Consider the following 56,463-nt stretch of genomic DNA (forward strand, 5'->3'; position numbering starts at 1 on the left):
GTGGCGAGTACGAACGCCAGCGCCAATGCGGCAGGAATCGTTGAAAGCGTAGTCTTCATTTATAGTTATCCTTGAGTGACGAACAGCGACAACAACATCACGAACAGCAGTCCGAACACGCCGACGAGGGTCTCCATCATCGTCCATGAGCGGAACGTATCCTTCAGCGACAGGCCGAAGTATTCCTTGAACATCCAGAAGCCTGAATCGTTCACGTGACTGAACATCAGGCTCCCGGCACCGACGGCCAGGACCATCAGGTTCGGGTCGACGCCGGAGCTTTCCACGAGCGGCCCGACGACGCCGGCCGCCGTGATGCCGGCCACCGTGGCGGAGCCCAGGCACACGCGGATCAGCGTCGCCACGGCCCAGCCGAGCAGAAGCGGATGCACGGGCATGTGCGCGAGCTGCGTGCCCAGTTCCGCGCTGACGCCGGAATCGATCAGCACCTGCTTCAGGCCACCGGCACCGGCGATGATCATCAGGATCGGCGAGATCTCGCGCAGGGCGCCCGCGGCGCTGTCCGTCACTTTCGAAAACGGCTGGCCGCGGCCGATACCCAGCGTCACGACCCCGACGGCGTACGACAGCAGCATCACGACGAGCGGACTGGATAGAAACGCGAGCGGCTTGGACAGGTCCGGGCGGATCAAGGTGACGAGCGTGAGGGCGCCCAGCAGCACGACCGGCAGCAACGCGGTGAAGAAGCTGTTGAAGGTGCCCGGCAGCTCGCTGTCGGGAATCGCCTGCTGCGCGGTGCGGAACATCGGCGCAGGCTCGCCGCGGATGTGTTTCAGCGACATGGCGAAGATCGGCCCCGCGATGATCAGCGTGGGGATCGCGACGACGAGGCCATACAGCAGCGTCTTGCCCATGTCCGCGTGCACGGCGACGACGAGCGCCGTCGCGGACGGGTGCGGCGGCAGGAAGCCGTGCGCGATCGACAGGCCCGCCAGCAGCGGCATGCCCAGCGCCACGGCCGGACGGCCGGACTGGTACACGAGCGAGAAGATCAGCGGGATCATCAGCACGAAGCCGACGTTGTAGTACAGCGGCATGCCGACGACGAAGCCGGTGACGGTCATCGCCACCGGGATCCGCGCCATGCCGAGCCGGTCGACGAGGCTGATGGCGATGCGCCGGGCCGCGCCGCTGTCGGCGATCAGCTTGCCGAACACGGCGCCCAGGCAGATCACGACGACCAGGGACCCGAGCAGGTCACCGATCCCCTTTTCGATGGCGCCCGGGATCTTCGCGGCAGGCATCCCGAGCATCAATGCGGCGACGATGGCTGCGACGACGAACGCGAGGAGCGGCTGAATCTTGCCCCACGCGATCATCACCGTCAGCAGGCCGACCGCCAGTAGTACTGACAGCAGGTTCCACATGGCCGGCCTCCGTTTAGAAGTTGTAGCGCAGGCCGGCGCGGTAGGTGCGTCCCACGACGTCGTACAGGGCCGGGTTGATCGCGAAGCTCGGGTTGGCCTGCGGTGCAGGTTCCGGATCGCGGTCCGCCAGGTTGTCGATCTTGAAGTAGACCATCATCTGCTTCGACACGTTGTAGCTGCCGCCGAAGTCGACGTAGGTCGCGCCCTTCATCTTGTTGTCGTAGATGGTCGGGTGGATCAAGGTCGACACCGGGCAGTTCGTCTGGCACTCGATGTACTCGTTGCTGTACTTGCCGTCGCTGAACCAGCGCTCGGTGAGGGTCAGGCTCAACTTGTCGTTGTCCCACGACTGCGTGGCGAGCAGCTTCCACTTCGGCGTGTTGCCCAGGTTGACACCAGCCCCTTCCGACGGGATCGTGCCGACGACGCCCGAATCCGTGATGAAGTGCAGCGTGCGGGTGGCCAGCGCGCGGACGGTGAAGCGGCCCGGCAGGTTGAATTTATCGAGGTTCGTGCGGTACGCCGACTCGATGTCGAAGCCTTTCAAATGCAGCGAAGCGAGATTGAAGTTCTGCACCGTGACGTAGTTGTTGCCCGGGCTGTTCAGCTCCATCGCCTGGCAGATCTCCTGGTTGCCGGCCACGCACAGGTCGACTTCCTGCTGGATCGACAAGGTCGAGATCACGTCGTTGACCTTGATGTCGTAGTAGTCGAGCGACGTCGAGAAGCCCGGCGCCCAGCTCGGCTGGCTCAGCACGATGCCGAACGAGTTATTACGCGCGATTTCCGGACGGAGCTTCGTGTTGCCGACGGTGCGCTGCTGCACGCTGACCGTGTTGCCCTGGTACTGCACCTGGTTGTTGACGACGACCGGCGCCGCGAACAGTTCGGAGAGGTTCGGTGCGCGCACGTCCTTCGAGCTGACGGCGCGGAAGCGCAGGCCGTCGATGGGCGTCTTCCACGTGGCGCCGATCTTCCAGCTGCTGACGCTGCCGGCGGTGCTGTACTTGGTCTGGCGGTCGGCCAGGTTCAGGTTCGCTTCGCCCCAGGTGTCCGACTTCAGCACGGGCAGGTTCAGCTCGACGTACGCCTCGCGCACGTTGTACGCGCCCGCGCCGTTGTGATAGTTACCGGCATACCAGTTGTTGCCGACCGTGCTGTTGAGGGTCGGGTCGGCGGGGTAGGCTGCGCCGCCGATCGAATCCGGGGAAACGCCGGCGCCGTACGGATCGCCGTGCACGTCGTACTTCTCGCGGCGCCATTCGGCACCCGTCGCCATCGACAGCGGGCCCGCCCAGCCTTCCCAGATCTCGCCGTTGAAGTTGGCGCTGGCCACGTCCTGGCTCTGCGTCGTGCGCTGGATCGGGCCGGCGCCCGGCGCGACATAGCCCCACGCGGCCGGATCGACCGGGTTGTTGCCGATGATGTTCAGCGGCACGCAACCGTTCGCGGCGGCGACGGCGTTGCGGCAGACGATCTTGCCGCTGGCATCGCGCACGGCGTCGATCGCATTGTTGTAGCGCGTGTTCAGCGTGATGTCGTGGACGTTGATGTTGGTCGTGTTCTCGCCGTGTTCCGCGTAGGCGTCGTACGACCACTCCTTGCCGAACAGGTTGAACCTGCCGTCCGCGCCAACGACGAAGCGGCGCTGCGTGCGCGTCGGGTGGACGTTGATGTTCTCCGGGAAGATCGCGTTCGCCGTGCCGTACTGGAAGCTCTTGATGTTGTTGGCCGCGCAGGCCGCCGCGATCGAGGCGGGCAGGAACGGGTTGTCGCACTGGATCGTCAGGTTGGCCTGCTTGGCCGCGCCCGGGTTCGGCGAGAAGTGCGATTTTACTTGCGCATAGTTCGCGGTGAAATAGATCTCGTTATCCGCGTCGAGGTCCCACGACAATCGCGTGTAGGCAACCTGGCGCTTGAAATTCATCGCGAGATTCGTGCCTGCGCCCACGCTGCCCGAGAGGTCGCCGCCCACGCAGAACGGATTCACGCAGTTCGTGACCTGGCCGGTGCCGGTCGGCACGCCGTTCGAGCCGTAGTTGAACTGGTACGGCACGCCGCCGTCGCCGAACGCGGTGCCTTGCAGCGGGCCGCTCGTGATCAGGCCGTATTTCGAATACTGGTATTGCTGGGCGTGGTCGATGGCCATGTATTCCGGCTTGCCGTCGGTGGTCTGCGACAGCGGACGGCGCTGGAACACCGTGTTGCGGTACCACGTGCGGCCGCCCGCGCCCACTTCGCCGAAGCCCGGCGAGTCGATGCCGTTTTCCTTGCTGAACTCGCCGCTGACGGTCGCGTGCAGGCGGTCGTCCATGAAGCCCTTGCCCCAGGCGGCCTGCAGGGTGCCGCTCTTGTCGTCGTGGTAGCGCGTCTGGCCGCCCTCGACATTGGCCTTGAAGCCCGTGAATTTTTTATCCGTGATGAAGTTGACGACACCGCCCACCGCATCGGAACCGTACGACGCCGACGCACCGCCCGTCACGACGTCCACGCGCTTCACCAGCAGTTGCGGGAACTGGCTGACGTCCGTGACGCCGGTGACGTTCGCGCCGACGACGCGCTGGCCATCGAGCAGGGTCAGGGTCCGGATGGTGCCCAGGCCGCGCAGGCTCAGCGAGGACAGGCCCTGGATGCCGCTCGAGGTGCTGTTGGTGCTCGTCGTGCGGCCCGTGCTGCCCTGCAGCGCCGGCAGTTCGGCCAGCGTGTTGAACAGGTTCGGCTTCGCGGCCTTTTCGAGGTCGGCACTGGACAGGCTCGTCGTCGGCGTCGGCTGTGTGAAGCCGCGGGCCGCGATGCGCGAGCCGGAAATGCGCACGACGTTCGCTTCCGGGACGGCGGCAGTGGCTTCAGGAGCCTGGGTTGCCTGGGCATCCGTCGCCGGCTGTTGTGCCGGTTCGGCTTGCTGCGCATGGGCGGCGCCGAGCATGCCGCAGGCACTGGCGACGGCGAGGTTGATGAGGGTGCGTTGTAGTGGTGTACGCATGGTAGTCTCCATTATTCTCATGTGGTCGGCATGCCGCCTCGGATGGGCGGCTGGGCCGGGTGCGACGACTGACTTATTGATTGATCGATGCGATGACGCTGGCCACCAGGGTTTCTGGCGGCTGGGTAATGTCCAGCGTGATGCCGGCCTCGTCCGGCTGCAGCGGCTCGAGGTCGCGCAGCTGGCTGTCCAGCAGGGTAATCGGCATGTAGTGGCCGATGCGCGTCTGCATGCGCGCCGCGATCGTGCCGCGCGGACCATGTAAATGGGCGAAGCGCAGGTTCGGGTCGGCCTGGCGCAGCAGGTCGCGGTAGCGGCGTTTGAGCGCCGAGCACGACACGACGACACCCGTGCCACGTTCGCGCGCGGCGCCGATCTCGTTGGCCAGGGCTTGCAGCCAGCCGGCGCGGTCGTCGTCCGTCAGCGGGACGCCGGCCGACATCTTGACCACGTTGGGTGCCGGGTGATACGCGTCGCCCTCGAGGAAGGCGACGTCGAACGCCGCGGCGAGGGCGGCAGCGATCGTGCTCTTGCCGCAGCCGCAGACGCCCATGATGACCCAGCGGCGGCCTTCGCCCGAGGGATTGGATACATCGCTTGGTGATGCCATTCTGTCTCTCTTTCTGTCAATTCACAGCGACCGTTAGCGCTATCATTTTTGCCAAGTCTTCAATAAGGCGGCGGGTTTGTAAAGTGTTATTCATGTTGCGGAGCAAACCTTGCAGGGGGCGGCTCATGCAATTTGCATGAAATGATCGGGATATTGCTGTTCCCTCAGAGGGAAACTGGGAAAATTGGACTGATAGCGCTATCAGTTGTGCACGGCGGCATCATGGGAGAGCGTGTGGCGTTTACAACACGTTTGCATCACCGGACGTTGGCGGAGTCGTGACCTTGGTCCGATGCAGGCGCATTTGCACGACAAACATCCGTAGCGCGGCCAGGAAGGGAACGGAAAGGAAGATGCCGGACACGCCGGCCAGTTCCTCGCCGGCGAGCAGGCCGAACACGACGAGGATCGGCGGCACGTCCGCGCCCTCGCTCATCAGCCAGGGGCTCAACATATAGTCCTGGAAGACGCGGTAGCCGCCGATGAAGACGATGATCCAGCCCACGTGCTCGTAGCCGCTGAACAGGGCGACGCCGACGATGGCCGCCGCCGCGACGAGCGGCCCCAGCACGGGAATCACTTCCAGCACGGCCGCGACGCCGGCCAGCAGCAGTGCGAACGGCACCCTCATCAGCGACAGCACGAGACCGTAGGCGAGGAGCGTCGCCAGCGACAGCAGGGCCAGTGCCCGCACATAGCTCGACAGCAAGGCGTTCAGGCCGTGCAGCACGTCTGTCCAGAACGCGCCGTTGCGGCGGTGGCGCATCGCCACGCGCAATTCGTCGAAGACATGCGCCTGCAAAATCATCAGGAAGCTCAGGATCGGGACGACGATGACGTAGATCAGGTTGCCGGCCAGGTGCATCAGCCCGAAACCGATGTTGCGCACGAACGGCATCGCCTCCGCCGAGCCGCCCTGCAACAGGTCGCGCAGGAAGGCGGCCAGGCGCGCGCGCAGGGGTTCGAGCAGGTGGGGCAGCGGCAGGCGCCGCTCCAGCGTGGCGGGATCGAGCAGGGTCGGCAACTGTTGCGCCAGGGCCGTCGCCTGCTCGGCCACCGTGTTGCCGAACAGCCCGACGGCCAGCGCGACGAGCCCGACCACGACGAGGTAGACGAGGCATAGCAGGAGCGTGCGCGGCACGCGGCCGCCGACGACACGCTGGGCCAGCACGAACAGCGGATAGATGAGGTAGCTGAACAGCACGGCGATCAGCATCACCAGCAGCGTCGTCCGCACGAGAAAGACACCATACAGTCCTGCAATCACCAGCGCGGCCGTCCACACCACGCGGGCCGTACGCGCATCGATACCGAACACGGCGTCTCCCTGTCAGCAACCCGCCACGGCGGCGGGCCTTGTCATGATGATACGGCCAGGCCTTCTTCGCTGGCGCGCAACTCGGCCGCCCGGTGCTACATTAGGGGTGCATGGAACACGGAAGGAGGGCGACGTGAAACGCAGCTATCGCTGGGCAACGGAGCAGGGTGGCGGCCTGGAGCATGTCGAACTGGAGACCGGGGAGACCGGGGAGGCCGGCGTGACGGCGGAAGGTGTCCTCATCGGCCCCGCCGGCGGACGGCTGTTCGCCTGCAGTTATCTGTTGTGCTGCGACGAGCACTGGCGCGTGCGCAGCCTTGACGTCCATGTCGCGGGCAAGGGGCGCGTGAGCCTGCGCGCCGACGGGGCCGGCAACTGGACTGACGCGGGCGGCACGCCGTTGCCGGCGCTGCAGGGCTGCACGGACGTCGACCTGTCCGGCAGTCCCTTCACGAACACGCCGCCGATCCGGCGCCTCGGCGATGCGCTGCATGACCGCCAGGAAATCCGCGTCGCGTACGTCGACCTGCCCAAGCTCGACGTCCAGCCCGTCGCGCAGGCGTACACGCGCGTGGCGCCCGACCGGGTGCGGTTCGAAAGCCTGTCCCGGCCGTTCGCCGCCGATCTCGACGTCGACGGCGATGGCGTCGTGCTGCGCTACGAGGGGTTGTTTACGCGCGTCGCGGGCTGAGGGCTTTGCGTTGACGCCGCGCCGATCCACGTCAGGCGGTGCCACAGGGCTTCCAGCGGGCCTTGCTTATGGTGCTTGAGCCACCAGGCGCTGAAGCAACCCTGCAGCATGGCCAGCACGATGCCGATCGACAGCGCCGCGACGGTGCCGGTGACCGCGTACAGGCCGAAGCCGAAGCCGTGGTACAGGGTCGTGCCGACGATCGATTGCATCATGTAGCTCGTCAGGCTCATCCGTCCCAGCCAGCGGAGCGACCCCAGCACGCGCGCGCCGGCGGGACGACGGTACAGCAGGGCGAAACCCGTCACGAGCAGCAGCATGATGTCCAGGTTGAGCAGCGGCTTGGCGATGGCGTCCAGCGGCCGGCGCAGGGCCTCGGCGGGGAACCACGCCGCCAGGTGCCCATGGATGAAGATCAGCGGACCGAGCAGCAGCAACGCCCCGAAAAAGACGCGGCGCCAGATGCCGATGTTCCTGTCATTCACGGCAAACAGCCCGAGGCGGCCGCCCAGCATGCCGAACATGAACAGCGCGGGAATCTGCAGGAGGCGGCCCATTTCCCAGCTCCACAACAGCACGGCCTGCTTGCCGTTCGTGAGGTTGCCGATCCAGACGTCGAGCAGTGAACCGTGCTTCAGGTATTCCTCGGCGCGGCCGAAGTATGCCCAGGAGGCGGGATCGGGCAGCTTGCCCGGCGCACTGCCCAGCGCCGCCAGCGCATCGACCCACGCGACCGGCTGCAGGCTGAGGAAGCAGGCCAGCAGGAAGACCGTCCACGTGCCCAGGCGCGCGACGGGAATCAGCACGAGGCCGAGCACGGCATACATCGCGAGGATGTCGCCCTCGTAGAACGCGGAATTCACGAGTCCGAACCCGAGCAGGAGCAGCATGCGCCACGCGAAGCGCGGCCGGAAATCCTCCCCGCGCCGGGCCCGGGCATCGTCCTGCAAGTGGAACGTCAGGCCGAACAGCAGGGCGAAGATCGCATACGACTTGCCGCCGAACAGGGCGAACATCGTATCCCAGATGTGTTGCCCCAGCTCCTTCAGCCAGGCCGGCTCGCCGGGCGGCGAAAAATAGAGATCGAAGTGCTCGATGTTATGCAGCAGCATGATCGAGACGATGGCAAAGCCGCGCAGGGCGTCGACGAGGTCGAGGCGGGAGTCGGTACGGGGCATGTCGGGGGAGGGCGTCATGGTATTCCTGTCCGTTTTTGGGCCCGGCCATTCTAGTTTGGAATCGTTTTCATCTCCACTATATTTTTTACAACGCCCACGCTTATTTCTCGTTATAAGTTCACATCTGGTTACAAACTGCCCGTGTTTGTCGGCATCCCGCAACGGTGAAAATTTTTTCCGACTGGCAAAGCAAAGTTCTCGCAAACCGTTTAGAATTGCCTCCCATCAGCTTTCCACGCGCCAACCGCTCGGTTGGCGTTTGCTTTTTGATCCAGACATTTTTTTAAAAAAAGTCATCTACTAAATGCAAAATCATTTGCCCGCTACTGCTGCCGCCCGCTCCGGCAGCCTCCCGCTCGCGCAATCGCAGTCGTTCGCCCTGCCGCTCCTGTTTACGGTATTCGGCGTGATCATGGGTTCGTGGGCCGGCCGCATTCCGGCCATGGCTGAACGCGTGCACGTGTCGCACTCGGCGTTGTCGATGGTGCTGCTGTGCGGCGGCCTCGGTGCCGTTCTGTCGTACCCTATTTCATCGCGCATGATGAGCTCGCTCGGCGCCCGCAAGACCATGCTGTTTTCCGGCCTGGCCCTGCTGGCCGTGCTGGTCGCCATCGGCGGCGCACCGACCGTGCCGCTGTTGATGATGGCCGTCCTGGGCCTGGGCATCACGGCCAGCACGTTCGACGTCGCCGTCAACTCGGCCGCCACCCGCCGCGAAAAGCAGTCGGGCAAGTCGGAACTGTCGAAACTGCACGGCCTCGGCTGCGCCGGCGGCCTGGCGGGTGCGACCCTGGGCAGCCTGATGGCTGGCCTGCATATCGCGCCGCTCACGCACTTCGTGATGCTGGCCGGTCCGCTGGCCCTGGCCCTCTACTATGGCTATGCGTCGCTGGATGCGGACGACACCGGTGAAGTCGTCGAGAAAAAATCGTTCTCGCTGCCGCGCGGCCCGCTGCTGTTCCTGGGCGCACTCGGCTTTTTCGGTTCGATGGCCGAAGGCAGCATCGCCGACTGGAGCGGCGTGTTCCTGAAAGAGCACTTCGGTGCGTCGGACGGCCTGGCGCCGCTGGCCCTGTCGTCGTTCTCCGTGATGATGCTGCTGGCCCGCCTCGGCGGCGACAAGCTCAAGGTGCGCTATGGTGCCCGTTCGCTCGTCACCAGCGGCTCGATGCTGGGTGCCGCCGGCCTGTTCTTCGCCGTGCTGTCGCCAAATGCCTGGTTCGCCCTGTTCGGCTTCGCCGTCGCGGGCATGGGCCTGGCGCTGGTGTTCCCGTTCGTGTTCAGCGCGGCGGGCGCGCAGGGTCCCGCGGCATTGGCCGGCGTGGCCAGCATGGCCTACAGCGGCAGCCTGATGGGCCCGCCGGTCATCGGCGCCATCGCCCAAGGCATGGGAATGCAGGTCGCCATCGCCTACATCGGCGGCCTCGCCTGCCTGATCGCCTTCGTGGCCAGCCGTTCGCGCCTGCTGAAGTAATCATCCTTTCTTTCTCGTTCAGGGCGGTGCCGATGGCGCCGCCCTTTTTTGTTTGCGCTGTGCCAAGCCCGCGCGCATTCCGCAGAACTCCAGTACGCCTGCGTACTCCAAGCAAACGTCGCTCGTCTGCCCAGGATCGGAGTTGCCATGCAAAGCGAAATCGATGCCGTGTCCGTCGTCTGGTTCCACGACCGCCAGTTGCGCGAACGCGATTGGCCCGTGATGTCGCACGTCGCCGCCGATGCTGGTGTATGGGAATGGATCGCCGCCAATCACCGCTACAACGGCCTGCTGTGGCGCGAGGAAGACCGGGCGCGCCGGCTCGACGTGCCGCCTTCCGAGATCGCGGCCGGCAAGCGCCTGATCGACCGCTACAACCAGAAACGCAACGACGCGGTCGAATCCATCGACGAAGCGCTGCTGGCCGGCCTGCGCCACGTCGTCTGCGCGCCCGATGCGCGGCTCTCCAGCGAAACGGCCGGCGCCATGATCGACCGCCTGTCGATCCTCGCGCTGAAGATCCACCACATGCGCGCGCAGACGCAGCGCGTCGATGCGGACGACGCCCACGTCCGCGCGTGCACCGCCAAGCTCGACCGCCTGCTCGCGCAGCGCCAGGACCTGATGGCCTGCCTCGACCTGCTGCTCACGGAAGCGCGGGCCGGACGGGCCTATTTCAAGCTGTATCGTCAATTCAAGATGTACAACGATCCCGCGCTGAACCCGTACCTCAACGGCCAGGTGCAGGGGGATGGAAGGGCGGCGCCGTGAACGAGACGATCGACGTCGTGATCCCGACCCGCAACCGCCCGGCGGCGCTCGCGGTCACGTTGACGGCGCTCGGCGCGCAGACCTGGCCGGCCTTGCGCATCGTGCTTGCCGACCAGTCGGATGGCGACGGCGTCTGCACGCATGGCGAAGTGCAGGCGGTATTGCGCTACCTGCGCGTCACCGGGCGCAGCGTCGACACGTTCCGGCGCCCGCACCGCCGCGGCATGGCCGAACAGCGCGCCTTCCTGCTGGCCCAGGTGCGCTCGCCGTGCTGCCTGTTCGTCGACGACGACGTGATCCTCGAACCGGACCTCGTCGCCCGTCTGCACGCCGTCCTGCGGGAAGAGGAATGCGGCCTCGTCGGCAGTGCGCTGCACGGATTGAGCTACCTGGGCCAGTTGCGGCCGATGCAGGAAGCGATCGAATTCTGGGACGGTCCCGTGATGCCGGAAACCGTGCGGCCCGGCAGCCCGGCGTGGGCGCGTCATCACCTGCACAGCGCGGCGAACCTCTTTCACGTGCAGACCCGCCTGGCGGACGAGACCGGAGCGACGCGACGCTACAAGATCGCCTGGGTCGGCGGCTGCGTGATGTTCGATACGGCCAAGCTGCGCGCGGTGGGCGGCTTCGACTTCTGGCGCGACCTGCCGGCCCAGCATTGCGGAGAAGATGTACTGGCCCAGCAGCGTGTGATGGCGCTGTACGGCGGCTGCGCGATATTTCCGTCCGGCGCGTATCACATGGAACTGCCGACGACCATCACGGCACGGGCCATCGATGCGCCGTATGTGTTGCCGCTCAGTGAGCCACACGATGAGGCACACGACGAGCCGCACGATGCGACCGGCGAGTGACCGTCTCGATGACATGCGTGTAGACGACATGCGTGTAGACGACATGCGTGTAGACGACATGCGTGTAGACGACATGCGTGTCCACGACATGCGGGTCCACGATGTGCGCAAGATCGTCGTGCTGCGGCCGGGCGCAGTGGGCGACTTCGTGTTCGCGCTGCCGGCCCTGCACGCGTTGAAGCAGGCGTATCCCGGGGCCGAACTGGTCCTGGCGGGAAAAGCCTGGCATCGTGCGTTCCTGCACGGGAGGCCGGGGCCGGTCGACCGGGTTGTCGAGGTGCCGCCCGTGCAAGGCGTCGGCGCACAAGAGACTTCAAAAGACGAGGTCGAGCGCTTCGTCGACGCGCTGCGTGCCGAGCGTTTCGATCTCGCACTGCAGATGCATGGGGGAGGGCGTCATTCGAATCCATTCCTGTTGCGCTTCGGTGCACGGCTGACGGCGGGGGCCTGCGCGCCGGGTGTGCCCTTGCTCGATCGCTGGGTGCCGTTTCGCCAGCCCAGCCCGCGCAGGCTGGCCTTGCTCGAGATCGCGGCCCTGGCCGGCGCGGAGATCCAGTGGCCGCTCGACGCGCAACCGGAACTCGCGCTCACGGAAGCCGACCGGCACGAGGCCGCGGCGATCATGCCCGGGCTGGCCGGTAAACGGCTCATCGTGCTGCAGCCGGGGTCGACCGATCCGCGCCGCTGCTGGCCGGCGCCATCGTTCGCGGCGCTGGGCGACCGGCTCGCGCAGGACGGCGCTTGTGTCGCCGTCAACGGTTCGCCGGACGAAGTGGATCTTGTGCACGAGGTCGTGGCGCGCATGCATGCGCCGGCCGTCGCACTGGCAGGCCGGCTGAGCCTGGGCGGGCTGTGCGGCCTGCTGGCGCGCGCCGCGCTGCTCGTGTCGAACGACACCGGCCCGCTGCACCTGGGCCTGGCGCTCCGTGTGCCGAGTGTCGGCATCTTCTGGCTGACGAATTTGATCGACGGGATGCCGTTGCGGCCCTCGACCCTGCATGCGGCCATGTCGGTGCGGACACGCTGCCCTGTCTGCGATCAGGACAATCTGCGAGCGCGCTGTCCGCACGATGTGAGCTTTGTCGCCGATGTCGGCATCGACGAGGTGGAGGCGCTGGCGCATGCGGCATTGGCTCATCAATAGTCACCAGTAAGGCCACATGCCGACACTGCGCTGGCGGCTCGGCGCCGTGCCGGCCAGCAATGCGCGTGCATGTTGCAGCACCACCTGGGCGCGCTCCGCACCGGGATCCCAGATGCAGCGGTGCGTGTGGCGGTCGAGCGGCGCCCAGCGGGCAATGTCGGCCTTGCTGAACACGACGACGCTTTTGAGCCTGAGGCCGGCCGCGATATGGGACACGCCCGTGTCGTTGCAGAGCAAGAGCCTGGCATCACGCATCAGGACGGACATCGCACCGATCGAGATGGGCGCGGCGGCGTCGAGCGGCGGGTGGTGCATGCGGGACGCCACGTCGGCCGTCAGGTCCGCTTCCTCGGCCGATCCCGTCAACACCACCTTGAGGCCGAACTCGGCGGCGAGGCGGTCGCCAACCTCCGCAAACAAGGCGGCCGGCCAGCATTTGTCCCGCTTGCGCGCGCCCGGGTGGATGCACACGTAGGCGCCGGGCGTGAGCGTGGTGCCGAGGCCGCTTGCGCGCCACTCGTCTTCGTCGTCGTGCGACAGCGGAAATTCCAGGTGGACGCCGGTCGCTGGTGCGCCCAGCTGCTCCATCAGCGACAGGAGGCGCTCCGGCTCCGCCCCGATTTCCGGATAGGGAAACAGGACGGTGCGGTCGCGGACGACGGGCGCGCCACGGCAGAACCCGGCCATCGCCTGCGCGCCGAAGCCGCTGACGATGTCGTTGCTCACGTCGCCACTGCCGTGCAACTGGAGCGCCAGCGCGAACTGGCGGGTGCAGAGACTGTTGTAGAAACGCGCGAGCGCCTCCTGCCGCACCGGTTGCTCGGGCAGCAAAGGGTGGCCGGGAAAGGCGATGAATTCATCGACGTACGCACTGAACCGGTCTGCGAATTGCTGCGCCCATGGCAAACCCACCAGCGCGATGTGGGCACGGGGCACGGCGGCGCGCAGCGCGCGCAGCGCGGGCACCGCGCACAGCATGTCGCCCAGGTGAAGGGCGCGGAATACGATGACCGAAGGCGGATCGAGGCGCTGCAGCAGTGGTCGACGGTACATTGTTGCTCCTTTGTCGCCTGAGTTGCCGCGCTACCTTCGCAACAGGCCATCAAGGACATTGCGCGTGACGCGCTCCAGTTGGCGATCCCGGCCGGCGTCGAGGACTTGCGCCCAGTCGGTGGTTCCGGCAGAAAACACGGTGCCGTTGCGTGTGAACAGGCCCATGGCGGCCGTATGGATGCCTTCGCCGGCCGCGTGGCGTGCACGTGCCGGCAATTCCTGCCAGTCGGGGCCCAGGCGCGCCGCCGCCAGCAATGCATAGCCGTCCGGCGTACCGTCCCCGTCCGCCCAGACGGACAGCAATGCGCCATGGTCGGCATCGAAGACGTCGAGCGGAACGCCGTCGCATTCATAGCCCGCCAGCGGCGGCCAGCTATGCCGTCCGAGCGCGTCGCCGCGCGCCAGGCCGGTCTCCGTGAAGATCCAGTGATCGGGCTGCTGGACACGATAGCCGCCGGACCCGCGCGGACCATCCCACGAGCCGCCGCCATGCCGGTAGCTGGCGCCGCTCAAGCTGTCTTCGGGACGCGCCGCGCCGCGGGGTGACCACCACTGGTCGCGGGCGCCATGCGGGCCGCCCTGGTGGCAGACGATGGCCGTCCCGTCAGCGACGACGTGGATGCGCCACCAGCACACATTGCCGGCGAAGAAGGCGAGATTGCCGCCGCGGGCGACGAAGTCCTCGACGGCATCGCGTGTCGTCGTGCTCCAGTATTCGTCATGGCCGGCCGCGACCAGGAGGCGGTAGCCCGCGAGCAGCGCCGGGTCGGCGTGGATGTCGAGGTCCGTGCAGAAGTCGGCGCGGTAGCCATTGCGTGCCAGCCAGCGGATGAAGCGCGCGTCCCAATGGGCGAAGGTCTGGCGGGGCGATGCGGTGTCGTAATGGTCGGCGGCGCACCATACGGGCCCGCCGATGCCGCCGCCGGGACGGCGCAGCGAGACGCGCGCGCCCGGCGGTTCGATCGAACGCGGCGGGTGGACGTAGAAGCAGCCGCCGCCGCTGGCGTTATAGGCGTGGTACGTGGCCAGCGGCAGTTTGTAGAGCAGACCGCCGGGCATGCCGCGTTCTCCAGGCAATGCACGCACCACGAACAGGGCGGCCCCGTGGCCGCGGGCCAGGTCGAACGTGGTCTTGTGTCCTTCTTCTTCGAGGTCGGCGATGACCACGGCCGAGGGCCAGTCCGGGGGGATCGGAAAGGGATAGGCCGGCCAGTTCCAGTCCGCGTCCGGCGCGGCATCGGCCGCCCATGCGCCGGGCAGCCAGTCGCTGCGCAGCATCTCGACCGGTCCGTCGCTCCAGCGGTAGAACGTGACGCGGAAACGGCGGCTGTCGGTCGACACGTGCAGCTGCAGCGTGGCGCCGGGCAGCACGCTGGCCTGTCCTGGATACGCACGGATCATGCGGGCAGCTCCGGTTCGCTCCGTTTGGTCACGAGAAAGGGCGGTATCGCGAGGGCGTGCAGCGGCATGCGGCGGAACGAGGCAAGCGCTTCCTCCGGCGTTTCCACGATCGGTTCGTCCTTGCCGTTGAACGACGTGTTCAGCAGGACCGGCACGCCCGTGCGCGCATCGAAGCCCGTCAGCAGGCGGCGCAGCAGCGGGTCATCGTCCGGGCCGACGGTCTGCAGGCGCGCGCTGCCGTCCACGTGGGTGATGGCCGGTACCTGTGCGATCCTGTCCGGCCGGACCGGCGCGGCGAACTGCATGAAGGGCGAGGGACGTGGCAGGTCGAAGTATTCCCCGGCCCGTTCGGCGAGCACGACGGGTGCCAGCGGACGGAACCACTCGCGTTGCTTGACGCGCGCATTGATCCAGTCGCGGACTTCGGCCTGGCGCGGATCGGCCAGGATGCTGCGGTGGCCCAGGGCGCGCGGTCCGAATTCGCTGCCTCCCTGGTACAGGGCGAGGACGCGGCCCCGGCACAGCAGGTCGAGCATGTGGCTGCACATGGCGTCGGTGTCCGCGAGGTGGACGATGTGCAGATCGTCCCGGTCTGCCAGGGCGGCTTCGATGTCGTGGTGCCGCGGCAGGGGCCCGAGGTAGTCGTGGGTCCAGCGGTAGGCGCAGCCGGCGCCGGCCAGTTCCGCGAGGCCGTACAGCGCACAGCCCAGCGCGGTGCCCGCATCGCCCGGCGCGGGCGGAATGAAGACCTGCTTGAACGGCGTTTCGCGCAGCAGGCGTTCGTTGGCCGAACAGTTCAGCGCCGTGCCGCCGGCGAAGCACAGGTTGTCCAGCCCGGTCTCGGCATGCAGCCAGCGGGCCACGACCACGATGGCATCCTCGAACGCACGCTGGCCCGCCGCCGCCAGGTTGGCGCAGTCGGCGAAGGCGACGCCCGGCTGGCCGTAGCGGAATCGTTCGTGGTCGCGCAGGATGTCGCGCCAGGCCGGCGGCAACGTCACCTGTCCGCCTTCGACGGCCAGCGGCGGCAGGCCCAGTGCATGCGGCTGGCCGTGCGGGGCGAGCCCCATCACCTTGCCTTCGTTGCCTTCGCCGGGGAAGATGGCTTGCGTCAGCAGGAAATAAAACATGCCGAGGCCGACGAGGCGCATGTCGTCCCGGTCCCACAGGTGCTTGCCGATGCAGTGCACGCGTTCGCGGTCGGCGCGGTAGAACGAGGCGACTTCGCGCCAGTCGCCCGGCACGTACGCCGCGCCGCTCCAGTGGTCGGTCAGGTCCGCGACGGGGCTGCCCTGGCCGTCGATGACCATGGCGGCGGCCTCGCGGAACGGCGACGGGTGGAACACGCTGTAAAGGTGCGCCAGGTGGTGCGAGATGCGCACATGCCGGCAGTCGGGGGCAAGGCGCAGCGTCGCGCCCAGTTCCGCGTCGTACCGGGTCTGGTGGCGCGCTTCGTCGTCGCACGAGAAGCATTCGACCACGATGTCGATGGGCCGCTCCGGCCATGGCAGGCGCGGTCCGTAATGGTCGCGCACGTCGCCCGGCCGGCCCCAATGGTGCTTGTGCCGCGTGAGCCGCTCCTTCTGGATCGCCCACAGCAGCCGCGAGCCCTGCATCAGGCAGGCACTGGCGTCCTGGGTCCGGTTAATACCGAGCACGACGGGAACATCGGTCATCGTTACCTCCGCGTTGGGTTGCGCTGCGGTCCTGCTGAGGCTTGGAGCACGATGAGCTGGATTAGTTCATCCATTCGCGCGGTCGTTGGATGTCGATGGCGGCCTGAACGGTACGGCGAAAGACGGTATCATCGACGGCAGTGCCCTTGATGACGGATTCCTCATGCTCCAGACGCCCGCCTCGTTCACGCCCCTGATGGCTCCGCAGCAGGATGCCGCACCGCTGTCCTTCGTCTTCCATGGCGGGCGGCTGCTCGTGCGCGAGGCCGACCTCGGCCTGCCCGACGAGGCCGCGCTACGCAGCCTCGCGCTCGACCCGCCGCGCCTGCAGCCGGTGGGCCTGCTGGACGACCGTTATTGCCAGACCGCCTGGGTCGACGACGAAGCCCTGGCACCGCCCGGCCACGCCTGGCGCGGGCTGCGTTCGCTGTTCGGCGAGTTCGACGAAGGCCACCTCGGCGTGGCCGCGCGCGCCTGCCAGATCGCCGAATGGGCGCGCACGCACCGCTTCTGCGGCGCCTGCGGCAGCGGCACCGTGCTGGCGGCGGGCGAGCGCTGCTTCAAGTGCGTGAACTGCGGCCACATGGCCTATCCGCGCATTTCGCCGGCGATGATGGTCCTGATCCGCAATGGCGACAAGGTGCTGCTGGCGCTGCACACGCAGTCCGCCGTCAAACGCTTCGTGCCGCTGGCCGGCTTCCTGGAAGCGGGCGAGACGATCGAGGAAGCCGTGCACCGCGAAGTGTTCGAGGAAGTGGGCCTGCGCGTGCACAACCTGCGCTATTTCGGCAGCCAGTCGTGGCCGTTCCCGCACTCGCTGATGATCGCGTTCACGGCCGATTACCTGGACGGCGAGATCCGTACCGATCCCAACGAGATCAGCGAGGCGCGCTGGTTCGGACCGGGCGACGAGTGGCCGGAGCGCGTGCCGCACGTGTCGATCTCGAGCATGCTGGTCGACAGCCACCGTCCGCCCGGCCGCTGACGGCCGGCCCGCTTACGGTACGGGCGTAGCTGCGACCTTGCCTTCCACGCGCAGCGCCAGCGGCGTCTCTTCCGGCCGCGCGCCCGTGCTGCGCATGCGGACGACGCGCTGCATCAGGTCGAACCAGAAGGGGGCGCCGAACAGCGCGGTCGACGCCGTGACGATCCAGCCGGCGACCTGCAGCGCGAAATCGGCATTGGCTACCGGAGGGAACCGCGTCCAGCCGATCGGCAGCGCCATCATGGCGTCGAACACGGCCGGGTCGAGCGCGCCGGGCGCGTCATGGAGATGGGCCGCAAGGGCCGGCTGCTGCCACAGCGTGCGGAACAGGTGGATGCTGTCGATGTTGAACAGGATCGCCAGCAGCAGCGCCAGCAGCAGGGAAATCAGCATCTGGCGCCGTTTATAGGCGCCGGACATGCGCGCCATCGCGTTGTCGAACCAGCCGGCCAGCATGTCCTGGAATTGCTGCAGGTCGCGCGCGCGCCCATACAGCCCGCGCATCACCTGCCGGACCTGCGCATCGGGAATCGTCTCGATGGCGTTGCCGAGCTGGGCGAAGTCGCCCGGCACTTTCCACAGGCTGTCCACCAGCGCAATCGCAAAATGCGCCGGTTCGATGTACGATGGCCGCGTACGCATGTCCCGTTCGCTCGGCTGCGCGCCGTCCGCATGCGGGTTGACGAGCGGATGCTGGTAGACGGCACGCGCCAGCCCGTCGAAGCGGGAGTCGTTGAGCATGCTCTTGACGCCCGCCAGCAGGGTGTTGGCACGCAGCCGGAACGCCGCGGCCAGCGCTTCCTGCAAGGTGCTGACGATCAGGGCGACCGTGCCATAACAGAATGTCAGGCCGATCGCGACTTCCAGGACGGTGCTCCCAAGCATGGCTGTTCTCCGCGCAGTGACAAGGACGTCGACTACGCTAGCGCATCCGCCACAGTCCGGCTTTCGGTTTGCGCAAGGAAGCCGCCGTCATCTGTGGATCCGCTCCATTTTCTATATACTCTCGGCAATCGAAAATTTTAGGGTTAACCATGTCTGACAAAGAAGTCTTCACCGAGAACGACTGGCGCCGCCTGCTGGTAAGCCTTGGCGAAGATCCCAATCGCTCCGGCCTGCACGAGACGCCCGCGCGTGTCGCCAAGGCCTGGAAACACTGGACTTCCGGCTACGACCAGGATCCGGTCCAGATCCTCAAGGCGTTCGAAGACGGCGCCGAGGAATACAACGAATTGATCGTCGTGCGCGGCATTCCGGTCTACAGCCATTGCGAACACCACCTGGCGCCGTTCTTCGGCAAGGCGACGGTGGGCTATCTGCCGAACGGCAAGATCGTCGGGCTGTCGAAGCTGACGCGCCTCGTCGACGTGTTCTCCAAGCGCCTGCAGGTGCAGGAACGCTTGACCGTCCAGATCGCCAACACGCTGATGGAAGTGCTGGAACCGAAGGCCGTGGGCGTGGTCATCAAGTGCCGCCACATGTGCATGGAAAGCCGCGGCATCCGCACGCCGGGCGAGGAAACCATCACGTCGACCCTCCTGGGCGAACTGCAGCCGAACCTGGCGCTGCGCACCGAGTTCCTGGCGCTGGCCCGCGACTGACGGCCTGCCCGACCCCGCACGCATGGCGCCGCAAAAAAAAGGCGCCATGATTCCGAACACGCTGCTAGACTGTATTTACTGGGCGCCGTGTTCGAATCCGTCGCGACAATGCGCTACGCCCCGTCGATGACCGGGAACCTGTTCCGGATCATGTGTCTCCAAGTGAATTTGAGGCGATCGACATGGCCAGGCAAACCTTTCCAAGCGATGTACCGCGTGAACAGTTCGAGACCGTGCGTGAAATGCTGGAAGCGGCCCGCCGCAAGACCCGGCCGCGCAAGCACGACCTGTACGATGTGTTCTGCGCCGTCCTGTACTTCCTCCACACCGGCAGCGCCTGGCGCAGCATGCCGCCCGAGTTTCCGCCCTGGCGCACCGTGCACGAATATTTCACGCAATGGACGATGCTGCGTGACGGCGACCGCACCCTGCTCGAGCAGGCGCTCGACCGGCTCGGGCGCACGGCCGAAATCGCGCGGCTGCGCCAGTTGACCGGGCAGCACTGATCCGGACTGGGGGCGGATGACCGGCTGGTCGTCGGCGGGTGTGAGCGCTATCCAGCGAGGCGGGACTAGCGCGTGGCCCCCACCGAGCCTTCCGCCGGCTCGAACACGAGCTTCTTTTTCGCATCCATGTGGAACACGCCGATCGGCTGGGCCTGCACATTGTCCGACGGTTCCGGCAACTGGCTGCAGGTACGGGTTTCCAGTTGCCACATCGCGTCGCCCGCGCGCAGCAAAAAGGTTTCGTCGCCCGTGGAGAACAGCTCGACGTTCAGGTCGGCCAGCGGCGTCTTGCCGAGGTCGAACTGGCGCTGGCAGTCCGGCAGGCGCGATGCGATCACCCGCAGGCCCACCTGTTTGCTCCAGAAATAATCCTGTGTGACAACCACGGTCAGGGCGTGGTCGTTGGTATCGATCGTGTAGCTGGCCGATTCGTTGACGCAGCCGGCCAGCAGCAAGAGCGGTGTCAACAGGAGCAAGGTGGAGCGCATGGTCATTTCCGGGTTGCTGATGCTTCTGTGCATCACTGCGCGAGTATAGAGCGCTTCAAACACTTGCCGCAACGGCACGCTTCTCGCGCGCTACGCGATTTTTTGATTTCGGAGATGATGAATCAGGCAATCCATCTTCGAAAGCGAGCAAAGTCATGCCAGACGACGACCAGAGTCTATCGGAGCAGCGTGCGCAGGGCGCGACGTTGATCCATGCGCCGCCGCAACCGCTCACCTTGCGGATCAATGGCGCCGAGCACAACCTGACGATCGAACCCCGCGTGACGCTGCTGGACGCACTGCGCGACGTGCTGGGCCTGACCGGCACCAAGAAGGGCTGCGACCGCGGCCAGTGCGGGGCCTGCACGGTCCTCGTGGACGGCCAGCGCATCAACGCCTGCCTCACGCTGGCGATGATGCATGACGGCCGCGAGATCACGACCGTGGAGGGGCTCGCCCAGAGCGGACAGCCGCATCCGATGCAGCAGGCGTTCATGGATTGCGACGGCTTCCAGTGCGGCTATTGCACTCCGGGACAAGTGTGTTCGGCGGTGGCGCTGCTGGACGAAGTGAAGGCAAGGCAGGCCAGCATGCTGACCGAAGGCGACCAGCTGGCGCCGGGGGCGCTGTCCGAAGACGAGATCCGCGAGCGCATGAGCGGCAACCTGTGCCGCTGCGGCGCCTATCCCAACATCGTCAAGGCCATCCACAGCGTGGTCTTGCGCCAGGCGTAGGGGGACGTGCATGCAATCGATCTTCTACGACCGTGCCAGGGATGTGAATCACGCGCTCGAGCTCGCGCGCCAGCCGGGTGCGAAATACATCGGCGGCGGCACCAACCTGCTCGACCTGTACAAGAGCGGCATCGAGAAACCCGTCCGCCTGATCGACGTGAGCCGGCTGGCGCTGGCCGGCATCGACGAGCTGCCGGGCGGCGGCCTGCGCATCGGTGCCATGGCCAGCAACACGGCGGCCGCGAATCATCCGCTCGTGCGCCAGCGCTACCGCCTGCTGTCGGAGGCGCTGCTGAACGGCGCGTCGACCCAGCTGCGCAACATGGCGACCGTGGGCGGCAACCTGCTGCAGCGCACGCGCTGCCATTACTTTACCGATCCCGCTTTCCCGCACTGTAACAAGCGCGATCCCGGCTCGGGCTGCGACGCCATCGACGGCCACAACCGCATCCACGCGATCCTGGGCGCGAGCCCGCACTGCATCGCGACCAATCCGTCCGACATGAGCGTTGCCCTTGTCGCACTCGACGCGGTCATCCACCTGCAGGGGCCGGACGGCGCGCGGCAGGTGCCCGTCGCCGAGTTCCACCGGCTGCCGGAAGACAGCCCGCAGGACGACACGGTGATCCGCCCCGGCGAACTGATCACGGCGGTGGAATTGCCGCCGACGCCGTTTTCCCGGCATGCGCACTACCTGAAGGTACGCGACCGCGCCAGCTATGCGTTCGCGCTCGTGTCGGTCGCGGCCGCCGTCGACATGGACGGCGACACCATCCGCGACCTGCGCATCGTGCTGGGCGGCGTGGCCCATAAACCCTGGCGGGCGCTGGGTGCGGAACAGAGATTGCGCGGCCAGTCGCTGGGCGCGCTCACGGACGACGTGCTGGGCAAGGTCGGGGCGGATGCGGTCGCCGGCGCGCAACCGCATGCGCATAACGCGTTCAAGGTCGAACTGGCGCAGCGCGCGGTCGCGCGGGCGCTGCGGATCGTGACGGGCAGTCAGGCCACGGGCGAGATGGGAGGCATGGCATGACGATCATGGGCGCACCCATCAATCGCGTCGACGCCTGGGCCAAAGTCAGCGGCGCGGCGCGCTACTCGGCCGAGCATCCGGTCGACAACGTGGCCCATGCGGTCCTCGTCACGAGCACGATCCCCAGCGGACGCGTGCTCTCGATCGACGACAGAGCGGCCCGCGAGGTGCCGGGCGTGCTGCTCGTGATGACCCCGGCGAACGCCATGCGGCTTCCTCCCAACATGAAGGACGGCAAGCTCCAGCCGCCGATCGGGCGCAGGCTGACCTTGCTGCAGGAAGACGACGTCTACTACAACAACCAGCCGATCGCCGTCGTCGTGGCCGACACGTTCGAGCGCGCGCGCGAGGCGGGCGCCCGGCTGCGCATCGAGTACGAACGCAAGCCGGCCGTGCTCGACTTCGAGCAGGCCAAGGCGTCCGTGCATCCGCCGGAAAAAGTGTTGACGGAAGAAACCGACACGAAGCGGGGAGATTTGCAGGCGGGGCTGCTGGCCGGTAGCGCGCGGATAGCCGTCACCTACACGACGCCCATCGAAAACCACAATCCGCTCGAAACGCATGCGACGATCGCGCAGTGGGACGGCGACCGCCTCACCTTGTACGACTCGACGCAATACATGAAGGGCGTGCAGCGCATCGTCGCCAGCATCTTCGACATCCCGCCGGAGAATGTCACGGCGCTCTGTCCGTACGTGGGCGGCGGCTTCGGGGCTAAGGGTTCGGTGTGGTCGCACGTGGTGCTCGCCGCGATGGCCGCGAAGCAGTTGGGGCGTCCCGTGAAACTGTCGCTGGACCGCAACCAGATGTTCGGCCCGGTCGGCACCCGCCCGAACACCGAGCAGCGCATGCGCATGGCGGCGCTGTCGGACGGCCGCATGACGGCATCCAGCCACGATACGATCGCCTACACGTCGATGATCGAGGACTGGATCGAGCCGTGCGGCCTCGTCACGCGCATGATGTACGAAAGTCCGAACCAGGAAACGTCGCACCGGCTGGCACGGATGAATCTCGGCACGCCCACGTTCATGCGCGCGCCCGGAGAGGCGACGGGCTCGTACGCCCTGGATTGCGCGATCGACGAGCTGGCTTACGAGCTGCACATGGATCCGCTCGACCTGCGCCTGAAAAACTACACGGAGCGCGATCCCGGCAAGGACTTGCCGTTTTCCAGTAAATCGCTGCGCCAGTGCTACGAGATCGGCGCGGAGCGCTTCGGCTGGCGCGACCGCAACCCGCGGCCGCGCTCGATGCGGCAGGGGAGCAAGCTCGTCGGATGGGGCATGGCGACGGCGAGTTATCCGACGAACCGTTCGGCGGCGGAATGCTCCGCGACCTTGACGCCGGACGGCACCGCGCTGTTCCGCTCCGGTACGCAGGACCTCGGCACCGGCACCTACACCGTGATGACGCAGGTGGCGGCGGATGCGCTCGGCGTGCCCGTCGACCGCGTGCGTTTCGAGCTGGGCAATTCGCAGATGCCCGAAGCGCCCGTCTCGGGCGGATCGACGACGGTCGCCAGCGTGGCGCCGGCCGTGCAGGCGGCGGGGAAGGCGTTGCGCCTGAAGCTGCTCGGCATTGCTGCGGCCGATGAGCGCTCGCCGTTGTTCGGCGCGACGGCCGACCAGGTGGGCGTGGATTCGACGTCGGATGGTGGCGAGCTCTATCTGCTGGCCGATCCGGCGCGGCGTGTAGCGATGCAGGCCATCGCCGCACGCCACGGCGGTCCCGTGGAGGTGACGGCGAAGGCCGAGCCCGGCGACGAGAAGCAAAAGTATTCAATGCACGCGTTCGGCGCCGTGTTCGTCGAGGTGACGGTGGACGAGGACCTGGGCGAGATCCGCGTGCCGCGCGTCGTGGGCGTCTACGGCGTCGGCAAGCTGATGAACGAAAAGACGGGCTACAGCCAGCTGATGGGCGGCATCGTCTGGGGGATCGGCCTGGCGCTGTTCGAAGAGACGCTGATCGACAAGCGCGAAGGCCGCGCGGTGAACGGCAACCTGGCCGAGTACCACCTCCCGACGAATGCCGACATCCAGGCGATCGACGTGCAGATCGTCGACGAGGACGACCCGCACGTGAACCCGCTGGGCGCCAAGGGCATCGGCGAGATCGGCATCACGGGCGTGGGCGCCGCCATCGCGAATGCCGTGTTCCACGCGACGGGCAAGCGGGTACGGGATCTGCCGATCACGCTCGATAAATTGTTGTGAACGCCAGGCGCGTCACTCCTTGTGATGCGCCTGCGCGACATGCTCGCCGCCATGCTGCGCGTGCGTGTTTTCCCATCCGCCACCCAGCGCCAGGAACAGCTGCACCTGATCCGCCGCCAGCTGCGCGTCGGATGCCGCGAGGATGCTCTCGGCGCTGGCCAGCGTGCGGTCCGCGTCGAGCTGGGACAGGAAATCCGTGCGGCCGAACTGGTACAGCCTGGCCGACTGGCGCGACGCCAGCGCGCTCTGGTCGCGTGCGGCGCGCAGCGCGGCGTTGCGGTCGAGTTCGCGGGCGTAGACGGTCAGCGCGCTTTCCGTCTCGCGCAGTGCGTTCAGCACGACCGAGTCGAAACGGGCCAGCGCACCGGCCGTGCTGGCCTTGGCCTGCGCGATGTGCGAGCGGGCGGAGCTGGTCGCCGGCAGGCTCCACGAGATCAGCGGGCCGAGGCTGAACTTCCACGTGTTCGCATCGTTGAACTGGTTCATCATGCCGATCATGCCGACCGACGCGCCCAGGTTGATGTTCGGGTACAGCTCGGCCGTCGCGACGCCGATGCGCGCGGTGGCGCCGGCCAGCTGGCGCTCGGCCTGGCGCACGTCGGGGCGGCGGCGCAGCAGGGCGGCACCGTCGCCGACGGGGATCGTCGCGGCCACGCGCGGCGGCGTCGAACATTGAGCGACCTCGGCCGGGAACTGGCTCGGCACTTCACCTGTCAAAACAGCCAGACGGTACAGCGCCGTGCGGCGGCGCGCTTCCAGCGGCGGCAGGTTGGCGCGCAACTGGTCGAGCTGGGCTTGTGCACGGGTGGTGTCGATGGCGATGCCGCGGCCGCGCTTGACGCGTTCGGCCGTGAGATTCACGAACTTCCGCTGCAGATCGACGGAATCCTGCGCCACTTTCAGCTGGTAGCCGGCCGAACACGCTTCCGCATAGGCGCGGGTCGTGTCGGCCGCGACGATCACGTGCGTGAGGTCGCTGGCCGCCTGCGCGGCTTCGACGTCCGCTTCCGACGCTTCGACGGCGCGGCGGATGCGGCCCCACAGGTCGAGCGTGTAGCCGATCTTGACGTCGGCGTCGTACAGGCCGTCGGTAGGCAGTTGTTCCGGGATGCCCAGCTGGGCACCGGCGATCCGGCCGTATTGCGGGGCGGCGCCCATCTCGACTTCAGGGCGCTTCTTTTCCTCGACCTCTTCCAGCACGCCATGCGCGCGCTGCAGGTTGGCGGCGGCCACGCGCAGGTCGGCATTGTTGGCGAAGGCCCTGGCGACCAGCTTGTCGAGCAGCGGGTCCTGGTACAGGCGCCACCAGTCGGCCGGGAGCGGCTCGGATTTGAAGGACTGCTCGGCCGCGCCCATGAACGGGGCGTTGGCCGCGTCGCGCTTGATCACGGCCTCTTTCGGCACGTGGTAGTCGGGGCCCACCGTCGTGCAGGCGGCGAGCGCGGCCGCCAGCAGCGACAGCGTGAAGACTTTCTTGACGGAGGATCGGTAGCGGTTCATGACGATTTATGCGTGGTAGTCGCGGCGGGAACGGCAGCCATTGCCTTGGCCGCAGGCTTGGCCAAAGGTTTAGCCAAAGCCGGCAACACCTTCACCGTCGCCGTCTGCCCGGCGACGAGGCGCACGGTGGCCGGCACCTGGTCGATGGCGATCCGCACCGGCACGCGTTGCGCGAGGCGGACCCAGTTGAAGGTCGGGTTCACGTTCGGCAGCATGTTGGCGCCGGTGCTGCGGTCGCGGTCCGTGATGCCTTCGGCGAAGCTCTCCACGTGGCCGCGGATCGGCTGGCGCGTGCCCATCACCGTCACGTCGACCTGGTCGCCGAGCTGGATGCCGGGCAGCTTGGTCTCTTCGAAATAGCCTTCGACGTAGAACGAGCCGCTGTCGACGACGGCCATCACCGGATGCCCCGAGGTGGCGTACGCGCCTTCGCGCAGGTCGAGGTTCGTCACGATGCCGTTCACGCTGGAGACGACGCGCGTGCGTTCGAGGTTCAGCTTGGCGGTGTCGCGGTTGACGATGGCTTGGGCCAGCGTGGCGCGGGCCTGGTCGGTGCGGGTCTGCCCTTGTTCCCGGGTTTCCTGCGACACGAGGTCGTCGAGCTGGGTGTTACGCTGGTTCTCGCGCAGCGCCTGGGCCAGCGCGGCCTGGGCTGCCGTCACCTGGGCTTCGCTCTGGCGCAAGGCGAGTTCGAAACGGGCGCGGTCGATGTCGAACAGTGCCTCGCCGGCCTTCACCTGCTGGTTGTCGTGCACGTAGACCTTGGTCACCTGGCCCGTCACGTCGGGCGCGACCTGCACGACATAGGCTTTCACGCGGCCGTCCCGGGTCCAGGGCTCGACCTCGTAATGGCGCCACAGCTGCCAGCCCGCGTAGACCGCGCCCGCAGTCACCGCCGCCGTGATACTTACCCGGCCAATTGTCGACAAAATAGTTTTCATAGCCATCTCAGGACCAGTTGCGTGTGTAATACGTCAGTGCGCCGAGCACGATGACGAACAGGGAAAAATCGAACAGGGCCGGGTGCCAGACGACGCGATAACAGCCCGTCTTCGCCAGGACCAGGTTGATGAGCCGCGAGACCACCAGCGCCGCCAGCGTGAGCAGCAGGAGCGGAGGAACGTAGAGGCCGTAGATGCTGACTTCGCCGATCATCGGATCTCCTTTCAGATTGCAGTTGCAAGCGACGGCTGATATGCCGCCGCCTTGGGAAACAGGTCGCGCCGCATGCCGGTGAGGGCAGCGAGCGCCTCGCGCTGGGCCGCGTCGCGTTCGCCGGCGCAGATGGCGCGCAGGGCGTTGTCGAGCGTGTCCAGCAGGCTGCGTTCGCAGCCGGCGTCGACCCTGGGGCGCAGCGCGAAATGGCGCGACAGCTGCTTCATCAGCGGGCCGACGGCCGCTTCGCCGCGGCCCAGCCGGGCGCGCACGCTTTGCAACAGGGTCATGTTCAGGCCGATGCGCAGGTCGCGCAGGGCGTCGACGGCCTGCAGGTCCTGGTCCTTGCCGGCCAATGCCAGGCGCGGGGTCAGCTGGCCCACGCGGTCAACCATCCTGGCCGAGAATTCCGGCAGCGACGGCACGCGCTCGCCTTGGCCCATGCGCGACAGCTCGCTCCAACCGGCCTTGAGCAGGCGGCGTGCCGTCCAGCCGGCGCCCACGCGGCGGAACACGCTCGTCGTGACGGCGGCCGCGATGTAGCCGACCACCTGCGCCAGCGTGCTGTTCACGAAGGACACCATGTCGGCGTTGTGCGTGTCGACCATGGCCAGCGTGCCACAGATCGCGAACAGGAAGGGCATCGCGCGCCCGAACGTCGAGGGACGCGCGAGGAAGACGCCCAGCGCGAGGAAGGTCGGGGCGCACGCGAGCACGAGCGACTCGAAGTTGTGCACGGCCGGCAGGATGCCCAGCAGGTACAGGGCCGACAGTGGGATCGCGTAGATCGAGTACCACATGAAGGTCTTGATGAACGGGACGGGGTCGTCCTGCGTGGAGAAGAAACAGCACAGCACGGCCGTCATCATCGGGGCGGCGGGACCGGCCGGCCAGCCGGTCAGGATCCAGAACGCGCAGCAGGCCAGCACGGCGACCGCGGCGGCGAAGGCGGACAGCGCGGCCATGCCGCGGTCCAGGTGCAGCGCGCTCACCGGCACGCCCGGCAGGTGGCGTACGGCCTCGGGCAGGCGCCCGTGCACGCCCGCGTCGATGTGCTGGCGCAGCGCGCGCGTCTCGACGCAGATCTCGATCAGGCGCCGCAGCCGCGCGGCCAGGTTCACTTCGATCATGCCGGTCCAGCCCAGCGTCTCGTCGACCTTCGGTTCAAGGGCGTCGATGCGCTGGCGCAGCGCGGCGCCCTGCGCATCGATGGCCACGTCCTTCGGGCTCTCGGTGAGGGCGACGACGTCGCGCAGCAGCGCGTGCCACCGTTCCGATACCTCGGTGGCGCCCAGGTCGCGCAACGCCGTCAGGCGGTCTTCGACGCCGGAGACGATCGGCACGAACGCGGCCAGGCGTTCCTGCAGCGCATTGACCGCCTTCTCCGTCCAGCGCAGGTGCGATGTGTCGAACGGCAGGTGCGTGGTCATCAGGCGCATTTCCGTGATGTCGCCCGCGAGCTTGCGCCGGTCGGAGGCGGAGCGCGCGTCGCCGGCCGGATTCAGTGCGTCGCGGATCCAGTGCTGGGCGTCGCGCACGGCATTGTCCAGGCGCGCCACCAGCATCGGACCGAACGGCTGCGGCAGCACGAGGCTGTGCACGACGGTGGCGCACGTGATGCCGAGCAGGATCTCCTCCACGCGCGCGAGGGCGATGTCGAAGATGGCGGCCGGCTCATTGACGGCGGGGAAGGCGATGAGGCCGGCCGTATAGCCGCCCAGCATCAGCATGTACGAGCGCGGCGTGCGGTCGAGCAGCGACACATACAGGCACCCGGCGATCCACAGGGCCAGCGCCAGCGACAGCAGTTCGGGCGAGTTGATCAGCCGCGGCACGAGGAACGTGACGGCGATGGCGCCCAGCACCGTGCCGCCCGCGCGATACAGCCCCTTGGAGCGGACGGGGCCGGCGAACGGCGCGGCGCAGATATAGGCCGTCATCATGGCCCAAAACGGTCGCGGCAGTCCGATGCGCATCGATACATAGACCGAGAGCATCGCTGCCGCGAATGACTTGACGGAGAACAGGATCTCCGACCGGGTTGGCATGTTCACGCACCCTGGATGGTGGCGATGGCCGTCGGCAGGCCGGACAGGACGCGCAGCGTGGCCTCGACATCAGCCGCATCGAACTGCCCGAACAGCTTGCGGCGGAAGGGCGTCAGCGCCTGGTCCATCTGGCGGGCGGCCTTGAGGCCCTCGTCGGTCAGGCGCAGGATCTTGGCGCGGCGGTCCTGCGGATCTTCATGGCGCTCGACGAGGCCCGATCCGATCAGGTGGTCGACGACGCGCACGAGCGACGACGCTTCCAGGCTCAGCGTCTCGGCCAGGATGCCCGGCCGCACGCCGTTCTCGCCGAAGCGGTGGATGACCAGCACCGGCAGCCCGGTCGCCTGGGACAGGCCGAAGTCGGATGCGACCTTGTCGGCAGCGGCACGGTAGGCGCGCGACGCGTGGGTCAGCGCGGCGGTGAGACTGCTCAGGGTCTGGTCGGTGAGTCGCATGTTGATCCTCGTAAATACTTTTCTTGTTCACTGTTGATATGCGAAAGTTTAGCATGCGAAGTATTTTCCTTCAAGCCAGCTGCCGATGTGCGCGCGGGACAGGTCAGGATGCGGGGGCGATGCGGCGCAGGTCGGCCGGCGTGACGAACTCGGTGGCGCATGCCTGCGCGCGCAGCGCTTCGATCGTGGCAATGCCCCAGTGGACGGCGCCGAACGCCACGCCGGCTTTTTGCGCCGCCTCCGCATCCGTCGCCTGGTCGCCGATGTAGATGGCATCCGCCGGCGCCACGCCGCAGGCCTTGAGCACGGCCCGGATGCGGCTCGCCTTGCCGAATACGGACATGCCGCATTCGAAGCGCCGGATCAGCGCCGCCAGCTCGGGTCCCAGCACCGCGCGCACGTTGTGCTCGGCATTCGACGAGACGACGGTGAGCACCACGCCCCGGTCGTGCAGGTGGCGCAGCGCGTCCGCGATGCCGTCGAACAAAGGAATCGCGTGGGCGCTGGCGCGCATCATCGTGACGAAGGTCTTCGACGCGAGCGGCAGCTTCCAGGCCGGCATGCCGACGTGGTCCATCATCTGGCGCACGTGGAGGTGGCGCAGTTCGTCCGCGCGCGCGACGTCGATACGGCGAAAGCCGTGCTGGTCGGCGATCGTGTTGAAGACGGTGAGGACGAAGGGAAACGAGTCGGCGAGCGTGCCGTCGAAATCGAACATGGCGAGGCGATAGGTCATGCGCACATGGTACACGCCGCGTGCTTCCGCTCCGGATGCATCGTTTTTGCACAGCCGCCTGATCGCAAGCGCACATCGCTTTGCGCTTGCACATCGGTCTGCCTCATCTAAGCTGATCCGGGTCAAACCTATAAAACAATCGGAGACAGCATGACCATCCTGATCAGGGCAAGGCAGCTTGCCGGCATCCTCATTGGTTTTCTCGGCACGAGCGCCTTCGCGGCGGTCGTCGCTTTACCGAAGTACAACGTCAGCGTGAACGACGTGTCGGTCTCCGGTTTTTCGTCCGGCGCCCACATGGCGGCGCAGATGCATTTCGCGTATTCGAAAACGGTGAAAAAGGGCGCAGGCATCATCGCCGGCGGGCCCGTCTACTGCTCGCAGGGGAACGTCGCAATCTCGGTCGGTCCGTGCATGGCGAATACCGGCTCGCGCAATCTGCCGTATTTGATTTCGGTGGTGAATACGTGGTCGGGCAATGGCTATATCGACCCGACCAGCAATATGGCCGCATCGAAGGTCTATCTGCTGTCGGGAACGATCGATTCCACGGTCCGCCAACCCGTGATGGACGACCTCAGGACGATGTACGGTTCGTATCTCCCGGCCGCCAATATCTATTACAAGAACAATCTCGCGGCCGAGCATTCGATCCCGACGGATTTCTTCGGCAACGGCTGCGCCATCAACGGCAGCCCGTACGTCGACAACTGCAACTTCGATACCGCGGGCGAGATCCTGAAATGGATCTATGGTCCACTGAATCCGAAGAACACGGGTGTGCTGTCCGGCAGCTTCATCAACTTCGACCAGTCCGTTTTCTGGGGCAATTTCAATCCGAATTTTTATAGCATGGCCAACAGCGGCTACGCCTACGTGCCGGCCAGCTGTGCCGCGGGTCAATCCTGCCGGCTGCACGTGGCATTCCACGGCTGCCTGCAAAGCGCGTCCGTCGTCGGCACGGCGTTTTACCAGAATGCCGGCTATAACCGCTGGGCCGATACGAACAACATGATCGTACTGTATCCGCAAACGATCGTTACCGCGAACAATCCCGGCGGATGCTGGGACTGGTGGGGCTACGAGGACGTGAATTTCCCGGCCAAGAGCGGCGGGCAAATGGTCGCCATCAAGACCATGATCGACAAGATCGTCAGCGGCAACGCGGCGGCGCCGTTCACGTGCAGTCACTGGTATGCCAGCAATGTGTCGCACGTGTCGGCCGGCCGGGCGTACATCGGGGCGGATGGGCAGGTGTATGCGAAGAATTCGAACCAGTATCTGGGGTATTACATGGTCGCCGCTTATACGGATGTGAGGCAGACGTCGGCGGGGTATTACGCGTATGGAAGTTGTTCTTGAAACAGTTTAGTTACCATGAATGGCTGAAATCGCGCGCAAAACGTTATTTAAGCCGTTATTTTTACGATTAATTTGCATCTTAATGTAACAGGCTTTACGAGGTGTAAAGCGTGGTCCCGCACAATTCAGCTCGGCTATGATGGCGGCCCGCTCAGCCATATCGACAACTTTGTTGCTTGATTGACACTGAGCAACATTGAATGGCTGGGCTTGCACATGAAAGATCCGGGAGTGTCTGGACCGAACGCGACGGTCCAAAAACAGTTTGGTTTGATCAACCTTTTGAAAGCCGGTGCGGCGCAACTGATCGTCCTGCACCACCTGGCGTTCTACGGCCCGATGGCCGACGCCGCGCGGCCGCTGATGCCGCCGATTATCGACTGGCTCGACCAGTACGGCCGCATCGCCGTCCAGGCCTTCCTCGTCATCAGCGGTTTCCTCGTCGCGAAATCGCTGTCGCCGTCCGGCATGCCGGGCATCGGCAATCCGCTGGGCACGATCTGGCGCCGCTACATCAAGCTGGCGCCGCCGTTCATCGTGGCCATGTTCCTGGCGATCGGCGCGTCCGCGCTCGCGCGCACGTGGATGGTCCACGATTCGATCTCGGCCCCGCCGAACATGTCCCAGCTGGCCGCGCACGTCCTGTTGCTGCACAGCGTGCTGGGCTATGAATCGCTGTCCGCCGGCGCCTGGTATGTCGCCATCGATTTCCAGCTGTATGCGCTGATCACTTGCCTGCTGTGGTTGGGCGGACGCATCGCCGGCAACCGCTCCATGCCCTGGCTGATGCCCCTGCTGGTCACGCTGGGCGTGAGCATCTCGCTGCTGTACTTTAACCGCGACGCCGATTTCGACGTGTGGGCGCCTTACTTTTTCGGCAGCTACGGCCTGGGCATCCTCGCGTGGTGGGCGAGCGATCCGCGCCGGCCGTTCATGGCGACGTTCTCCCTGCTGTTGATGATGGTCGTGCCGGCCGTGCTGGCGCTGGAACTGGATTTCCGGATCCGCATCGCGGTGGCGTCCGTCGTGGCCTCCTTCCTGTGCCTGTACGGCCGCACGCGGCTGGGCACGTATGCGAGCTCGGGATGGTCGCTCATCAATTACCTGGGCAAGATCTCATATTCGATTTTTCTCGTCCACTTTCCGGTTTGCCTGGTCGTGAATGCGGCGTTCACGCGCTTCGTTCCAGATGATGCTTATCTGCAAGGCGCAGGCGTCGTGTGGGCGTGGGCGGCCAGCGTGGCGTCCGGGGCGGTGTTTTATCATTGGGTCGAAGCGCCGCTGGGCCGCTTCCTGGCCGGGCTGGCGAAGCCGGTGACGGTGCCGACGTTCGGCACCAAGCCCGCGAGATTGCGGGGATGACGCCGAAGTCAGCGCACGATTGCTGACTTTTATTTGTGTTCAAGCTACGCTGTCACTACGGAATGAAGGTGACATGATGAACACGCAAATCCTGGCACTCGATATTGCAGGTAACCCGTTCGACTGGATTGCGCCCGAGGACGCCATCCTGTACTACGCACTCGGCAAAGTGGCCTGGGAACTGGGCGGCCGCGAATTCGTTTTCCGCGGCGGCTATTCCAAGTCGGGCGTGCAGTCGAAAATCGCGGTCAAGCCGATCATTGCCATCGCCGGCAGCGAAATCATGACGCGCATGTTCAGGACCGGCCTGCCGCTGACGCACCAGAACGATCTACTGTTCAAGCGCGACCGCTACACCTGCGCCTATTGCGGCAACCGCTTCGCGCACAAGGAACTGTCGCGCGACCATATCCTGCCGAGGTCGCGCGGCGGCCAGGACACGTGGATGAATTGCGTGACCGCCTGCAAGCGCTGCAACCAGGAGAAGGGCAATTTGCTGGTGGAGCAATTCCGGCCGCTGATCTACGTGCCGTATGTGCCATGCCGTGCGGAGCATTACCTGCTGAGCGGCCGGAATATCCTGGCCGATCAGCATGATTATCTGGCGGCGCAACTGCCCAAGCACAGCCGGTTGTTGAATTGACGGTGCTGTATTGATTGTTTGATATGCAATTTCGAGGTGCCGCAGAATCGCACCTCATCGCCTTGATCAATCCACTTTTGCCAGCGCATCGTTGAGCGCCGGCCAGGCGATGTCCCAGGAAATCCGTTCCTGCTCCAGCCGTACCGCGGATCCCAGCACGTGTTGCTTGAGTACGTGGTACAGGGCCTGCTCCACGGGATCGAGATGCGGCAGTTCATGCGCGGCGTGCTGGGTTGGTTCACTGGCCCACAATGCGCGGTGGGCCAACAAGGTGGATTCGTTCATGAACAGCGAGCGAACCGCTGGCAGCTGTGCGCGTAATAAGCTCAGGATGGCAAAGCCGTGGGTGTCGATGTCGCCCCAGTAAAAGCTGCGCGCGCCACGTACCCACGACACCCTGGCAAGCAGGTCGACGCCATAACCCAGCGCCATGAACAGCACGGTGCCGGGGAGGTCCCCGAATGCGAGTCCTGATCCAGTCAAGGTTTGTCGAGTACGGAACGATGGGTTAGGATATATCTATTTACCAAATGTACTAAGGTTCCAAGTGCAAGATTTATATGTGTTCGACTTTCTCCGTACCGTCTCCGAGCAGTTGAAGAACAAACTGGAAACGTTATCGGCCTCGCTGTTGGATGATGCCGCGCTCAGTCGATTGCACGAATTCCAGGCAGAGGTCCGCTCTGCGCAAGGGGTCTACATGCTGATTTATGACGGTCAGCCTCGTTATATTGGTAAAGCAAATAACGTCAAAGATCGGCTCGCGCAGCATCTTACGAAATTACGCGGTCGTCGTCATATTGATCTCGATAAGCTTGCGTACAAAGTCTTGATACTCGATCACAGTATGAGTACTGCTGCGAATGAGGATATCTTGATTGGCTTATTCAAGGCACAATATTCAGACATGTGGAACGGTGCGGGATTCGGTCCCAAAGATCCCGGGAAAGAGCGAGACACGACCAAGCCCGGAAAATTCGATCAACAGCACCCGATTATCGATGACTACCCGGTTGCGATTGACTTGGATCTTGAGGGTGGTATTCAACTTGGAAGCCTTCTCGCAAGGATGAAGCTCCAATTGCCGTATGTCTTCCGATACGATGTTCCTACGAGCGTGCAGCAGAGCACTATTCACCTGCAATCTGTCAATCACGTGGCACATGACTTACTCCAGGCCATTGTTACTCATCTTGGCGATGGCTGGCGGGGTGCGGTCATCAGCTATGGTATGGTGCTTTATAAAACGGGAAAAAGTTATCCATACGGGATCGAAATCGATCCGTTATTGGATTAAGCAGCAAGATCAAGCGTTTGTTGCTCGGCGGCTTTCAAGTAGTCACATACGCGTTCGGCCATGACAGAAGCCAGTCGAACCGGCACGGCGTTACCTAATTGACGCATGGTTTCAGTCCAAGAACCTTGGAAAATGAAATTGTCCGGGAACGTTTGAATGCGCGCGGATTCGCGGACGGTGAAATATCGCACTGTGCCATCTGGTCGGCGCAACATATTCTCTCCACCGGGCACACCGTGGTCACCGGCTTTTAGGGCTTTGGCAGGTTCGTCCAAGGGGCTGCCTGTGTGGCCGGGGTAAATCCGTGCGCCGGGTTGAAACTTATGCGCTTGAACCCGCGATGCTCGTGGATTCGTTTCCGGGTCAGGAAGATCGGAAATCGCATCGCGCACCGTTAACCATGGCGAAAACCGACTTCCGGTCTGACTCTTTTTGATTGCATCGAGAATACGCTCAATCCCGACTGGTCGCATCGGTTGATCGCGTTTGGCCACCTGATGGCGTTGCCAGTAATCCCCAGAATCCCATTGTGTTAACAACAGCGCATGCTGGCTATGGGTTTCTTCTGGAAATTCGAAATCGATCCCGAGGTCGGCGCGGAATCCGACAATAAACACGCGCATGCGTTTCTGTGGAACACCATAGTTCGCCGCGTTCACCAATTTCCATTTAACTCGATATTCACTCGGTGCGCCCGACGCTTTATGCTGACGGAGTCTATCCAGGTGTAGCAACCATTCTTCCGTGGCGTCCGCACTCAACGACGGAAATTCCAATTGCAGAAGAATGTAATCGAAATAATCCTTGAAGGCAGTTCGAGTCAAGCCTTGAACATTTTCGAAAACGAAAGCGCGTGGATTTGTCTCGCGTACGGCCCTGACCGCTTGGGGAAACATGTCACGGACATCCAGAAACCCGCCATGTTTGCCTCCGAGCGAGAATGGCTGGCAAGGCGGCCCACCAGTGACCAGGTCGATATTGTTGAAATTCGCATAATCGAATTTCCGTACATCTCCTTCTGTTACGTCTGGCCAATGAGCTACCGGGTCAACATTTTCTTTTTTGTTTAAACGGATTGTATTGCAGGCGTGCGTATTCCACTCCACTACCGCTTCGTGTATCACATTGTGACCGGAAAACCCGAGAGCCAATCCTCCGGCGCCAGCAAATAATTCAATCGAGTTAATCGTCATAATTTATTGTGAAAATCGCAAGTAAAAATCGCTGCAACCGGCTCTGGGATTGACACAAATATAAGATATCAGTGCCGTTGGAGATGGTAAGTTGGGTACATTTTACTGTACATGTGTACAGCAGTCCAAGTTGAAGGTGTCGTGTAGTACCCACTGACCTTTAAAAATCGTGGTCTTCCCCCAACTAGAAGACTAGCGTCCGTTGAGCTGCAACAATATTAACGGAAGCGCTTTATGATAGCGAGCTTCTCTGGGGAGGGAAGATGGTTGACACCGTCAGTGTCGCCAGGCGTAGCGAAATCATGTCACGGGTTCGAAACAAGGATACTCGCCCGGAACTGTACGTGCGACGCCTGATCCATAACGCCGGGTTCCGTTACCGATTACATGTATCCAAACTTCCGGGCCGCCCGGATTTGGTATTTCCTGGGCGCAGAAAAGTAATTTTCGTTCATGGGTGTTTTTGGCATTCACACGATGGGTGTCACAACGCCCGGATTCCCAAATCGCGCGCGGATTTCTGGAGGTCCAAGCTCGAGTCAAATAAAGAGCGGGACGAGCGTAACATGCGCACGCTCATGGATGAGGGTTGGAAGGTGCTGGTAATCTGGGAATGCGAGCTACGCGATCCTGCACTACTCGACAGGATTAAGGATTTTTTAGAGCAGCGCGCCGATTGAACAGAGAAGGAGGCAGGGGACCTCCTTCTCGTCACGCTTACGAAGTGCCGCTACTCGTAATGTCCGAATGATGCTGCCTTTCTTCGCCCCAATTTTAAACGTCGATATTCCCCGCCTGCAGCGCATTCGACTCAATAAAGTGCCGCCGCGGCTCCACGTCATCTCCCATCAGCGTCGTAAAGATCTGATCGGCAGCAATGGCGTCCTCGATCTGCACCTTGAGCAGGCGACGCACCGTCGGATCCATGGTCGTCTCCCACAGCTGCTCGGGATTCATCTCGCCCAGACCCTTGTAACGCTGCTTGGACACGCCACGCTCCGCTTCCTCGCGCAGCCATTCCATGGCCTGCTGGAAGTCGCGCACGGCGAATTCCTTCATCTTCTCGCCTTCGCCGCGGCGGATGATGGCGCCTTCGCCCATCAGGCCCTGGAACGTCTCGGCCGAGTTTTCCAGCGTCTTGTAGTCGGCGCCGGCGACGAAGTCGGCGTCGATCGACGTCACTTGCACGTTGCCGTAGTGGATGCGTTCGATGCGCAGGCTGTGCTTGTCCGACAGTTCGTCCGAACGCACGCCCACCTTCACGCTCGTGTCGTGGATCGCGTCGGCCAGCGCCTGCGCCGATTTCTCGGCCGCTTCCTGGGTCGACAGGTCCAGCTTCACACCGGTCATGATGGCGGACAGGGCGGCGCGGTCGATCACGCGCGACAGGCGCATCATGATCGCGTTCGCCTTGTTGTACTTGTCGACCAGGTCGCCCAGCGCGCCGTCGGTGATCGTCTCCGCGCCTTCCTTCGGCATCAGGGCAGCACCGTTCAGGGCGAAGCGCATCATGTAGCTGGCTTCCTCGACGTCGTCCTTCAGGTAGCGCTCGTCGCGGCCGGCTTTCACCTTGTACAGCGGCGGCTGCGCGATGTAGATGTGGCCGCGCTCGACCAACTGCGGCATCTGGCGGTAGAACAAGGTCAGCAGCAGGGTGCGGATGTGGGCACCGTCGACGTCCGCGTCGGTCATGATGATGATGCGGTGGTAGCGCAACTTGTCGACGTTGAACTCGTCCGGGCCGATCGACGTGCCGAGCGTCGCGATCAGCGTCGTGATCTGTTCCGACGACAGCATCTTCTCGAAGCGCGCCTTTTCCACGTTCAGCACCTTGCCGCGCAGCGGCAGGATGGCCTGGAACTTACGGTCGCGACCCTGCTTGGCGGAGCCGCCTGCGGAGTCACCCTCGACGATGTACAGCTCGGCCAGCGCCGGGTCGCGCTCCTGGCAGTCGGCCAGTTTCGACGACAGGCCCAGGCCGTCCATCACACCCTTGCGGCGGGTGAGGTCGCGGGCCTTGCGGGCGGCTTCGCGCGCGCGTGCCGCTTCCACGATCTTGCCGCAGATGATCTTGGCGTCGTTCGGCTTTTCCATCAGGAAGTCGGTGAGCGTCTTCGCCACGATCTCTTCGACCGGGCCGCGCACTTCCGACGACACGAGCTTGTCCTTCGTTTGCGACGAGAACTTCGGCTCAGGCACTTTCACCGACAGCACGCAGGTGAGACCCTCGCGCATGTCGTCGCCCGAGATTTCGACCTTGGCCTTCTTGGCGAAGTCGTTCTCGTCGATGTATTTGTTGATCACGCGCGTCATCGCCGCGCGCAGGCCCGTCAGGTGGGTGCCGCCGTCGCGCTGCGGGATGTTGTTCGTGAAGCAGAGCACTTGCTCGTTGTACGCGTCGTTCCACTGCATCGATACGTCGACCGAGACATTGGTGCCGTTTTCCGACATACGGTCGCCCGTCGCCTGGAACACGGTCGGGTGCAGGACGGTCTTGGACTTGTTGATGTACTCGACGAAGCCGCGGGTGCCGCCTTCGAAGGCAAACACTTCTTCCTTGCCGGTGCGCTGGTCGGTCAGCTTGATGTTGACGCCGTTGTTCAGGAACGAGAGTTCGCGGATACGCTTGCTCAGGATCTCATAATGGAACTCGACGTGCGAGAAGATTTCCTCGTCGGCCCAGAAATGGACTTCCGTGCCGCGCTTGTCGGTTTCGCCGATAACCTTGATCGGCGAGACTTCCACGCCGTCACGGATTTCGATTTCGCGGTTCAGCGGAACGCCGCGCTCGAATTCCATCTGGTGCACTTTGCCGTTCTGGCGCACGGTCACGCGCAGCAGTTTCGACAGTGCGTTCACGCAGGACACACCCACGCCGTGCAGGCCGCCGGAGACTTTATAGGCGTTCTGGTTGAATTTGCCGCCGGCGTGCAGTTCCGTCAGGGCGATCTCGGTCGCCGAGCGCTTCGGCTCGTGCTTGTCGTCCATCTTGATGCCGGTCGGGATGCCGCGGCCGTTGTCGGTGATCGAGACCGAATTGTCGGAATGGATCGTGACGTGGATTTCGGAGCAGTAGCCGGCCAGGGCCTCGTCGATCGAGTTATCGAGCACCTCGAACACCAGGTGATGCAGGCCGGTGCCATCCGACGTGTCGCCGATGTACATGCCCGGACGCTTGCGTACCGCTTCCAGGCCTTCCAGAATCTGGATCGACGAGGCGCCGTACTCTTCCGCCTTGGCAGGGGAGGATTCCAAAACTGCTTGAGTGTTCTCGGACATGACTGCTTTCTCAAATAACGTGTGAATCAGACGGCGGGCGCGCGGGCCCGGCTGTCTTGTGTCGTCGGATTATGGCGGGACGCTTGCGCTACGACTTCGGTAGCTCAGCTTGGATTCCCGCCTTCGCGGGAATGACGGTTTTGAGGTACGCGGCCTTAAAACCGTCGCCCCTGCGCAGGCAGGGGCCCAATCACCACTTGAGTCCCCGCACAACAGGACGAATATATGGGCGCTTCGCCCTAATTAAATACGCATCGGCATGACGACATACTTGAAGTCGCCATTCTCCGGAATCGACATCAGCGCCGACGAATTCGAATCGCCCAGCGAGATATTCACCTGGTCGCACTTCAGGTTGTTCAGCACGTCCAGCAGGTACGTGACGTTGAAGCCGATGTCGATCGTGTCGCCGCCGTAGTCGATTTCCAGTTCTTCCACCGCTTCTTCCTGGTCGGCGTTGGTCGAGCTGATCTTCATCGAACCCGGAGAGATCATGCAGCGCACGCCCTTGAACTTGTCGCTCGTCATGATCGCGGCACGCTGCAGCGAGCGCAGCAGTTCATCGCGGCTGATCGTGAAGTCGTTCTTGTAACCCTTCGGGATCACGCGGGTGTAATCCGGGAACTTGCCTTCGACCAGTTTCGAGACGAGCTCGATATCGGCGAACGTCAGCTTGACCTGCGAAGCCGCGATGTCCAGGCGGACTTCGTCGTCGCTCTCTTCCAGCAGGCGCTGCAGTTCCAGGATGGTCTTGCGCGGGATGATCACTTCCTGGCGCTCGAACGTCTGCTCGGCCGTCACCTGGGAAAATGCCAGGCGGTGGCCATCGGTGGCGACGGCGATCACGTTGTTACCGTCCAGCACCAGCAGCAGGCCGTTCAGGTAGTAGCGGATGTCTTGCTGGGCCATCGCGAAGTGCACCATGTTGAACAGGTGCTTCAGCGTTTTCTGCGGCAGCGTGACGGTCGCGTTGTAGCTGTCGGCCACGGACACGGTCGGGAATTCCTCGGCCGCCAGGGTCTGCAGCGCAAAGCGCGACTTGCCGCTCTGGACGGTCAGGCGCTTGTTCAACAGGGTCATCGTGACGTCGCCCGATTCCGGCAGGGCGCGCAGGATGTCCAGCAGCTTGCGTGCCGCGACGGTCGTGCCCGTCTCTTCAGGACCCGAACCGATGTTGGCCAGGGTCGTGATCTGCACCTCGGTGTCGGTCGACAGGAACGAGACGCTTTCGCCAGTCTTGCGGATGAGGATATTGGCCAGAATCGGCATGGTGTGCCGACGCTCGACAATACCACTCACGATCTGCAGTGGCCGGAGAAGCGTGTCTCGGGTGGATTTGACCAGTTGCATAGATATCCTCGGTTATGGGTAGGGTAAAAATGTTGTACGCGCAATATTTTGCCAGAAATCATCGGGGGCACAGCCTTTTCCCCCGCGTTCACGCATCAGCCTTTCAGGGTCTGTTCCAGCACGTGCAATTCGTGGTTGCACTCGGCGTTCTTGGTACGGTCCTGGGCGATCTTGCGGACCGCGTGCAGCACCGTCGTATGGTCGCGGCCGCCGAACAGTTCGCCGATTTCCGGCAGACTCTTCTGCGTCAGCTCTTTCGCCAGGTACATCGCGATCTGGCGCGGACGCGCGATGTTCGCCGGGCGGCGCTTCGAATACATGTCCGCGACCTTGATGTTGAAGAAATCGGCCACGGTCTTCTGGATGTTTTCCACGGAGATCTGGCGGTTCTGCACGGACAACAGGTCCTTCAGCGCTTCCTTCACGACGTCGATCGTGATGTCCTTGCCGTGGAAACGCGAGTACGCGAGGATCTTCCTCAACGCGCCTTCCAGTTCGCGCACGTTCGAGCGCAGGTGTTTCGCGACGAAGAAGGCGACGTCGTCGTTCAGCATCACGCCTTCCGATTCCGCCTTCTTCATCAGGATCGCCACACGCATTTCCAGTTCCGGCGGTTCGATCGCGACCGTCAGGCCCGAGTCGAAGCGCGAGATCAGGCGATCGTCCATGCCCGTGATCTCTTTCGGATAGGTATCCGACGTGATGATGATCTGCTTTTTCGCCGCGATCAGCGCCTCGAACGCATAGAAGAATTCTTCCTGCGTACGGCTCTTGCCACCGAAGAATTGAATATCGTCGATGAGCAGCATGTCCAGCGAGTGATAGTAATGCTTGAAGTCGTCGAAGCCTTTGCGCTGGTACGCGGTCACGACGTCGCGCACATACTGTTCCGCGTGGATATAGCGGATGCGCGCGCCCGGCTGGTCGGCCATCACCTGGTTGCCGATCGCGTGGATCAAGTGGGTCTTACCGAGGCCCACGCCGCCGTAAAAGAACAGCGGGTTGTACGAGACGCCCGGGTTGTTGGCGACCTGGATCGCGGCGGCGCGCGCCAGCTGGTTCGCCTTACCGGTCACGAAGTTCTCGAACGTGAGGTCCGGGTTGACGCGGCTCTGCTCGCGGCGCGGATTGTTCGCGATGACATTGTCCGGCGTGACGACGGGCATCTCCGGCACGGTCTTGTCGGCGGCGGCGTTGATGCCCAGCGCGCCGCTGCTGGACGGCATCGGGGCTGGGGCCGACGACACCGCTTTTTTCGGCATGCTGTTCTTCGGGTCGAGCACGAACTGCACGTCGACCGGCCGCTGATAATGCTCGGACGCCAGCGCGGTGATGCGGTTGGCGAACTGCGACTTCACCCAGTCGAGCTTGAATCGATTGGGCGCCGCAATGCGCAGCTTGCCGTCCTCGTAGTCAAGGGCGACGAGTGGTTTGATCCACGCGGTATATTGCTGCGGTGTCAGCTCGAGCTCCAACTGGTTGGAACAGGTCTGCCAAAAGTTATCCATACATCGACTAAGTTAAGCGTAACACTCTATTTTACCTGTGTTCTCGCAAGTTATCCACAGGCGATACAGGAATTTTCCACCGAAACGGAAGCGCCTGACGTGCATGGGCAACCGTTTGCGGCGCACAATAACGCGGCCTTGACACAACTGCCGCCTTGACAGTTGAACTCAAAATGCTGAATAATTCAGGGTTCCCCGCCCGTACGCCTTGTTAACCCAACAAATGGCACACAGGCGACAAGCTTTGCTGTGGCGTGACGCTGGCTTAACAACTGCGAAATGTCATTGGCGCAATGCTGACTCAGTGTGAGCTCAGCCCCGATTTTGCATCTATTTTGCTTTAAGCGAGACCACCATGAAACGTACTTACCAACCTTCCGTCGTCCGTCGCAAGCGCACGCACGGCTTCCGCGCACGTATGGCTACCCGTGGTGGCCGCCTTGTCCTGAACGCTCGCCGCGCCAAGGGCCGCAAGCGCCTGGCTGTCTAAGCCCGGAAAGCCGCATCGACCACGCCTACGACCTATGTCAGGCGAAGGTTCGCACGACTTTGCGCGCGTTCGGCGTATCGTAAAAACGGATGAGTTTTCATCCGTTTTTCGTTTGCGCCCTGCACAAAAAACCGCGCATTTCGTGCTCTATACCCGACCGAATGCCCTGCCTCATGCGCGGCTGGGCGTCGTCGCGGCCAAACGTTTTGCGCCGCGCGCGGTCACGCGCAACACCATCAAGCGCATCACGCGCGAACTGTTCCGGACCACGCAGCTGCCGGCGCTCGACTGCATCGTGCGCTTGTCGCGTCCGGTCAATGGCAAGGACGGTCCGGCGACGACGTCCGCGTTGAAGGCGCAGTTGCGCGTGGAACTGGCACGCCTGTTCGCGTCGCAAATGCCGCGTCCGCGCAATGCCCAGGCCGCTCCACAGGCGGCAAGCGTTGCGCCTTCAGGCTCGCAACCGGGACTATCATGAACCGGTTGCTCGTCTGGCTGTTGCGCGGTTACCAGTTGCTGGTGTCTCCGATGCTCGGACAGAACTGCCGTTTCTTTCCGACCTGTTCCAATTACGCGATCGAGGCCGTCAAGATCCACGGCGCCGCGCGCGGCGGATGGCTGGCCCTGCGCCGCGTCTGCCGCTGCCATCCGTGGAACGACGGCGGCGTCGACCTGGTACCGCGTCCCGGGGAGCAGCATTCCTCACCAACCGCTTGCGGTTGCAAGCATTCCTGAATAAGACCAATGGAAATCAATAAACGTACCATCCTGTGGATCGTGTTCGCCGTCGCGCTGGTCGTCCTGTGGAACGACTGGATGGTGGCCAACGGCAAGCAGTCGATGTTCTCGGCACAGCCGCCGGCCAAGGTCGCGCAGGCACCGAACCCGGCCAAGCCGAACGACTTGCCTAATGACGCAACCTCAGCGGCGACGCCGACCCCGGCCGGCACCGTCCCGGGCACGCCCGCGGCACCCGCGCCCGTGCAGGCCCAGGTCATCACCGTCACCACCGACGTCTATAAAGTCGACATCGACACGGCCGGCGGCGTGATCCGTCGCCTGGAACTGCTGAAGTACCGCGACAAGGTCGACCCGAACAAGAACCAGGTGCTGTTCCAGGCCAACGGTCCGCGCGTCTACCTCGCGCAGACGGGCCTGACCGGCGCCAGCGCGGCCGGCGTCCTGCCGAACCACAACACCCCGTTCACGGTCCGTCCGGGCCCGCGCACGCTGGACAGCAACAACCAGGTGCAGGTCGTGCTGGATGCGGAGCAGGGCGGCGTGCGCCTGACCAAGACCTTCACGTTCAAGCGCAACGACTACGTGATCGACGTGCGCCACGACGTGACGAACCTGACCCAGGCACCGGTCACCCCGTCGCTGTACTTCCAGCTCGAGCACGACGGCATGAAGCCGGAAGGCGACACGTACTTCAACAGCAGCTACACGGGCCCCACGCTGTGGACGCCGGAAGAGCACTACCAGAAGCTGACGTTCGAGAAGGTCGGCAAGGGTTCGGCCGACCACGCCAAGCAGTCGAAGGATGGCTGGATCGCGATCTCGCAGCACTTCTTCGTCTCGGCGTTCATCCCGCCGGCGAACACGCAGCGCGACATCTACACGAAGTCGCTGGGTAACAACCTGTTCGCCATCGGCGCCGTCGAGCCGCTGGGCACCGTGGCACCGGGCGCGACCGTCTCGAACGCCGCGCGCCTGTACTCGGGGCCGCAGGTGCAGTCGCTGCTGGAAAAAGTGACCCCGGGCCTGGACCTGGTGCGCGACTACGCGTGGGCCGCGATCATCGCCAAGCCGATCTTCGCCACGATGAACTGGCTGCACTCGATGATCGGCAACTGGGGCTGGACCATCATCGCCTTCACCATCCTGATCAAGCTGCTGTTCTTCCCGCTGTCGGCGGCCGGCTACCGCAGCATGGCCAAGATGAAGACGGTGACGCCGAAGATGCAGGCGATCCGCGAGCGCCATAAAAACGATCCGGTCAAGATGCAGCAGGCGACGATGGAGCTGTACAAGGCCGAGAAGATCAACCCGCTGGGCGGCTGCCTGCCGATCCTGGTGCAGATGCCGGTGTTCCTGGCGCTGTACTGGGTGCTGCAGGCCGCGGTCGAGATGCGCGGCGCGCCGTGGGTGGGCTGGATCCACGACCTGACGGCACCGGACCCGTACTTCATCCTGCCGATCCTGTACGCGATCTCGATGTTCATCACGCAGAAGCTGAACCCGCAGCCGGCCGATCCGGTGCAGGCCAAGATGATGATGTTCATGCCGCTGGCGTTCTCGGTCATCTTCCTGTTCTTCCCGTCCGGCCTCGTGCTGTACTGGGTCGTGAACAACCTGATCTCGATGGCGCAGCAGTACGTCATCACCAAGAAGTTCGCGCCGGCCAAGTAACACCGGCCCGGTGACCGAAAAGCCCGTGTCCGCACGGGCTTTTTTGTTTGCACCTACAATCCGACCATGAAACTCGATACCTCTCCCATCGCCGCCATCGCCACCGCCCCCGGACGCGGCGGCATCGGCGTGGTGCGCGCCTCCGGCAAGAACCTCGCGCCGCTCGTGGCCGCGCTGTTCCCTGGCACGACGCTGGCGCCCCGCCACGCCACTTATGTGCCGTTCAAGGATGCCGCGGGCACCGTCATCGACGAAGGCCTCGCGCTGTATTTCAAGGCGCCCCACTCGTACACCGGCGAGGACGTGCTGGAACTGCAGGGCCACGGCGGCCCCGTCGTGCTGCGCATGCTGCTCGCGCGCGTGCTGGAGGCGGGCCGCGACGTGGACCTGCGCCTGGCCGAGCCGGGCGAATTCACGCGCCGCGCTTTCCTGAACGACAAGCTCGACCTCGCGCAGGCGGAGGCCGTCGCCGACCTGATCGACGCGTCCACCGAGGCCGCCGCGAAATCGGCGTCGCAATCGCTGTCCGGCGCGTTCTCGAAGGTCGTGCACGAACTGGTCGAGAAGACGATCAACCTGCGCATGCTCGTCGAAGCCACGCTCGACTTCCCGGAAGAGGAAATCGACTTCCTCGAGAAATCCAATGCGCGCGGCCAACTGAAAGGCATCGTCGACGCGCTGGAAGCCGTGTTCCGCCAGGCCGCGCAGGGCGCGCTGCTGCGCGAGGGGTTGAACGTCGTGCTGGTCGGCCAGCCGAACGTCGGCAAATCGTCGCTGCTGAACGCGCTGGCCGGATCGGACGTCGCCATCGTCACGCCGATCGCGGGCACGACGCGCGATAAAGTCAGCGAGACGATCCAGGTCGAGGGCATCCCGCTGAACATCGTCGACACGGCCGGCATCCGCGCCATCGACGAGGGCATCGACGTCGTCGAGCGCATCGGCATCGAGCGCACGTGGGGCGAGGTCGGCAAGGCGGACGTGATCCTGCACCTGCTCGACGCGAGCCTCGGCCCGGCCAAGGCCGACGAGGACATCGTCGCCGCGTTCCCGGCCGGCGTGCCCGTCGTGCGCATCTGGAACAAGATCGACCTGTCGGGACACAAGCCGTCCGTGGACCAGGGCGCGGATGCGGTCAACATCTACCTGTCCGCGCACGAAAAGATCGGCATCGACCTGCTGCGCGCGGAACTGCTGCGCATCGCCGGCTGGCAGCAGACGGGCGAATCGCTGTACCTCGCGCGCGAACGCCACCTCGTCGCGCTGCGCCAGGCGCGCGAGCACCTGCGGTATGCCGCCGAGCATGCGGCGCAGGATGACCAGTCGCTCGACCTGTTCGCGGAGGAGCTGCGGCTCGCGCAGGATCAGCTGTCCAGCATTACGGGGCAGTTCACGCCGGATGATCTGCTTGGGGTGATCTTCAGTCGCTTCTGTATCGGTAAATAAACCCGCTCCGGCGGGTTTTTTTACGACCATCGTGTGTGATTGTGTGTGCAAATTCGGCAACAAAAGCTTGCTAACATAGCCTCCGCCGCAGCTGCTGAAAGAACCCGCTTGCCCATTCCCGCCCTCCCGCCCGAACCGCCCGCCGGCGCCATCGCCTGGCTGTGGCGCGCCGCACCCGTCCCCGCGTTTTCGCGCGAAACGGTCGCCGTGGTCGACCGCCACATCTGGCTCGCCGGCGACAAGGTGCTCGTGCGGCCGGGCGCACGTCCGCGCGCGCTGGCGCGCGGGACGCGCGTGATCCCCGTCGTGCACGTCGAGATCGACCCGCTGCATCCCCCGGCGGGTTTGAAGCCCGCGGAAAGCACCGTGCTCGCCGCCATGCACAGTGCCGCACGCGCATCGACGTCGGGCTGGGTGCAGCTGGACCTGGAAGCACGGCCGTCGCAGCGCGCCGACTACCGCGACCTCGTGCACCGCATCCGCGCCGCGCTGCCGGGCGATATGCGGCTGAGCGTCACGGCGCTCGGCTGGTGGTGCCGTGCGCCGGCCTGGCTGGACGGGTTGGAGGCGGACGAAGTGGTGCCGATGTTCTTCCGCATGGGCCGCGACAACGAGGCGCTGCGCGGCATCGTGGCGACGCGGCCCGACGTGCTGCATCCGCTGTGCCGCGCGGGCAGTGCCGGCTTTTCGCGCCAGGAAGCGCTCCCGCCCGCGGTGGCGGCGCGCTACCGGCGCACGTTCTGGTTCGACGAAAAAGGATGGAGGGATTCCCGATGAAATACCTGCTTGCCTGTGCCGCCATCGCCGCCGTCGCGGCGAACGCGTTCGCCAGCGGCGACTATGGTCCCAGCTACACGATGTTCAAGGCTTACACGAAGCCGGACATTCCCAACGCGCGCTTCCAGGCCGGCGACCTGGGCGTGCTGCAGCCGGGCATGCGCCGCGTCTACCTGTACACGGCCTGGCGCGCGATCATGCTCGGCGCGCCGGTCGCGCAGAAGCTGGGCACCGAGAAAGGCCTGGACCGGGCCGACGGCAGCGCGTTCGGCTACGGGTGGGACCACGTCGACGGCGAGGACACGTCCGCGGATCTGGTCGGGCGCGCCGCCAAGGTATTGAACATCAAGATCGACGATCCGGCGGCGCGCATGATCGTGGCCTGTCCGGTGGCCGCCAATGCCTACGCGGCCGCGACCCTGCGCCAGCTGGAGGCGCGACCGGATGCCACCCGCGCGCGGGTCGATGCGTGGCTGCGCGCGCAATACCAGGTCGGCGAATCCTGCCAGCGCGCGGAGGATGCACGTTACGCGTATCGCACCGAGAAGCTGCCCGACATCGTCGCGCCGCAGCCGCTGCCCGCGACGGAGCCGGCCTACTGGCGCCAGCTGCGCGACTACCAGCGCGCCGCGTGGCAGTTCCACGGCGCCCACTATGCCGAGAGCACCGCGCTGTTCGACCAGATCGGCGCGACGGCCGGCCATCCGATGCGGGGTCTCGGCGCATATCTCGCTTTGCGCTCGGAAGTCCGGCGCGCCGTCGCTGCCGTGCCGCAGACGCCGCGCAATGAACGCGAGCGCCAGGCGCAGCTTCTCGACAAGCGCGGCGCCGCCATCGTGGCCGACGCATCGCTGCAGCCCATGCACGAACCGGCCCGCGCGCTGCTGCGGTCCATGCGCGTGCGGCTGACGCCCGAAAACCGCCTCGATGAATTGAACCGCTACCTGGATGATCCCGCGCACGACCCGTACGCGCTCGACCGCCTGGGCGACTGGTCCGTGCTGATGGACGAGGCCAAGCCGGAGCCCCTGCGCGGACAGTACGCCTTCGTCGACTGGGTCGCAACGCTGCAAGACTGCGCCGGCAGCCGCGATGGATCGTGCGCCGTCCCGGCACGCCATGCGCTGGAGCGCTGGCAGCGGGGGGCGAAGCCGCGCGGGCACACGGATCCGTGGCTGGTCGCCGCGCTGATGCTGTCCGAGGCGCTGACGCCCGCGCTGGAACAGGCCGCGCTGGCCGTCGACTCTTCCGATCCTGCTTACCTCACCGTGCGCTACCACCTGGCGAGGCTGTGCCGCCTGGCGGGCAAGCGCGATGCCGCGCGCGCCGTCGCGGACGCCGCGCTGAAGGGCAAGCTGTCGCCGGGCACGCGCAACCTGTTCCGCGAAGAGCGCTTCGCCGTCGCGACGTCGGTGCGGGACGCCGGCGCGTACCTGCTGCGCGCGAACGTCGACATGGCGAGCCCCGACGCCGCACCGGCCGAGGACATGCTCAACGACGATGCCATCGCGTGGTTCAAGCGCGGCCTGGCCGCCGCCGACATGCTCGAGCTGGCGCGCGTGGAGTCGCTGCCGCAGCCGCTGCGCGCGCGCATCGCGGGCGCGGCCTGGATCCGCGCGGCGCTGCTCGACCAGCCGGAGACCGGCCGCGCCGCCGCCGACCTGCTGGCCAGGCTGGTGCCGGCCACGGGCGACATGGCGACGCGCTACGCCCGCGCCGCCACGCCCGCCGAGCGCCGCCACGTGGCGCTGGTCGCGTCGGTCGCATTCGGCCTGTCCGCGGACCTCGACATGACGGCCCCGCCCGTGACGCGGATCGAGGCCGGCGACGCGACGGCGTCCGCCTGGTGCAGCTTCAAGCCGGACCGCCTGGGCGAGCCGACGAGCTTCACATGGCGCCTGCCCGCGACGCCGGAGCTGGGCGACACGGCGGCGCGCCGCGCGGAACTGGGCAAGCTGGAACAGCTGAAAACGGCCACCGGCACGTTCGGCGACGACGTGCTGGAATGGGCCGATACGCATCCGGCCGACCCGGAGCTGCCCTGGCTGCTGCACGTGACCGTGCTGTCGACGCGCGGCGGCTGCCTCGACAAGGATGCGTCGGCCCTGTCGCGCAAGGCGCACGCGCTGCTGCACAAGCGCTGGCCGAAGAGCGAATGGGCGCGCGCAACGCCGTACTTCTATTGATGTGTTAGGCTTCGCCCCATCCATGGACGAGTGAGGCGATGATGACGGCGATGACGAGACGGACGTTCGGCAAGGCGGCGCTGGCGCTGGCGGGCGGTGGCCTGCTGGCATCGTGCGCGACGGTGATCGGACCGCGCCGCGTCGAACTGTCGCAATCCCGCCTGCAGGCCGGCCTGGAGCGCCGCTTCCCGCTGCGCAATCGCATGCTCGAGCTGTTCGACGTGCAGCTGACCCGGCCGCGCCTCGCGATCATGCCGGAGACGGACCGCGTGGGCCTGTCCCTGGACGTGTCCGTGTCGCCCCCGTTCCTGCGCCAGTCGTGGAACGGCAGCCTGGCCATGTCCGGCCACCTGGTGCTGGACAATGTGCGCAATGCCGTCGTCCTGTCCGCCACGCACGTCGACAGCTTCGACGTCGATGGCATGGAGGGCGACCGCGCGCGCGACCTGGGCCGCGCCGCCGATCTGCTCTTGAATCAACTGATGCGCGACATGCCGGTCTACACCTTCCGCCCCGAAGACCTGCGCTACGCCGGCGTGCAATTCATTCCCACCCGCCTCGAGACGGCGCCCGGCGCCCTGTTCGTCACGCTGGAACCGGCGCGCTGACGGCATCCGGCGCGCCCGTCGTAAATCCGGCACGGCGGCTCGCACGATTGAACGGCCCGGCGCACGCATTGCCATTACTGCTATTATTTCGGGCAGTTGGATGGGCCGGCATCGGTGACGATGACGTCGGGGCACCGTGACTGTTGTTTCTTGAAAACTCGTGGGCAACAGGCGTTGCACAGGTAGCACATTCGGCGCACACTGGTTTGAAAGACCACGTACCGCAGAAGCGGGCACAAGCGCGCTTGCGCTTTCTCATGCACACGATGTTCCACTAAAGTAATCTCAGCGTTACTGACGTGCTGCCGGTAAGGGGGAAACCTTGGAAACGATACAGGAAAGTGTTCCGGACAAGAGCGTGCCTGTCGATCCGGCCGTCGCGGCGCCCATGAGTGCGGCGCCGGTGCCCGCCCGTCTGAGCCTGCCACCCAAGGGCGCGTGCTGGTATTGCGACAAACCGCTCGACAGCGTGCGCCGTTTTTGCGGCAAATCCTGCGCCGATTCGTTCGACGAAGAAGCGGAATACAACCGCTGAACCGCGGGCTGCGCGTCAGCCGCCCGCCCGTTCGCGCAGCAGCGCCAGGGCGCCGTCGAAGTCGAAGCCTTCGACCAGGTCCGCCACCTGGCGATAACATCCTTCCCCGAGTTGTGCGGCCAGCGCGCCGGCGCCTTCGCGCACGAGGTCGACCGCATCACCATTGCCTTCGTCGAGCAGCGCCATCAGGCGGTCGACGATAGCGTGATCCATCTCCGCCGGCCGCTGCGCCGGCGCCGTGGGACGGCGTTCCGGCAAGGTGAGCGCCAGCGCATCCAGTTCGCGCAACACCCGTTCCAGCTCATCCTGCAGGCGCGCGAGGCTGCCGTGGACGTCGCCCGCGCCCCCGCGCAACAGGCCTTCCACGATGTCGGCCTGGCGCCGCAGCGGTACCGCCTCGATCATGCCGGCGGCCCCTTTCAGCGTGTGGACGAGGCGCAGCGCCAGCGCGGTGTCGCCCTGGTCGTGCGCGGTGCGGATGCCGGCCGCGCCATGGCGGTATTCGTTGCGGAAGCGCGCGAGGACGCGTCCGAACAGGGCCCCGTCGCCCATCAGGCGCGCGATGCCGCCCGCGTGGTTCACGGCGGGGGCATCGTGTGCGTCTGGCGGGAAACGGTGGTCGGGACTGTCCATGCGTTTTATTTTGTCGTGAATGACCAGGTGCGGCCGATCGGGACACCGTCGATGGCGCCCGAGAAGCTGACATCATACGTGGTCGCGGACGCCAGCTGGGCCAGAGGCACGATCGCCGCCGCCGACTTTGTGGTTGTATTCGAATCCTTGCCCAAGGCCAGCAGACGCGTCTCCAGGTCGCTACTGGTCCCGTGTGCGCGCATCGTGAAACTCTGGACCGTCAGTGTGCGATCGAGGTTCGTGTGCACGCTGACCGGGTAGCCGACGACGCTGCGGTCGGGCACCGGATCCGGTTCCTCGTAATCGCTGTTGAAATTGTTCGGGACCTGGGTCTGGCCATTGAACGGCCACGTGACGATCGTGCCCGCGGCGATGCCGGTCCCGTAGCCGCTGTTGGTGACGAAGTCGGCGGTAAAGTAGCTGTAATTGGCGGACGTCGTCGCCGCACCTGCGCCGATTTCCTTGAACACGGGTTCGAAGATCACGAAGCGGTGGTAGATCGCCGTGATCAGTTCCTCGGCCATGTAGAAGCCGGAACCGTTCGAGGTGGCCGAAATGACTTCGCCGATCGCATTCGGCGACCCGAACACGTAGCCGGCATTCTGCAGGCGGTCCTGCAGGCGCGCGCCCGTGTAGCCGGTCTTGCCGGCGGTCTGGTCGTGCGTCACCACGTTGTTGATGCGCTGGTAATCGGAATGGCCCTGGGCCGCGGTGTCGATGACGGCGTTGCGCGCCAGCGCCGGCATACCGATCTGGCTGCGGCGGTAGTTGATCCAGTTCAGGCCGTCGGTGGCGATGTTGTTCGTCGCCGTGGGCGCCGAGGCGTCCTGTCCCGAGAATCCGGTGGAGGGAGTCACGTTCGGGGCGCCGGCACTGCTCCCGCCGCCGCCCCCGCCGCAGGCGACGAGCGCCCACGCCGCGGTACAGGCGAGGGCGATCTGCCGCACGCGAAGCATATTGTTCATCATATATCACTCCCGGCGTCGGTCCTGATGGGGTAAAGGAGCCTCCATTCTAGGCGAAATCGGGGCCCGGTGACGATCGTAAGGACAATCGCGGCCCCGGCATAAGCCCATGTAAAATAAGCCATTCTTCCGCTTTTAACGAATTCCAGTGAATCCGACCCGCCAGCAGCGCCTCGCGCGCGCCAAGTTTGCCCTGCCCAGTTTCGTGACCCTGCTGTCGATTGCCTGCGGTTTCGGCAGCATCGTGATCTCGGTCGACAACGCCCCCGTGGGCGATCCGTCCGACTATCGCCTGGCTGCGATCCTGCTGGTGCTGGCGGGCGTGTTCGACGCGCTCGACGGCTTCGTCGCCCGCGCCACCAACACCCAGTCCGCGTTCGGCGTGCAGCTGGACTCCATCGCCGACGTGATGAATTTCGGTTGCGCGCCCGGGCTGCTGCTGTACTGCTACGGCTTCGCCCAGATGGGCGCCGCGCACCCGACCCTCGTGCGCATGGGCGGCCTGGCGTGCTTCGTGTTCGTGGCCTGCGGCGCGCTGCGCCTGGCGCGCTTCAACGTGATGGTCGGGAAGACGGACCCACGCTACTTCGTCGGCATGCCGATCACCGCGGGCGCGGCGTGCGTCGCCTCGGTGGTGGTCGCATGGCCGGACCCGGTGGCCGACATGGCCGGTGCCTTCCTCGTCATGCTGCTGATGGTGGCCGTCGGCACGCTGATGGTGTCGACGATCCGCTTCCCCAGCTCCAAGCAGCCGAAATCGAAGGCGGCGCTCGTCGCGCTCGTCGTCTGCATCGCGCTGCTGGCGCTGTTGCGCACGCGCTTCTTTGCGCTGTTCTTCGTGTTTTATATCAGCGCGACGCTGCTGCTGAACATCGCGTGGCAGGGTGGGTGGACGAAGATTGCGCCGCCGAAGGTGTACGAGGACAACGTAGAGGACTGAGGGCGGACTAAGCGAACTTGTCGAACATGGCGGCCAGGCGCGCCGCCGCCGCTTTCGCTTCCTCGACGTCGCCCGCATTGCCCGTATGGGTGACGATGCTGGCGGTGAGGAGCTGCACGAACGACCGGTCCAGCGCCTTGCGCGCGGCGGCCATCTGCTGGGCCACGGCGTCGCAGTCGGACGGCGCGTCGGCCAGCGCGATCAGCTTCTGCACGCCGCGCAGTTGGCCTTCCACGCGCGCGAGGCGGTTCAGCAGGTCCTTCTTCTGCTGCGCCGTCAGCGCGCGGCCTTCCACGATCTTGAGGGGTTCGCCCATGGCGGCGTAGGCTCCTACGCGACCTCGTGCCCGCGCGCGGCGCGCAGGATCGTGAACCAGTCGGCGCGCGACAGCTGGAACGTGGTGCCGGCGACGGCGACCGCGATCGCCTCCGCGCGGCCGCTGCCCGTCAGCGGGATGGGACGCGACGGCAGTTGCAGGATCCACGCGAACACCACGCTGGCGAACGGCTGGTGCAGGCGGTCGGCGATCTCCTTGATCACGAGGCGCAGGTTTTCCGCGTTCGCGTCGTTCGACGTGAACAGGCGGCCGCCGGCCAGTGGCGACCAGATCATCGGCGCCACGCCTTTATCCTGCAGGCCGTCGAAGGTCTCGTCGAACATCGGCGCCACGTGCAGCGGCGAGAATTCGACCTGGTTCGTCGACAGTTCGATGCGGCGGTTCAGCGCCTCGAACTGGTGGCGGCTGAAGTTCGAGACGCCGAAGTGCAGCACCTTGCCGTCCTGCTTCAGGCGCGAGAATGCGTCCGCGATCTCGTCGAAGTCCATCAGCGGGTCGGGGCGGTGGATCAGCAGCAGGTCGAGGCGGTCCGTGTGCAGCTGGCGCAGCGATTCCTCGGCGGACGCGACGATGTGCGCGGCGCTCGTGTCGTAGTGCTGGATGGTGTGCTGCGGGCGTTTATTGGACAGCAGCTTGATGCCGCACTTGCTGATCAGCTGCATGCGGTCGCGCAGCGACGGCTGGGCGCGCAGCGCTTCGCCGAACAGGCCTTCGACGCCGTAGTTGCCGTAGATGTCCGCATGGTCGAACGACGTGACGCCCAGCGCGATGCATTGCTCGATGAAGGCGATGCGCTGCTCCACCGTCATGTCCCAGTCGCCCATGCGCCACATGCCGGCGACGATGCGGGACAGTTCGAGGTCACCGTTCTTGCGGGGGGCGATGCGCGGGCAGGACAGGTCGCGGGGGAGGGCTGGGTTCATTGCGTTTTTTCCAGGTTGACGGATCACGTCATTATAAAACGTCGTTCCCGCGGAAGCGGGAACCCATGCTGAGGTGATCGAGGACGCTCAGTATGGGTTCCCGCCTGCGCGGGAACGACGGTGTTTACAGGCAGGTGATTACTTCATCCAGAGGCGCATCGAGTCCCACGCCCGGCCAAAGATCGACGCTTCCTGCACCTCTTCCAGCGCCACGACCGGCAGCGCCAGCAGCGGCTTGCCGTCGACGTTCATCTTCAGCGTGCCGACGCGGCTGTTCAGGGCCAGCGGCGCAACCAGCGGGTCCTTGCGTTCCAGGACCGGCTTCATTTTCTGCGCCACGCCCTTCGGCACGGTCACCCACACGTCGTTCGGGAAGCCGATCTTGACGTTCGACTTGGAGCCCTTCCAGATTTCCGGGGTCAGGATGGCCTGGCCTTTCGAATACAGTTTGACGGTGTCGAAGTTCTGGAAGCCCCAGTTCAAGAGCTTCTGGCTTTCCGCCGTGCGGTTGCCGTCCGACGTGGCACCGGACAGCACCGAGATCAGGCGGCGCTCGCCCGCCGGGCCGTTCGGGCGGTGGGCCGACGCGATCATCGAGAAGCCCGACGCTTCCGTGTGGCCCGTCTTCATGCCGTCCACGGTCGGGTCCAGCCACAGCAGGCGGTTGCGGTTCTGCTGCTTGATGCGGTTGTATGTGAATTCCTTGACCGAGTCGATCTTGTAGAACTCGGGGAAATCCTTGATGACGCGCGCAGCCAGGATCGACAGGTCGCGCGCGGTGGAGTAGTTGTCCGGCGACGGCAGGCCGTGCGGGTTGGCGAATTTGGTGTTCTTCATGCCCATGCGCTCGGCGTCGCGGTTCATCAGGGTGACGAACGTCGCTTCGTCGCCGGCGACGGCTTCGGCCAGCGCCACGGCCGCGTCATTGCCCGACTGGACCATCAGGCCGTACAGCAGGTCGCTGATCTTGACCGGGGTGGCGGGGTCGATGAACATCTTCGAGCTGCTGCCGTCGACCTTCCAGGCGCGGACCGACACGTTGACCATCTGGTCCAGCGTGACTTTCTTGTCGCGCACGGCTTCGAACACGACGTAGGCCGTCATGACCTTGGTGAGCGACGCCGGCTCGATGCGGGTATCCGGATCCTGCGAGGCGATGATCTGGCCGCTGGTCGCGTCCAGCAGCAGCCACGAACGGGCGGCGATTTGCGGGGCCGGCACCTGCTGCGCTTGGGCGGCCGACATCAAAAGGGCACTGGCGGCGAGGGCCGCGATTAACTTTTTCATGGAAGACAATTCAGAGGATTACGTGGATTGTGATGCGATAGACAATGCTCGAAAGCATTGCCTTGAAAGAAGATCGCATCATTATAGGCCAGCGTTCGCCTCAAATGTCACGTCTCCACAATTGCGCGACAAGATTTTTAATGTGGACGAGCTTGCGGTGGAAGAAGTGGTCGGCGCCGGGGATCACGGTCACGGGGATGTCGAGCGGGCGCGCCCAGTCGAACACGTGCGCGAGCGGTATCGTATCGTCAAGTTCGCCGTGGATCAGGATCGTGTCGGCCGGGACTTCCGGCATCGGCCACTTGCCGGCGGCCGTACCGACCAGCGCCAGGCGCTCGGCCGGGCGGCCCTGCTGGATCAGGCGCTGTTGCAGTTGTGCCTGCACGAAGGTGCCGAACGAGAAGCCGGACAGCGCGTACGGCAGGCCCGGATACTGTTCGATCATGTGGTCGAGCATGATTTCCATGTCGTCCACTTCGCCGCGGCCTTCGTCGTGCACGCCTTCCGACTCGCCCACGCCGCGGAAGTTGAAGCGGGCCGTCACGTAGCCGAGGCCGACGAAGGCGCGGGCCAGTGTCTGCGCCACTTTATTGTCCATCGTGCCGCCGTACAGCGGGTGCGGGTGCGCCACGAGGGCGATGCCGACGGGCGTGCCTTCCGGTTCGTCCAGCACACACTCCATCTTGCCGGCGGGGCCGGTCAGGTAAAACTTCTGGGAATTCTTGTTCATTGCTTGTTCAGGCGTACTTCGTCAGATCTTCAGGCGTTCGACGACCTCGCCCTTGACGAGGTGGCGGTCGATGATTTCGTCGATGTCGGAGTTGTCCACGTAGGTGTACCAGGTGCCCTGCGGGTAGATGACCACGACGGGGCCTTCCTCGCAGCGGTCCAGGCACCCGGCCTTGTTGATGCGCACCTGGCCCGGGCCGTTC

The 56,463-nt window shown here is 65.1% G+C and carries 53 protein-coding genes and 2 pseudogenes (2 of these 55 only partly in view); 26 read left to right on the forward strand and 29 right to left on the reverse strand.

The window, feature by feature from the left end:
* From ACEN9G_RS14100 to ACEN9G_RS14120, 5 genes are all read right to left on the reverse strand, one after another.
* Positions 1-59, reverse strand: the beginning of a protein-coding gene (locus ACEN9G_RS14100) for a glycosyl hydrolase family 28-related protein (protein ID WP_413337515.1). It extends 2,965 nt beyond the left edge of the window; only the first 59 of its 3,024 coding nucleotides appear in the window; its start codon is at positions 57-59; its stop codon lies beyond the left edge, outside the window.
* 6 nt (positions 60-65) lie between these two features.
* The gene (locus tag ACEN9G_RS14105; RefSeq protein WP_413337514.1) at positions 66-1,388 is read right to left on the reverse strand and encodes a gluconate:H+ symporter; all 1,323 of its coding nucleotides are present in this window, start codon (positions 1,386-1,388) and stop codon (positions 66-68) included.
* A gap of 13 nt (positions 1,389-1,401) precedes the next feature.
* Entirely contained in the window at positions 1,402-4,371 is a 2,970-nt protein-coding gene (locus tag ACEN9G_RS14110) for a TonB-dependent receptor plug domain-containing protein (RefSeq protein WP_413337513.1), read from the reverse strand.
* A 73-nt stretch (positions 4,372-4,444) separates the two neighbouring features.
* Positions 4,445-4,981 (reverse strand): gluconokinase, encoded by a 537-nt coding sequence (locus ACEN9G_RS14115; protein WP_413337512.1) that lies wholly within the window; start codon positions 4,979-4,981, stop codon positions 4,445-4,447.
* Between the two features lie 241 nt (positions 4,982-5,222).
* A complete protein-coding gene (locus ACEN9G_RS14120; protein ID WP_413337511.1) occupies positions 5,223-6,299 on the reverse strand; it encodes an AI-2E family transporter in 1,077 nt (358 codons plus the stop codon).
* A gap of 133 nt (positions 6,300-6,432) precedes the next feature.
* Between ACEN9G_RS14120 and ACEN9G_RS14125 the strand changes: the two genes are divergently transcribed.
* Positions 6,433-6,990 (forward strand): putative glycolipid-binding domain-containing protein, encoded by a 558-nt coding sequence (locus tag ACEN9G_RS14125; protein WP_413337510.1) that lies wholly within the window; start codon positions 6,433-6,435, stop codon positions 6,988-6,990.
* Here ACEN9G_RS14125 and ACEN9G_RS14130 read toward each other — a convergent pair.
* Positions 6,957-8,186 carry a DUF418 domain-containing protein gene (locus tag ACEN9G_RS14130; RefSeq protein WP_413337509.1) on the reverse strand — a complete coding sequence of 410 codons (1,230 nt, stop codon included), beginning with the start codon at positions 8,184-8,186 and terminating at the stop codon, positions 6,957-6,959. The genes ACEN9G_RS14125 and ACEN9G_RS14130 overlap by 34 nt on opposite strands.
* Before the next feature lie 298 nt (positions 8,187-8,484).
* Between ACEN9G_RS14130 and ACEN9G_RS14135 the strand changes: the two genes are divergently transcribed.
* The 4 genes from ACEN9G_RS14135 to ACEN9G_RS14150 all read left to right on the forward strand — a co-directional run bounded on the left by ACEN9G_RS14135 (position 8,485) and on the right by ACEN9G_RS14150 (position 12,411).
* Complete coding sequence (locus tag ACEN9G_RS14135) at positions 8,485-9,642, forward strand: MFS transporter (protein ID WP_413337508.1); 1,158 nt, start codon at positions 8,485-8,487, stop codon at positions 9,640-9,642.
* Positions 9,643-9,789: 147 nt separating this feature from the next.
* Positions 9,790-10,413: a DUF4254 domain-containing protein gene (locus ACEN9G_RS14140; protein ID WP_413337507.1), complete on the forward strand. Its 624-nt coding sequence runs from the start codon at positions 9,790-9,792 to the stop codon at positions 10,411-10,413.
* Positions 10,410-11,267: a glycosyltransferase family A protein gene (locus tag ACEN9G_RS14145; protein ID WP_413337506.1), complete on the forward strand. Its 858-nt coding sequence runs from the start codon at positions 10,410-10,412 to the stop codon at positions 11,265-11,267. Before ACEN9G_RS14140 ends, ACEN9G_RS14145 begins: the two co-directional genes overlap by 4 nt.
* A gap of 28 nt (positions 11,268-11,295) precedes the next feature.
* Positions 11,296-12,411, forward strand: a complete 1,116-nt coding sequence (locus tag ACEN9G_RS14150) for a glycosyltransferase family 9 protein (RefSeq protein ID WP_413337505.1) — start codon at positions 11,296-11,298, stop codon at positions 12,409-12,411.
* Here ACEN9G_RS14150 and ACEN9G_RS14155 read toward each other — a convergent pair whose 3' ends face one another.
* From ACEN9G_RS14155 to ACEN9G_RS14165, 3 genes are read right to left on the reverse strand one after another with little or no spacing between them, the layout of a single operon-like run.
* Positions 12,412-13,464 (reverse strand): glycosyltransferase family 9 protein, encoded by a 1,053-nt coding sequence (locus ACEN9G_RS14155; protein WP_413337504.1) that lies wholly within the window; start codon positions 13,462-13,464, stop codon positions 12,412-12,414.
* 30 nt (positions 13,465-13,494) lie between these two features.
* Positions 13,495-14,865 carry a N,N-dimethylformamidase beta subunit family domain-containing protein gene (locus ACEN9G_RS14160; RefSeq protein WP_413337503.1) on the reverse strand — a complete coding sequence of 457 codons (1,371 nt, stop codon included), beginning with the start codon at positions 14,863-14,865 and terminating at the stop codon, positions 13,495-13,497.
* A complete protein-coding gene (locus ACEN9G_RS14165; RefSeq protein ID WP_413337502.1) occupies positions 14,862-16,541 on the reverse strand; it encodes a carbamoyltransferase family protein in 1,680 nt (559 codons plus the stop codon). The genes ACEN9G_RS14160 and ACEN9G_RS14165 overlap by 4 nt, the downstream gene beginning before the upstream one ends.
* A gap of 163 nt (positions 16,542-16,704) precedes the next feature.
* On the opposite strand from ACEN9G_RS14165, the gene nudC reads away from it, so the two are divergent.
* Positions 16,705-17,526 carry an NAD(+) diphosphatase gene (gene nudC, locus ACEN9G_RS14170; RefSeq protein ID WP_413337501.1) on the forward strand — a complete coding sequence of 274 codons (822 nt, stop codon included), beginning with the start codon at positions 16,705-16,707 and terminating at the stop codon, positions 17,524-17,526.
* Between the two features lie 12 nt (positions 17,527-17,538).
* Here the strand turns inward: nudC and ACEN9G_RS14175 are convergent, their stop codons facing one another.
* The gene (locus tag ACEN9G_RS14175) at positions 17,539-18,411 is read right to left on the reverse strand and encodes a hypothetical protein (RefSeq protein WP_413337500.1); all 873 of its coding nucleotides are present in this window, start codon (positions 18,409-18,411) and stop codon (positions 17,539-17,541) included.
* Between the two features lie 149 nt (positions 18,412-18,560).
* On the opposite strand from ACEN9G_RS14175, the gene folE reads away from it, so the two are divergent.
* Complete coding sequence (folE, locus tag ACEN9G_RS14180; protein WP_413337499.1) at positions 18,561-19,127, forward strand: GTP cyclohydrolase I FolE; 567 nt, start codon at positions 18,561-18,563, stop codon at positions 19,125-19,127.
* Positions 19,128-19,309: 182 nt separating this feature from the next.
* Positions 19,310-19,585, forward strand: a pseudogene (locus ACEN9G_RS14185) (transposase); the annotation flags it as partial.
* 113 nt (positions 19,586-19,698) lie between these two features.
* Here the strand turns inward: ACEN9G_RS14185 and ACEN9G_RS14190 are convergent.
* Positions 19,699-20,121: a hypothetical protein gene (locus ACEN9G_RS14190; RefSeq protein WP_413337498.1), complete on the reverse strand. Its 423-nt coding sequence runs from the start codon at positions 20,119-20,121 to the stop codon at positions 19,699-19,701.
* Positions 20,122-20,156: 35 nt separating this feature from the next.
* Between ACEN9G_RS14190 and ACEN9G_RS14195 the strand changes: the two genes are divergently transcribed.
* From ACEN9G_RS14195 to ACEN9G_RS14205, 3 genes are read left to right on the forward strand one after another with little or no spacing between them, the layout of a single operon-like run.
* Positions 20,157-20,855 (forward strand): (2Fe-2S)-binding protein, encoded by a 699-nt coding sequence (locus ACEN9G_RS14195; RefSeq protein WP_413337518.1) that lies wholly within the window; start codon positions 20,157-20,159, stop codon positions 20,853-20,855.
* Positions 20,856-20,865: 10 nt separating this feature from the next.
* Positions 20,866-21,888 carry an FAD binding domain-containing protein gene (locus ACEN9G_RS14200; RefSeq protein ID WP_413337497.1) on the forward strand — a complete coding sequence of 341 codons (1,023 nt, stop codon included), beginning with the start codon at positions 20,866-20,868 and terminating at the stop codon, positions 21,886-21,888.
* Positions 21,885-24,104, forward strand: a complete 2,220-nt coding sequence (locus ACEN9G_RS14205) for a xanthine dehydrogenase family protein molybdopterin-binding subunit (RefSeq protein WP_413337496.1) — start codon at positions 21,885-21,887, stop codon at positions 24,102-24,104. Before ACEN9G_RS14200 ends, ACEN9G_RS14205 begins: the two co-directional genes overlap by 4 nt.
* A gap of 12 nt (positions 24,105-24,116) precedes the next feature.
* Here ACEN9G_RS14205 and ACEN9G_RS14210 read toward each other — a convergent pair whose 3' ends face one another.
* From ACEN9G_RS14210 to ACEN9G_RS14235, 6 genes are all read right to left on the reverse strand, one after another.
* On the reverse strand, positions 24,117-25,604 hold the full coding sequence (locus ACEN9G_RS14210) for a TolC family protein (RefSeq protein ID WP_483126716.1): 1,488 nt from the start codon (positions 25,602-25,604) through the stop codon (positions 24,117-24,119).
* The gene (locus ACEN9G_RS14215; RefSeq protein WP_413344900.1) at positions 25,601-26,545 is read right to left on the reverse strand and encodes an efflux RND transporter periplasmic adaptor subunit; all 945 of its coding nucleotides are present in this window, start codon (positions 26,543-26,545) and stop codon (positions 25,601-25,603) included. The genes ACEN9G_RS14210 and ACEN9G_RS14215 overlap by 4 nt, the downstream gene beginning before the upstream one ends.
* Positions 26,546-26,552: 7 nt before the next feature.
* Entirely contained in the window at positions 26,553-26,759 is a 207-nt protein-coding gene (locus ACEN9G_RS14220; protein ID WP_413344898.1) for a DUF1656 domain-containing protein, read from the reverse strand.
* 11 nt (positions 26,760-26,770) lie between these two features.
* Positions 26,771-28,807 (reverse strand): FUSC family protein, encoded by a 2,037-nt coding sequence (locus ACEN9G_RS14225; protein ID WP_483126717.1) that lies wholly within the window; start codon positions 28,805-28,807, stop codon positions 26,771-26,773.
* A gap of 2 nt (positions 28,808-28,809) precedes the next feature.
* Positions 28,810-29,262 carry a MarR family winged helix-turn-helix transcriptional regulator gene (locus ACEN9G_RS14230; RefSeq protein ID WP_413338542.1) on the reverse strand — a complete coding sequence of 151 codons (453 nt, stop codon included), beginning with the start codon at positions 29,260-29,262 and terminating at the stop codon, positions 28,810-28,812.
* Positions 29,263-29,365: 103 nt separating this feature from the next.
* The gene (locus ACEN9G_RS14235; RefSeq protein WP_413338541.1) at positions 29,366-29,998 is read right to left on the reverse strand and encodes an HAD hydrolase-like protein; all 633 of its coding nucleotides are present in this window, start codon (positions 29,996-29,998) and stop codon (positions 29,366-29,368) included.
* Between the two features lie 150 nt (positions 29,999-30,148).
* On the opposite strand from ACEN9G_RS14235, the gene ACEN9G_RS14240 reads away from it, so the two are divergent.
* From ACEN9G_RS14240 to ACEN9G_RS14250, 3 genes are all read left to right on the forward strand, one after another.
* Positions 30,149-31,360: an extracellular catalytic domain type 2 short-chain-length polyhydroxyalkanoate depolymerase gene (locus ACEN9G_RS14240; RefSeq protein WP_413338539.1), complete on the forward strand. Its 1,212-nt coding sequence runs from the start codon at positions 30,149-30,151 to the stop codon at positions 31,358-31,360.
* A gap of 270 nt (positions 31,361-31,630) precedes the next feature.
* The gene (locus ACEN9G_RS14245; RefSeq protein WP_483126718.1) at positions 31,631-32,722 is read left to right on the forward strand and encodes an acyltransferase family protein; all 1,092 of its coding nucleotides are present in this window, start codon (positions 31,631-31,633) and stop codon (positions 32,720-32,722) included.
* Positions 32,723-32,798: 76 nt separating this feature from the next.
* Entirely contained in the window at positions 32,799-33,365 is a 567-nt protein-coding gene (locus ACEN9G_RS14250; RefSeq protein ID WP_413338535.1) for an HNH endonuclease, read from the forward strand.
* Between the two features lie 66 nt (positions 33,366-33,431).
* On the opposite strand, the gene ACEN9G_RS14255 is transcribed toward ACEN9G_RS14250, so the two are convergent.
* Positions 33,432-33,848, reverse strand: a complete 417-nt coding sequence (locus ACEN9G_RS14255) for a Wadjet anti-phage system protein JetD domain-containing protein (protein ID WP_413338533.1) — start codon at positions 33,846-33,848, stop codon at positions 33,432-33,434.
* A gap of 79 nt (positions 33,849-33,927) precedes the next feature.
* Between ACEN9G_RS14255 and ACEN9G_RS14260 the strand changes: the two genes are divergently transcribed.
* A complete protein-coding gene (locus tag ACEN9G_RS14260; RefSeq protein ID WP_413338531.1) occupies positions 33,928-34,662 on the forward strand; it encodes an Eco29kI family restriction endonuclease in 735 nt (244 codons plus the stop codon).
* Here the strand turns inward: ACEN9G_RS14260 and ACEN9G_RS14265 are convergent.
* Complete coding sequence (locus tag ACEN9G_RS14265) at positions 34,659-35,855, reverse strand: DNA cytosine methyltransferase (RefSeq protein ID WP_413338529.1); 1,197 nt, start codon at positions 35,853-35,855, stop codon at positions 34,659-34,661. The genes ACEN9G_RS14260 and ACEN9G_RS14265 overlap by 4 nt on opposite strands.
* A 302-nt stretch (positions 35,856-36,157) precedes the next feature.
* On the opposite strand from ACEN9G_RS14265, the pseudogene ACEN9G_RS14270 reads away from it, so the two are divergent.
* Positions 36,158-36,415: pseudogene (locus ACEN9G_RS14270) on the forward strand (very short patch repair endonuclease); the annotation flags it as partial.
* A 214-nt stretch (positions 36,416-36,629) separates the two neighbouring features.
* Here the strand turns inward: ACEN9G_RS14270 and gyrB are convergent.
* The 3 genes from gyrB to dnaA all read right to left on the reverse strand — a co-directional run bounded on the left by gyrB (position 36,630) and on the right by dnaA (position 41,992).
* Entirely contained in the window at positions 36,630-39,134 is a 2,505-nt protein-coding gene (gene gyrB / locus ACEN9G_RS14275) for a DNA topoisomerase (ATP-hydrolyzing) subunit B (RefSeq protein ID WP_413338526.1), read from the reverse strand.
* A 243-nt stretch (positions 39,135-39,377) separates the two neighbouring features.
* A complete protein-coding gene (gene dnaN, locus ACEN9G_RS14280; RefSeq protein WP_413338524.1) occupies positions 39,378-40,484 on the reverse strand; it encodes a DNA polymerase III subunit beta in 1,107 nt (368 codons plus the stop codon).
* A 95-nt stretch (positions 40,485-40,579) separates the two neighbouring features.
* A complete protein-coding gene (gene dnaA, locus ACEN9G_RS14285) occupies positions 40,580-41,992 on the reverse strand; it encodes a chromosomal replication initiator protein DnaA (RefSeq protein ID WP_371763268.1) in 1,413 nt (470 codons plus the stop codon).
* Positions 41,993-42,347: 355 nt separating this feature from the next.
* Here dnaA and rpmH point away from each other — a divergent pair, with 355 nt between their 5' ends.
* The 9 genes from rpmH to ACEN9G_RS14330 all read left to right on the forward strand — a co-directional run bounded on the left by rpmH (position 42,348) and on the right by ACEN9G_RS14330 (position 50,446).
* Entirely contained in the window at positions 42,348-42,482 is a 135-nt protein-coding gene (gene rpmH, locus ACEN9G_RS14290) for a 50S ribosomal protein L34 (protein WP_075796440.1), read from the forward strand.
* A 34-nt stretch (positions 42,483-42,516) separates the two neighbouring features.
* Positions 42,517-42,960 carry a ribonuclease P protein component gene (rnpA, locus tag ACEN9G_RS14295; protein ID WP_413338521.1) on the forward strand — a complete coding sequence of 148 codons (444 nt, stop codon included), beginning with the start codon at positions 42,517-42,519 and terminating at the stop codon, positions 42,958-42,960.
* Positions 42,957-43,217, forward strand: coding sequence for a membrane protein insertion efficiency factor YidD (gene yidD / locus ACEN9G_RS14300; protein WP_056126914.1), 261 nt, complete (start codon positions 42,957-42,959; stop codon positions 43,215-43,217). The genes rnpA and yidD overlap by 4 nt, the downstream gene beginning before the upstream one ends.
* Positions 43,218-43,226: 9 nt before the next feature.
* Positions 43,227-44,894 (forward strand): membrane protein insertase YidC, encoded by a 1,668-nt coding sequence (gene yidC, locus ACEN9G_RS14305; RefSeq protein ID WP_413338519.1) that lies wholly within the window; start codon positions 43,227-43,229, stop codon positions 44,892-44,894.
* A gap of 66 nt (positions 44,895-44,960) precedes the next feature.
* Entirely contained in the window at positions 44,961-46,340 is a 1,380-nt protein-coding gene (gene mnmE / locus ACEN9G_RS14310) for a tRNA uridine-5-carboxymethylaminomethyl(34) synthesis GTPase MnmE (RefSeq protein ID WP_413338517.1), read from the forward strand.
* Positions 46,341-46,448: 108 nt separating this feature from the next.
* Entirely contained in the window at positions 46,449-47,117 is a 669-nt protein-coding gene (locus ACEN9G_RS14315) for a hypothetical protein (protein ID WP_483126719.1), read from the forward strand.
* Positions 47,114-49,303, forward strand: a complete 2,190-nt coding sequence (locus tag ACEN9G_RS14320; protein WP_483126720.1) for a hypothetical protein — start codon at positions 47,114-47,116, stop codon at positions 49,301-49,303. Before ACEN9G_RS14315 ends, ACEN9G_RS14320 begins: the two co-directional genes overlap by 4 nt.
* 50 nt (positions 49,304-49,353) lie before the next feature.
* Complete coding sequence (locus ACEN9G_RS14325) at positions 49,354-49,911, forward strand: DUF1439 domain-containing protein (protein WP_413341917.1); 558 nt, start codon at positions 49,354-49,356, stop codon at positions 49,909-49,911.
* A 322-nt stretch (positions 49,912-50,233) separates the two neighbouring features.
* Complete coding sequence (locus tag ACEN9G_RS14330; RefSeq protein ID WP_413341915.1) at positions 50,234-50,446, forward strand: hypothetical protein; 213 nt, start codon at positions 50,234-50,236, stop codon at positions 50,444-50,446.
* A 15-nt stretch (positions 50,447-50,461) separates the two neighbouring features.
* Here ACEN9G_RS14330 and ACEN9G_RS14335 read toward each other — a convergent pair whose 3' ends face one another.
* On the reverse strand, positions 50,462-51,079 hold the full coding sequence (locus ACEN9G_RS14335; protein ID WP_413341913.1) for an Hpt domain-containing protein: 618 nt from the start codon (positions 51,077-51,079) through the stop codon (positions 50,462-50,464).
* Between the two features lie 5 nt (positions 51,080-51,084).
* On the reverse strand, positions 51,085-52,044 hold the full coding sequence (locus ACEN9G_RS14340) for a CAP domain-containing protein (RefSeq protein ID WP_413341911.1): 960 nt from the start codon (positions 52,042-52,044) through the stop codon (positions 51,085-51,087).
* Positions 52,045-52,192: 148 nt separating this feature from the next.
* Here ACEN9G_RS14340 and pssA point away from each other — a divergent pair, with 148 nt between their 5' ends.
* Positions 52,193-52,984: a CDP-diacylglycerol--serine O-phosphatidyltransferase gene (gene pssA, locus ACEN9G_RS14345; RefSeq protein WP_413341909.1), complete on the forward strand. Its 792-nt coding sequence runs from the start codon at positions 52,193-52,195 to the stop codon at positions 52,982-52,984.
* A 7-nt stretch (positions 52,985-52,991) separates the two neighbouring features.
* On the opposite strand, the gene ACEN9G_RS14350 is transcribed toward pssA, so the two are convergent.
* From ACEN9G_RS14350 to ACEN9G_RS14370, 5 genes are all read right to left on the reverse strand, one after another.
* Positions 52,992-53,300, reverse strand: coding sequence for a metal-sensitive transcriptional regulator (locus tag ACEN9G_RS14350; protein ID WP_413341907.1), 309 nt, complete (start codon positions 53,298-53,300; stop codon positions 52,992-52,994).
* 14 nt (positions 53,301-53,314) lie between these two features.
* The gene (locus ACEN9G_RS14355) at positions 53,315-54,244 is read right to left on the reverse strand and encodes an aldo/keto reductase (RefSeq protein WP_413341905.1); all 930 of its coding nucleotides are present in this window, start codon (positions 54,242-54,244) and stop codon (positions 53,315-53,317) included.
* Positions 54,245-54,382: 138 nt separating this feature from the next.
* Positions 54,383-55,531, reverse strand: a complete 1,149-nt coding sequence (locus ACEN9G_RS14360; RefSeq protein ID WP_413341903.1) for a D-alanyl-D-alanine carboxypeptidase family protein — start codon at positions 55,529-55,531, stop codon at positions 54,383-54,385.
* Positions 55,532-55,631: 100 nt separating this feature from the next.
* Positions 55,632-56,261 carry an alpha/beta hydrolase gene (locus ACEN9G_RS14365; RefSeq protein WP_160410777.1) on the reverse strand — a complete coding sequence of 210 codons (630 nt, stop codon included), beginning with the start codon at positions 56,259-56,261 and terminating at the stop codon, positions 55,632-55,634.
* Positions 56,262-56,282: 21 nt separating this feature from the next.
* Positions 56,283-56,463, reverse strand: partial view of a (2Fe-2S) ferredoxin domain-containing protein gene (locus tag ACEN9G_RS14370; RefSeq protein ID WP_105380024.1) — the 3' portion only. Its footprint extends 146 nt past the window's final position; the window shows 181 of its 327 coding nt (coding positions 147-327); its start codon lies beyond the right edge, outside the window — the gene reads right to left on this strand; the stop codon is at positions 56,283-56,285.

This window comes from Massilia sp. Masssp94, from assembly GCF_059491305.1.

Excerpts from the sequence above, each read along its gene's own strand:
- ACEN9G_RS14105 (WP_413337514.1), bottom strand. The coding sequence starts at position 1,388 with ATGTGGAACCTGCTGTCAGTACTACTGGCGGTCGGCCTGCTGACGGTG.
- ACEN9G_RS14110 (WP_413337513.1), bottom strand. The coding sequence starts at position 4,371 with ATGCGTACACCACTACAACGCACCCTCATCAACCTCGCCGTCGCCAGT.
- ACEN9G_RS14115 (WP_413337512.1), bottom strand. The coding sequence starts at position 4,981 with ATGGCATCACCAAGCGATGTATCCAATCCCTCGGGCGAAGGCCGCCGC.
- ACEN9G_RS14130 (WP_413337509.1), bottom strand. The coding sequence starts at position 8,186 with ATGACGCCCTCCCCCGACATGCCCCGTACCGACTCCCGCCTCGACCTC.
- ACEN9G_RS14140 (WP_413337507.1), top strand. The coding sequence starts at position 9,790 with ATGCAAAGCGAAATCGATGCCGTGTCCGTCGTCTGGTTCCACGACCGC.
- ACEN9G_RS14150 (WP_413337505.1), top strand. The coding sequence starts at position 11,296 with ATGCGTGTAGACGACATGCGTGTAGACGACATGCGTGTAGACGACATG.
- ACEN9G_RS14155 (WP_413337504.1), bottom strand. The coding sequence starts at position 13,464 with ATGTACCGTCGACCACTGCTGCAGCGCCTCGATCCGCCTTCGGTCATC.
- ACEN9G_RS14160 (WP_413337503.1), bottom strand. The coding sequence starts at position 14,865 with ATGATCCGTGCGTATCCAGGACAGGCCAGCGTGCTGCCCGGCGCCACG.
- ACEN9G_RS14165 (WP_413337502.1), bottom strand. The coding sequence starts at position 16,541 with ATGACCGATGTTCCCGTCGTGCTCGGTATTAACCGGACCCAGGACGCC.
- nudC (WP_413337501.1), top strand. The coding sequence starts at position 16,705 with ATGCTCCAGACGCCCGCCTCGTTCACGCCCCTGATGGCTCCGCAGCAG.
- ACEN9G_RS14175 (WP_413337500.1), bottom strand. The coding sequence starts at position 18,411 with ATGCTTGGGAGCACCGTCCTGGAAGTCGCGATCGGCCTGACATTCTGT.
- folE (WP_413337499.1), top strand. The coding sequence starts at position 18,561 with ATGTCTGACAAAGAAGTCTTCACCGAGAACGACTGGCGCCGCCTGCTG.
- ACEN9G_RS14190 (WP_413337498.1), bottom strand. The coding sequence starts at position 20,121 with ATGCGCTCCACCTTGCTCCTGTTGACACCGCTCTTGCTGCTGGCCGGC.
- ACEN9G_RS14200 (WP_413337497.1), top strand. The coding sequence starts at position 20,866 with ATGCAATCGATCTTCTACGACCGTGCCAGGGATGTGAATCACGCGCTC.
- ACEN9G_RS14205 (WP_413337496.1), top strand. The coding sequence starts at position 21,885 with ATGACGATCATGGGCGCACCCATCAATCGCGTCGACGCCTGGGCCAAA.
- ACEN9G_RS14210 (WP_483126716.1), bottom strand. The coding sequence starts at position 25,604 with ATGAACCGCTACCGATCCTCCGTCAAGAAAGTCTTCACGCTGTCGCTG.
- ACEN9G_RS14215 (WP_413344900.1), bottom strand. The coding sequence starts at position 26,545 with ATGAAAACTATTTTGTCGACAATTGGCCGGGTAAGTATCACGGCGGCG.
- ACEN9G_RS14220 (WP_413344898.1), bottom strand. The coding sequence starts at position 26,759 with ATGATCGGCGAAGTCAGCATCTACGGCCTCTACGTTCCTCCGCTCCTG.
- ACEN9G_RS14225 (WP_483126717.1), bottom strand. The coding sequence starts at position 28,807 with ATGCCAACCCGGTCGGAGATCCTGTTCTCCGTCAAGTCATTCGCGGCA.
- ACEN9G_RS14230 (WP_413338542.1), bottom strand. The coding sequence starts at position 29,262 with ATGCGACTCACCGACCAGACCCTGAGCAGTCTCACCGCCGCGCTGACC.
- ACEN9G_RS14235 (WP_413338541.1), bottom strand. The coding sequence starts at position 29,998 with ATGACCTATCGCCTCGCCATGTTCGATTTCGACGGCACGCTCGCCGAC.
- ACEN9G_RS14240 (WP_413338539.1), top strand. The coding sequence starts at position 30,149 with ATGACCATCCTGATCAGGGCAAGGCAGCTTGCCGGCATCCTCATTGGT.
- ACEN9G_RS14250 (WP_413338535.1), top strand. The coding sequence starts at position 32,799 with ATGAACACGCAAATCCTGGCACTCGATATTGCAGGTAACCCGTTCGAC.
- ACEN9G_RS14265 (WP_413338529.1), bottom strand. The coding sequence starts at position 35,855 with ATGACGATTAACTCGATTGAATTATTTGCTGGCGCCGGAGGATTGGCT.
- gyrB (WP_413338526.1), bottom strand. The coding sequence starts at position 39,134 with ATGTCCGAGAACACTCAAGCAGTTTTGGAATCCTCCCCTGCCAAGGCG.
- dnaN (WP_413338524.1), bottom strand. The coding sequence starts at position 40,484 with ATGCAACTGGTCAAATCCACCCGAGACACGCTTCTCCGGCCACTGCAG.
- dnaA (WP_371763268.1), bottom strand. The coding sequence starts at position 41,992 with ATGGATAACTTTTGGCAGACCTGTTCCAACCAGTTGGAGCTCGAGCTG.
- rpmH (WP_075796440.1), top strand. The coding sequence starts at position 42,348 with ATGAAACGTACTTACCAACCTTCCGTCGTCCGTCGCAAGCGCACGCAC.
- rnpA (WP_413338521.1), top strand. The coding sequence starts at position 42,517 with ATGTCAGGCGAAGGTTCGCACGACTTTGCGCGCGTTCGGCGTATCGTA.
- yidD (WP_056126914.1), top strand. The coding sequence starts at position 42,957 with ATGAACCGGTTGCTCGTCTGGCTGTTGCGCGGTTACCAGTTGCTGGTG.
- yidC (WP_413338519.1), top strand. The coding sequence starts at position 43,227 with ATGGAAATCAATAAACGTACCATCCTGTGGATCGTGTTCGCCGTCGCG.
- mnmE (WP_413338517.1), top strand. The coding sequence starts at position 44,961 with ATGAAACTCGATACCTCTCCCATCGCCGCCATCGCCACCGCCCCCGGA.
- ACEN9G_RS14320 (WP_483126720.1), top strand. The coding sequence starts at position 47,114 with ATGAAATACCTGCTTGCCTGTGCCGCCATCGCCGCCGTCGCGGCGAAC.
- ACEN9G_RS14325 (WP_413341917.1), top strand. The coding sequence starts at position 49,354 with ATGACGAGACGGACGTTCGGCAAGGCGGCGCTGGCGCTGGCGGGCGGT.
- ACEN9G_RS14335 (WP_413341913.1), bottom strand. The coding sequence starts at position 51,079 with ATGGACAGTCCCGACCACCGTTTCCCGCCAGACGCACACGATGCCCCC.
- ACEN9G_RS14340 (WP_413341911.1), bottom strand. The coding sequence starts at position 52,044 with ATGAACAATATGCTTCGCGTGCGGCAGATCGCCCTCGCCTGTACCGCG.
- ACEN9G_RS14350 (WP_413341907.1), bottom strand. The coding sequence starts at position 53,300 with ATGGGCGAACCCCTCAAGATCGTGGAAGGCCGCGCGCTGACGGCGCAG.
- ACEN9G_RS14355 (WP_413341905.1), bottom strand. The coding sequence starts at position 54,244 with ATGAACCCAGCCCTCCCCCGCGACCTGTCCTGCCCGCGCATCGCCCCC.
- ACEN9G_RS14360 (WP_413341903.1), bottom strand. The coding sequence starts at position 55,531 with ATGAAAAAGTTAATCGCGGCCCTCGCCGCCAGTGCCCTTTTGATGTCG.
- ACEN9G_RS14365 (WP_160410777.1), bottom strand. The coding sequence starts at position 56,261 with ATGAACAAGAATTCCCAGAAGTTTTACCTGACCGGCCCCGCCGGCAAG.